Below are 57,477 nucleotides of genomic sequence, written 5' to 3'. Positions count from 1 at the left end.
AGGGACGCAATCCGGCAGGGACCCGCACCGAACCATCGGCCTGCTGGTGGTTTTCTAAAATAGCCACAATCCAGCGCGTAGTTCCTAACGTTCCGTTCAAAGTGGCGCATACCTGCGGTTTTCCTTCCGCATCGCGGTAGCGAATTCCCAGGCGTCGCGCCTGGAAAGTCGTGCAGTTGGAGGTAGACGTTACTTCCATAAACCGCTTCTGGGTGGGCAGCCAGGCTTCGCAGTCAAACTTTTGCGCCGCGCTGGAACCGAGATCCCCGGCCGCTGTATTGATGACTCGATAGGGTAGTTCCACCTTGGCGAGCATTTCGCGTTCCATATTGAGCAGCTTTTGATGCTCCGCCAGCGCATCTTCGGGCTTGCAATAGGAAAACATCTCAACCTTGTGGAACTGGTGGACGCGAATAATGCCGCGCGTATCCTTACCGTAGGAACCCGCTTCGCGCCTAAAACAAGCGGACCAGCCGGTATAACGCTTAGGACCGGCGGAAAGGTCAATGATTTCTCCCGTGTGATAGCCAGCCAAAGCAACTTCCGAAGTTCCGGTGAGGTACAAATCATCTGCCGGTAGGTAGTAAATCTCGTCCGAGTGCTCGCCCAGGAATCCCGTCCCGCTCATCGTCTCAGGTGACACCATGCACGGCGTAATCATCGGGGTGAACCCGTGAGCCATGGCGGTGTCAAAGGCAGCGTTGAGGATGGCGAGTTCGAGGCGGGCACCCACGCCCTTCAAATAATAGAACCGCGCCCCCGAAACTTTGGCGCCCCGGTCAGTGTCTATGGCGTCCAAACCGATACCGAGGTCGAGATGATCCTTGGGGGTGAAGCCTTCCGCCGCAAAGTCGCGAATCGGCACGCCCTCCTGGCCCAGTACCTCGTAATCGTCTTCGCCGCCAGAAGGAACTCCCTCCAAAATCAGGTTTTCCAGCACCATCGCGGCCTGCTTGGCTTCCTCGGCGGCCTGATTAGACGTAGCTTCTAAAGCCTTGACTTTTTCGCTCAGCTCCTTGGCTTGCTCCAGCAGGGCGGGGCGTTCCTCCTTCGAGGCACTGCCGATGGTCTTTGAAAAGGCCTTTTGTTCGGCTCGCGCAGTTTCAAAAGCGGTCAGGGCCGCCCGGCGGCGTTCATCGGCAGCTAAGGCCTGGTCTACAGTTGCGGGGTCGTTACCGCGAGCCACCTGAGAGGCCCGCATCGGTTCCGGATTGTCTTTCATCGCACGCAAATCAATCATGTATAAAGCATAACCGTTTTACGCCCCATCTTTGGATAACGCGTCCCCCCGGCAACCTCACACCGCGCGACCGGAGACGACCTGTTCCATCCAGGCTTGTGCCGTAGCGAAATCCATATTCGCCGTTCCCCGCACGATCTGGGTGCGCATCCGATCCGCCCGCGGGTAGGAGCCTAAAAACCGCACTTCGGGGCAGGTTCGGTGCAGCCCCATCAACGCATCTTTGACACGTCCTTCAAAAATATGACCCTCGATATCAATGGAAAAGGCGTAGCGGTCAAAATGCCCTCCGACCGGCCGTGATTCGATGCGCGAAAGGTTTACTCCCCGTGCCGAAAACTGTTCCAGCATGGTCAGCAGGGCGCCGGATTCATTATCCGGTAACGTCACCTGAACTGTGGTTTTGTCCGCGCCGGTGGGGGGAGGAATGGCTCCGGGAGGGGAAACCAGGACAAATCGGGTTTGGGCACTGTCGTCATCGGCAATCCCCTCCGCGAGAGTTTTTCCGCCATAGGCCGAAGCGGATACTGCGGAGCAAAGAGCCGCGTCATAGCCGCACGAGTCGTCCTCCACCAGCAGTTTTGCAGCCGCGGCCGTGGAAGTGGTCGGGATATGAGTCACCTCACCGATATGCTGTTCCACCCAACAGCGAGTTTGCGCCCAGGCGTGCGGATGGGTGCCGATTCTTTTGATGTGACTCAACTCAAGTCCGGAATCTGCCCGTACCATCAACGCAAAGGCAATCGGTACTAAAACTTCACCCACAATCGTCAGGGGCTGGCCGTGAGCTAAAGCGTCCAAAGTAGCGTTAACGCCTCCTTCAACGGAGTTCTCAATAGGCACGACAGCGCGATCAGCCTCGCCGGTACGAACCAGGTGCAGGGCAGATTCGACGCCGGCCGCGGGAATCAAGGTGGCGTCACGGGGCGTGATTTCTCGGGTCGCTTGCTCGCTAAAAGTCCCGAAAGGTCCCAGGAAGGAAACCCGCAGAGGACCTCTCACCTCCGGTCCGGGAAGTGATGTTCCAGTCGAAATCGATGATGCAGAGTTATTTGATACAGTGTTCATAGATGGTACTCCTCAAAATAATTATCGCGAAGCAGCGCAATTTCCACAAAAATCGGTATGATTTTAACCATGCAGACAAAAGTCAAGCCCGCTACTATGCCTCCACGCCCGACGTCGGGGCGGACGGGCAACGGTACGCGTAAACCGATTAAGCGTTCTTATAAGCCGCTTCCTACTACGCGTTACCTGGTTGCTGGTTTGACCGCGATTATTGTCAGCATGGGCCTCATCGCCGGAGCGATGAGCTCAACCAATACTTTTGACACCAGGCCCTGGGATCCTTCCCAAGAAATGCACTGGGATCCGTTCGAGCATCACATGATTGCTGGTTTGGATGTGGGCTCTCTCAGTGAGGCGGGACGTCGTACTTCTGAGGCAATCAAACCTAAGACGGGTGCAACTCCCGCAGAAACTAATACGCAGACAAAGACTGAGAAAACTCCCGAGGCGACGGTCGATGAGTCGCCGGCCTCAGGTCAAGCCAATCCAAAGCCTTCCTCAGCCAATGACGCGAATTCGTCTTCTACTGTCGTTCAGACTTTTGAAGTTCCTGGCGCGCCCCAAGAGCCGACCGCTTCAGAAGCTCCAGCCGGGGCGCCTCCCGTGGCTATGGGCCCTACCTCTAAGGGCTCACCAGTTGACCCGGTTCACGAGGTCGCGGTCCCAAAAGCATAGCCACCGGAGCGTCTTCATCGGTCTCCAGTTTGGGTGGTGCCTCCGGTTCGGTCAGCATGGCTGCGCAAGTGAGCCGCGCGCCGCTGCTAGTTTTGTTGGGTGCGCAATGGCGTTGGGATGACGATTCCCTGGCCGACCCGGACTTACGAGGACTCCTGGACAGTTCCACCCGCGCGAATTCCGTGGTGCGCACCAAAGCGAACACTACTGTTCCGGCTGCCGGTTTTCGGGCACTGGCGACGGGAAACCGGATGGGCTCAAGTGAAAAAGGCTGGAGCCTCGGTCGGGCGGTGCTGGATTCCGGTACAAACCTGCACCTCTTTGGTGATGGAGCGGCGGCCGGTCTGGGCTTCATGCACCCTGACGCGCCGGGTACCAAGTTTCCCGATTCCCTGAGCTTTTCTCCGGATTCTAGCTACCGGGGCGCCAGTCCGGAAGTTTTTGCTGACCTGCTCAGTCAGGTCATGTCTCCCGGAGCGGTCGTCGTGGTCGATATGAGGGTGTTTCCCCGCCGCCTGCAGCCCCAAATTATTCGCGCCGCCTGGCAGCGCGGTGATGATTCGGGTTGGAATACCATTGTTGCCTCAATAGCTGATGATAAACCCGCGACAAATCAAGAATCTAACGTTTACCTAATTGACAAATCTGCGCCTCAAAAAGCCATCGTTCCGCCGGGAAATCCCAGACTGCAAGTCTTTGTGGCGCGCGGCCCTCAGTTCGGCAATGGGGGCGCGACCTCGGCTTCCACCCACCGACCGGGATGGGTACAAACCTCCGACCTGACCGCCACTATCTTGGACTATGTCGGAGCCCAGAAACCACCGTGGGTGCAAGGTTCAACCATCACTACGGGAAATGTGGTCACAGTGGAGTATCTCGCGTCGGCAGCGCGCCGGGCCGCGATGATTCGCAATGTCCAGGTTTGGTTCCTTCCCGGCTTGGGGGTGGGGCTGGCTTTGTTGTTGATTGTGGCAGTATGGACACTGAATCGCCGCACTCACCCACGGCTCGGTGAAGACTGGGAACAGCCCCGGGCGCTGCTGGGATTTTGGCGAATGGTCGCAACCTTCGCCGCCCTCATTCCGGTCATGGCGTACCTCATGAACTTGGTGCCGTGGTGGGAACTCGGTCCGTCCGATACGGACGTGGCTGCCGTCAGCTACCTGTGGCTGGGTTGCCTGCTCCCGGTCATTCTCAGCGCCCTAGCGGCGATTGTCTGGAGCGCTCTGGGCTTGAATTCCCTCCTCGGCCCGCTCTTCATAATAAGCATATCGTCCCTGATAGTAGGGGTGCTTGACCCTTTAATTGGTTCCCCGATGGTACTGGATTCCATCATGGGTCTGCAATCAACAGTCGGGGGGCGTTTCTTCGGTATCGACAATGTCATGTTCGCGGTACTCGCCACCGGGGCGCTCACCTTGGCTACGGTGGCCTACGGGCTGGTAGAGCAACGCAAACAACCTAACGTCTCAGAAAAGTCCCTGATGGTAGTGCTGGTAGTGCTAGCTGGCGCGGTGATTATTCTGGACTCAGCTCCCAGTCTGGGGGCAGATTTCGGCGGCACGATGGCTCTGATTCCCGGCTTTGCCATACTGTTCTTAAAATTCAACCGAAAACCTCTAACAATCCTATCATCTGCGATGATAGCCTTATTGACCGTAGTCGTAGCAGCTATATTTGCTTATTTAGATTGGTTGCGACCTGCCGAGGAACGCACTCATTTGGGCAACTTTATCGATACCCTCGCCCAGGGTCGAGTGTTACCGGTACTGATTAACAAATCGACGATGGTTTGGAATGCCGGCTGGCCGGCGTGGCTCATTATTAGTGTCATTCTGGCTATCCTGCTGGCACTGGCGATTATTCTGGCTCCGCTGTTCGCCAATATGCGCAACCCCTACCGGCGTGACTACGGCTGGCTGTGGGGCAGTATCGGCGCCAAACTAAAACCCGAAGGAATCACCTGGAATCACGCGGAAAGAGCCTTATTTACGGCTTGGTGTACCACTATGGTGGTGGGAATGCTACTCAATGATTCTGGAATCCTGCTGGGCATGGCAGGAGCCGCAGTCATGTTCCCAGCCATCTTGGCACAGGGATGTCACAAATTCCTGACAGACCAGCCCCAGCGCTAACCGCTCAACGCAACGTTATTTCAGGCAGTAAACCTCGCCGGGCTGCTGTTTACTCGCCGCGGCTAGGCGCAGCCGCAGCGGAGCCCGTACATGGCGCACAAAGCGTGTTGCTGCGGCTAGGAATACATCTCGGAATTGGCTCAGCCGGTGACGGTACCCGGCCATATCGTTGCCGGTAGCACGGTGGGTCAGGTCGCAGGGAACTTCCTGCACCGAGTACCCCTTAACCAGCAGGTCGATAGTCATGCCGGTTTCCACACCCCACTTGTGCGCCAAAGGCTGACAATCGAAAAACGCTTCCGCACTGAGGCAACGTTGACCGGACAGGGGCTGGAGCGGTTCCCACCCGGTCGCCCAGCGAATCGCTCGACGCGACAGACGTGTCACAAAACCGTGACCGCCGGCACCGGCTTGGCGGGGCAGCGCGGCTATGGCACAGTCCGTGCGTCCCTCCATTACGGCCTCGACCAGCGGGAAAGTCTGGGCCGCGGAATCTCCTAAGTCCGCGTCCAGAAACAGGATGAGACGGCGAGGACCGTCTTCGGGGTCGCGCATAGCCGCGACTTTTGCTCCAGTTTCCATCGCGCTGGCCTTACCGCGGTTGACGGAATGACGCACCACCACGGCACCGGCACTACGCGCGGCTTCTCCCGTATTGTCGGTGGAACCATCATCAATCACCACGAACAAATCCGCTCGGGGCAGCGCCTTGCAGGCACGAATAGTCGCCCCAATCGAATCGGCTTCATCCTTAGCAGGGATGATGACCGCGACTTTCTGGTTCGGATCGGGAACGGCTGCGGCGGGGTTCTTAATGTTTTCCATGTCAGCTTCAGGCACGTGTGCAATTTTAAAGCTCCATTGGGCCAAATGCGAGCTTTCGACGCCAGAAGTTTCCGGGTTTTACCCTCTAAACGTCCGCCCCGGAACAGAAATTGGTGAAACAATGAGGCTATGCATGAACGAGCTGGACAACTTGCCAAACCGGAAGACCTAATCAACGTTGATGAAGTCATCAGCGCTTACTATGACCTGGAACCCGACGTGAACGAGCCTGCACAGGCAGTTTCGTTCGGCACTTCGGGCCATCGCGGATCATCTCTGGACCGCGCCTTTAACGAGGCTCACATCGTAGCCACCACGGCCGCGATTGTGGAATACCGTCAGTCGCAAGGATACGACGGGCCTCTGTTTATTGGTCGCGATACGCACGCCCTGTCCGAACCGGCGTGGCGTACCGCGCTGGAAGTCCTCGCGGGGATGGAAGTGCGCACTCTGACTGACGCGCGCGACTCTTTCACCCCCACGCCCTCCGTATCTCACGCCATCCTCAAGGCAAATGGTGCGGGCACTGCGGGAGGCGTGCGACTGAGCGGGGCTGGACTAGCTGACGGTATCGTCGTTACCCCTTCGCACAATCCGCCTCGTGACGGCGGCTTTAAATACAACCCGCCCAGCGGGGGTCCCGCCGATTCAGACGCGACTTCCTGGATTGCTAATCGTGCCAACGAAATTTTGCGTCAGGGGTGGCGTTCAGTACCGAGGAGTCCGCATCCTGAGCAATCTGATTTCATCGGGAAAACAGATTTTCTACCGTCATACGTCGATTCATTGATTGACGTAGTTGACGTTGAGGCGATTCGGTCCGCGGGGATTCGTATCGGGGCTGACCCCTTGGGTGGCGCTTCGGTAGACTACTGGGCTGCCATCGCGGAGCGTTACGGATTAAATCTGACGGTGGTGAACGAAAAGGTCGATCCGCGCTGGTCTTTCATGACTTTGGACTGGGACGGCAAGATTCGGATGGACTGCTCCTCACCATACGCGATGGCTTCTCTGCGTCAGGTGATGGAAGGCGGTTCGGCTCCCTATGATATTGCGACTGGAAATGATGCTGATTCGGACCGTCACGGTATCGTTACTGCCGACGGCCTGATGAATCCCAATCACTATCTGGCGGTGGCAATCGAGTACCTGTTCACCCACCGTCCGCACTGGGCGCAGGGCTGTGCCGTAGGTAAAACCCTGGTGTCCTCGGCTTTAATTGACCGGGTAGTGGCCGATATGGGACGCAAACTTGTCGAGGTCCCAGTCGGTTTCAAGTACTTTGTGCCCGGGTTGCTCGATGGGTCCGTAGGCTTCGGAGGCGAGGAATCCGCCGGCGCATCTTTCTTGCGCAAAGACGGCACCGTGTGGACCACCGACAAGGACGGGTTGATTGCGGCTCTGCTGGCCTCCGAGATCCTCGCAGTGACCGGGAAAACTCCCAGCGCTCTGCACGAGGAACAGGTGGCCCGGTTTGGTGCCTCCGCTTACGAACGAGTGGACGCCCCCGCTACCAAGGCGGAAAAGACCAAACTCGCGGCCTTGGCACCCGAAGACGTTGCGGCCTCGACTCTGGGCGGGCAACCGATTGTCGACCGCCTGGTACAGGCGCCGGGCAACCACGCCGCTATCGGCGGGTTGAAAGTCACCACCAAGGACGCTTGGTTCGCCGCGCGTCCCTCGGGCACCGAAGATATTTATAAGATTTATGCCGAATCGTTTAAGGGTCCTGAGCATCTCAAGGCTATTCAGGAGGAAGCAAAACAGGTGGTGGCCCAGGCTTTGGCAAAGTAAGGCGGATTGCGCCAGGCTTGCCTAGCATTTGGCTAGGGCAGAAAGTAGCGCGGTCTTTTCCGCGGCGGTGATCGTCAGGTTCCACCGGTACTTGATGTCGATTTGCTGGCGGGCGTAGGCACAACGGAAGTTGCGGTTCGGAGGCATCCAGGCATCGGCGGAGGCGTCGGATTTCTGTTGGTTCGCCGGTCCGTCTGCCGCCAGAAGCACGCTCGGGTCGTTTGCGTAGGCCTCCCGCTGTGCTTTCGTCCAGGCCCAAGCCCCGGACTTCCACGCATTACCCAACGCCACTACGTGGTCAATCTGGACTTTACGTCCCGGCGCTGTCTCAAATTGCATGGTTTTGCCGGTGTAAGGATCGTGAAAGATTCCCCCGGTCAGCCGGCACGGCTTAGCACTGTTTGCAAAACGCGGGGACTGAAAGTCCCGAGCCAAAATTTCCGCCCTGGTATCGCAGCCGTTTCCGTCGCGGTCCATCCATCCCGCTCCGAACATATCGCGCTGATACCCACTAGGTCCAGCATCTTTACGAACCGTCAGGGCACACAGTTGCCTCAGGGAACCGCCGACTTTCGCGCTGGCGGAACCGGCGGGGCAGTGGAGGCCGGGGGTCGGAAAATTCGCCAGATTAGGCCCCGCGCCAGGCCATAGCGCCCACCACACCAGTGCCGCGCAGCCAACCAAGACAACATCGCCGATACTGGCTCGGCGCACCGGGGTGGATGTCTCGAAGTTAAGTGAACCGCTCACTTCTCAAGTGTGGTACCGGAGTCTTCGGTTTCGCCATCCTTGTTGGTTTTACCTGTGGAAAACTGGTTTTTCCACAGCTTCTTTGTCTTAGCATCTGGATAATCCCCGCGGGCGATTCGGCGGGCCCGCTGCGCTGATTTCCACTGCTGGTGAGTCATCGAAATCGTCCAGTCGTGAGTTTCGGGCAGAACCCAGCGACGCCACGAAGCCAAAATGGTGAGGGTCGAACCGATGAGAGCCGCCGCCACCATACCGGTCAGGGGGTATCCGAGTTTATAGAAAGAAGCATCGGCACATGCCGCAAGGATGGCCGGAATGGCATAGAGACTGCTTCCGCCGAAAACCATCGGCACATTGCCCGCGGCGATATCGCGTACCATCCCCCCGCCGATAGCGGTGACGACACCCATTAAGATGGACGGAATCACATCGAATCCCAAGCTCAGAGCCTTTTGAGTACCTGTGCCAGCCCAGATTCCCAGCACCAGGGCATCGAATAAAATGAGAGTGCGCCGCGACCATTTGCCGTCAAACTTCCACAGTCCGGCGACCAACGCCCCAGCCAAAGCCATAGTCAAATAAAATTTGTCGGTCAGGGCTACAGGTGGCGCGTTGTTCAGCATGATGTCGCGAATTATGCCGCCTCCCAAAGCGGAAACGACCGCCAAAACCCCGAAACCGACCAGGTCGAAACGTTTTTGACGAGCCAGCCTGCCGCCGAGGATGCCGTTGAGGAAAACGCCGGTAATGTCGAGAATCCTAAACACCTGAGGTAAAAGGTCGTTGAAAGAAACTGGTGCCGCTGCCGGAATAGTTGTGGAAAACAGGCCGGTATCGAAAGAGAATATAGCACTCAGCACGTGAGCATTTTACCTGAGGCAAAGCGAAACTTTCCCCGAAAAATCGCCAGAGGTGCAAATCATGGCGGTTTCATTGGTAACCTGCGTGTTTTGTGGCAGGGCAGGACGAGAAGACCGTTGTTGCCGGGGGATTTTTACAGGGAAAATGCCCCCCCGGCGGCGAGACCCAATAGGTAAGTGACGACGGCAGCACCAATACCGATAGCGGCTTGCCGCAAGGCTCGGAAAAACGGCGGTTTACCTGACAGAATACCGATGGTTCCTCCAATCATCAACAACATCAGTCCGACCAGGACGACCGCGACGCTAATAGCAAGAGTTCCGCTGAGTCCCAGGAGGAAAGGGATTAGGGGAACGAACGCACCCAGGGTGAAAGCCAGAAAAGAGGACACGGCCGCCTGAGACCCGGAGCCAATCGCCTCCAGCTCGCCAGAGGGAGTGTCCTCAGACGCTAAGGCGAACGGATTACCGGCTTGTTTTCTGGATTCTTCAGTTGACATTCTTGACGCAGAAGGGAGGGTGGCATCGTCCCCTGGCCCATTTTTTTCGTCCGGGGTCTCGCCCGGGCAGGAGTCCTGTGGCTGGTCGGGCGAAACCTCTTTAGACAGCGTACGTGACTGCAGTTGTGCATCAATGGCTTCCAAGGCCAAAACCGCGTGCGCGGCTGCCTCTTCAGGCTTCTCACCCCGAGCCATGAACAGGAGTTTCAGTTCATTAGCGGCGCGATCCAACATAGGCAGACGCTGTTTCACATCGGGGTTGGGTCGTGAAGATTCCAACAGCTCGCGTTGAGACGTGATGGAAATGTATTCTCCCGCACCCATCGACAGGGCTCCGGCCACCAATCCGGTCAATCCGGTGACCAAGACTATTGACGGCGCAACGCCGGTACCCGCAATGCCTGCCACGAGAGCGAGATTGGAAACCAAACCATCGTTGATCCCGAAAACCATGGCTCGGGCTCGTCCCGAAAACCGGGCGCGAGAGCGGGCTGCCAAAGCCCGCACTACCTCGGAATGCAGGTGCTCATCCGCCGCCATCTGCGGGGTGGCGTCGGCATCAACATCGTAGGTGCCGCGTTCTTCGGAGCGCTGCATCATCGCCAAGACGAAAATCGAGCCTATCTTGATTGCTAGCCCCTGCAGCAGCCGAACATACCAGGGGCTGTGTGGAGCCGGCTCTGCGTGAGTGCCGAGGTGCGCCAACCAGTAATCCTCATGACGTTTTTCGGCATCGGCCAGTTCCAACAGAATTTCGCGATTCATGCCGTGGCGTTTTTTAGCGATAGCACGGTAAATCTTGGCTTCGTCACGTTCCTCGGCGAGATAGCGCCGCCAGCGTTTAATTTGTTCCGGTGTGGGTTCGGCGAGGTTCTGTGAGTTCATCTACTGTGGTAACCTCTCGACCGGTTCGGCTTAGTCGACAATTTTTCCATCAATAATAATGTGACCGTCTTTATCGCGGGTAACACCGTCTTTATCGGTTGATGTGGTTGACGATTCAGGAGGGTTGTCCCCAGCTCCCTCGGCATTAGCAAAGCCCGCCCAAGCGGCACCGCCCCCTGCGTTCAACTGGCTCTTTAGGTTCTCAGCCAACTTATCGACGAGCTTAGCCCCCTGTGTGCGCAAGACATCGTTCAACTTTTCGGCGGTCACCCTGCGGGCATCAGTGACGCTTTCCGAATTAGCAATTTTTGCCGCAAACCCCTTTACGCTGCTAATTTGCTTTTCACTCATCCGCAAGGCCAATGCGGCTCCGGCCCCCAAACCAGCCAGAAACAGCCACTTGCCTTCAGACATTGCACGCACCTCCGAAAAACTCTGCGTGACAATTCTACTGTTTGCCGGCCTTTAGCGCCAAAGCTAGACCGGAAGGGACGTGGCTTTGCCAGACCGGGACAGTACGTCCGCCACGAAAGCGGAAGCCACCGTGGTCTTGCCCTGAGTCAGCGCGTTAGCCAAATCCAGGGCTTCAAAAATCTTTTCCGGAGCCCCCGCTAAGCGCGTTTTGGCCACGAAATCCAAGTCCTCGCGCAGCGGCAGCGTGAGGGACTCCAAACCAAAATCTCCCGCAATCCCCACGGCAACTTCCGAATGGATGTCTAATTGAGCCCGCATCAACACCAGGGTCTCTAAAGCGGCTTCCAAGTTCGTTCTCTCGCGACCTTTCGCGTCAATGATTTTGCCCACCACGCGTTGAGTTGCCAGATACTTCAACTGTTCACGCCGGGGCTGGTAGCCATTGAGAAGGTCCAACGAAATTGTTTCAAAAGCACTCATAATCCCATGGTTTTGGGAATGCAGTGTTCCGGGCAAAACACTTAAAGCTGGATGCAGGCCCGCGTCGGTGGTATGACGGGCCACCTGTATCAATCGCGAATCGAGGTTCTCTCCCGGAACCTCAATCTCGATGCCGTACCAGCCATTATCCGCCAAGCATGACACCAGTTGAGAGAATGCGCGGGAATTTTCCAGCACTTCCCGAGCACTGACTTCGGCACGCAAAGCCCTGCCCAGCTGGGGGGAAGCGTCTCCCAGACAAAAAAATTCAGACCATGAATCCGGATCAGCAACCGGAATCCTCACCCCGATTTCTCCGCGCTGGGCGGGCACGCCGAGCTGCAGCTCCAAGCGCAAGGCCGTGGCAAAAGCGGAGTTGACATAGACTGTGTCGCCCAGGGCTTGGCTCAAAAGTTTCGTGTTTTTCCACGGCAAAATGGGCACCTGAACCGGGAGGAACGGGGAAAAATCCGATGTCGCAGCGGGCCTCGAAGGCAAACTGGCGGCATCGGTCGGCTCCGGGGGCAGATTCGGCGTCGAGTTATTCACGCCCCTATTCTCTCGCATTCACGGGCTGGTGGGAGCATCCCGGCGAGTTTACCCGCTGACAGGTGAAGTTTGAGCCATCCTTGCCTAAAATAGGTGGGTTATGTCCCTAGAGTTGTCCTATCCCTCCGACTTGCCCCTCAGCGTGGCACGACCGCAGATTCTGGCTGCCCTGCGTCAGCATCAAGTTGTCGTTATCAGCGGAGCCACCGGAAGCGGAAAGACCACGCAGCTGCCGAAAATGTGCCTGGAAGTGGGCCGGGGCACGCGAGGGATGATTGGCCACACCCAGCCGCGTCGTCTGGCGGCCCGGACCGTCGCCTCGCGAATCGCCTCCGAACTGGGTCAGTCACTAGGTTCCACGGTTGGTTACCAGGTGCGGTTTCGCCAAACTTTGGGTCCTGAGACGCAGATCAAACTGATGACCGACGGGATTTTGCTGGCCGAAATCAGCCATGATCCGCTGCTGAAACAATACGATGCGCTGATCATTGACGAAGCTCACGAAAGGTCTTTGAACATTGACTTTATCCTGGGCTATTTGCAGCGTCTGGTGGTGAAACGCCCTGACCTGCTGGTGATTATTACTTCCGCCACCATTGATTCCGAACGTTTCGCCACGGCTTTTGGACCCGATACTCCCATTATTGAAGTCGCGGGCCGAACGTATCCGGTAGAGGTCAGGTATCGCCCCTTGGTTGACGTGGATGACGAAAGTTCGGGGGAGTTCACGTCCGACGACGCCGAAGAGGACCTCTCGAGGGCAGAAACCGGCGAGATTGACCAAGTCACCGGCATTTTGCGGGCGGTGGATGAACTATGCCGGGAAGGACCCGGAGACATTTTGGTTTTCCTGGCTGGCGAGCGTGATATTCGCGATACAGCCCAGGCACTGCAGGGACACTTGAGGCGCCGTTACGTGGCTCCCGGTCAGCGGACCTCAGTTCCGGGAGCTGTGGAAGTGTTGCCGCTGTATTCACGGCTCAGCGAGGCGGAACAAAAGCGGGTGTTTGCCCCGCATCCTTACCGGCGAGTAGTCCTCGCTACGAACGTAGCCGAAACGTCCTTGACCGTACCGGGTATCGTTTACGTGATTGACCCCGGAGTGGCACGAATTTCCCGATATTCAAACAAGACTCGCGTGCAGCGCCTGCCGATCGAACCCATCTCGCAAGCCTCCGCCAATCAGCGAAAAGGGCGCTGCGGCCGGGTGGCTCCAGGGGTGTGCATTCGTCTGTATTCCGAAGCTGATTTATTGTCTCGCCCCCCTTACACCGAGCCTGAAATTCAACGGACTTCCCTGTCCGCGGTGATTTTGCAGATGGCGGCTCTAGGTTTGGGCGAAGTTGCGGATTTCCCCTTCCTGGATCCGCCCTCGCCCCGTTCTGTTACGGATGGGGTGACAGAACTCAGCCAGCTGGGAGCGTTGGATACCCACCAGAAGCCCGCTCGACTGACCCGTCTGGGGCGCAAACTTTCCCGGTTCCCTCTCGACCCGCGCTTGGCACGCATCCTTATCGAAGCGGATCAGCTCGGAGTTATTGACCTCGCGGTCGTTATCGTAGCTGCGTTGGCAATGCAAGACGTGCGGGAGAGACCCAGCGAACGCCGGGCGGAGGCCGACCTCGCTCATGCCCGTTTCGAAGACGAGCGTTCGGATTTCTTAAGTTATCTGAAACTGTGGAGTTACCTGCAAGACCGGATTGAAACCCTGTCTTCCAGCGCATTTCGCCGGTTGTGCAGCCGCGAGTTTCTGCATTTCCTACGGGTGCGGGAGTGGATTGACCTGGTGGCGGAACTTCGCGGAATGTGCCGCGAAGTTGGGATAAAAACTAGGGAAATCAAAGAAGTAAACCTTGACCAGGTTGACGTCGAGAGGCTGCACCGAGCTATCTTGAGCGGGATGCTCACCCAGATTGGGTTCTGGTCAGAGACAAAAAGGGAATATCACGGGGCACACGGAACCCGATTCGTGGTGTGGCCGGGTTCGGGGTTGAGCCGCAAACACTACGACTGGGTCATGGCTGCTGAGTTGGTAGAAACATCGCGACTGTTTGCCCGGACAGTGGCACGGGTGGAACCCGAATGGATTGAACAAGCGGGATGTTACCTGTTGACGCGAACATATTTCGATCCCTACTGGTCCACACGTTTTGGGTGCGCCATGATTCACGAGCGCGTCAGCCTGTTCGGGATGGTTCTCAGCGCGGATCGTTCCCTCCCGTTGGCATCTTTACGAGACACGGTGGTGGAAGGGACCCCGGCCCGGACTCTGGCGCGGGAGTTGTTTATCCGTCACGGAATTGTGCGCGGCGAATGGCGTTCGGTCTATCCCTTTAGGAAAGAGAATCAGCGCCGGCTAGAGATGGCTGCCGAAGCGCGGCGGCGGCGCCAGATTCCCGGTGAAGTCGATCCCTATTCTTTAGAGAACTGGCTGGAAACACGCATTGACCCCGCTGTTACCTCAGGAGCCGCCTTCGAGGCGTGGTGGAAGAACCAGCGTCTTGAGCACCCGGATTGGTTGGAATACCCCTGGGATCTATTGGTGCCGGATAGCGGAGAAAATGCTGACCAATTCCCTGATTTTTGGCCGGCGGGTGAGCACCTGCTGCCACTGGCCTACACGTTTTCGGGCAAACGCGGACCGACCCCCGAAGCGGCTCATCACCGTGTTTCGCCCCACAACAAAGGGAAAAAATCCCGCAAAACCAAAGAACGTGAGATTGACACGGTTGACCTTCCAGAAGGGGTCACCATCATCATCGATGAGGCAATCTTAGAGTCTCTAGACTCCCGGGGCTTCGATTGGCCGATTCCCGGAGCGCTGCGTGATTACCTGCTGGCCTGCGTCAAAGCCCTGCCGAAATCCGTGCGGAAGTACGTGGTACCCGCGGCAAACTGCGTTGACGAAATCCTGCCCCGATTTGAGCAGTTTATAAACGAGCCTCCCCATCATCGTCCCGACTTTGACGAAATCTTTACCCAGAGCGTAGCCGCGGTGCGCCAAGTCGAACTGAGCGCGACAGACTTAGCCGCCATGCACGCGGCTTTGGAGGAAAGCCAGCGAAACCACTTCGCGATTGTGGGACGCAGTGGGAAAGTCCTGGGGCTGGGAGACGATTTTCAGGCTCTACGTGACCGCCTGATTGTGAAAACCACCCAGGAACAAGGCAAAGTCTGGGCGCAACAGGAAGCCGAAAAAGCCAAAGTCGAACGGCCCAGAAATTTTGCTGAGCAACTCAGTCAAGCGCTGTGCCTGTCGGAGACGCGAGTGTCGACCCGGTGGCGAGGAGCGGAAGCAGCGGCTTTGGCCGCGTCCCCCTACCCCTCCACTTCTGCCCTGATTGCCGCAGCGCAAAGCGCGGCGGGTCGGGCATTGGTGGAGGAATACCAGGCGGAGGGGCATTTCCTAGCAGACGATACCAACCTAACTGACCTGCAGGAATGGGCTATTGACCGCTTTGAGGATCAGGTCTATTCAATCCTGCAATCCGTCGCTGCCACGATGCAGGTACAAGGCGAACTCGAGCAGCAGTTGCGAGAGGCCACCGGCTCTAACCTCACCGCCACCAAAGCAGATATTGTAAACCACGTAAACCAATTGGTGGGCGGTGACTTCTTGGCGAGGACACCTGCCAAATGGCTGGCTCAGCTGGCTCGTTACTTGCAGGCGGACACCTTAAGATTGGACAAAGCTCGGCGTAACTCTGCAGGTGACGCCCAGTTAGCTGAACGATTCGCAGAAGTTGCAGCGGCCTTTGACACGGCGGTGACAGCGGCGGAGGCGCGCCCCTTTAACGCCGAGACACATCGCCGTTTACAGGAGCTGCGTTGGCTGCTGGAGGAGTACCGGGTACAGACCTTTGCCCAGCAACTCGGCACGGTTGAAAAAGTGTCGGCCAAACGTATAAATAAGCAAATCCTAGCCCTAAAATAAGGAATTCTACCTGGTTAGTTAGTGCCAAATAAGGCTCTGTAAAAATGCTTATAAATGCTTACTAACTGCATTGATAGGCTTATTTAGCGACGCGAATCCCCAAACCAAGTCTTGAAAATACCGTAAAAATTCGCGTTTCCGTAGCTGGAGCATTCGCCGGGTGTCCCACTCAGCAAAGCGGAATCTGGCTGATAAGGCGTGTAGTTGTAAAGCGCCGTGGTCGCCTGATTAGCCAGAATCACCGGAGCCGAGCCGCAGCTCGCAAGGGGAGAGTAGGGGATATTGTTGGCTACCCCGGTGTGGAAAGGGAACTGCGCGGGGCTCTGCCGATAGCGCTGAAACTGAGCCGCAGCGTAGTAAACCTGGGTTCCGAAACCGAAATATTGCGGGTCACAATCCGCCCCATCGGGGCAGGCAAACCCCGTTGCCACCTCGTAGTGGCGCGGGGACAAACTGTAGTCAGAGGCCGTGAGCAACCCCTGTTCCTTTTGCAGCAACACCAGCAGCACCTGAGGATTGATCTTGCACGACTGGGCGGTTTTATAGATGATTGTTGCTGCTGATTCTCCCGGTGCCCCTTGATAGCCTTCGCAGCGGGGCGAAGCAGGAACATCGATAGTGTCCTCGGTGTAGTCCGCCAGACAGGGGGTGGAGAGACTCACACACCCCGCGTTCTTGTCGCGGATAAAGTTCTCTATGTCCGCTTGGGTCATGGATTGATAATCATAAAAAACCTTGTCGGTGATGATGTTTCCGGGGTCAAATCCAGACAGGTCAAGGGTGGGAGCCGCCGGTCCTGTCGCCGTTGGTGCAGCCGGTTGCTCAGTATCGGCAAAAAAATGAATCCCCGCCGCAGCCAAGGCCCCGCCCAAACCGAGCGCGACCAAGGCTATCCCCAAGATCACCAGAAGAGCGCGGACGGCCCCACCCTTGCGCCGCCCTCCCCTGGGTGTGCCCGCGGGTGGGTAACCCCTTGGGGAGGGACGTGGGGACATTCTGGTGGACACCTCACTATCGTAACCTACCTCCCGTGAGGAAAGCTGGGGCTGTTAGACTGGGAGAGCAAACCCATTTCAATCACAGCGAACCGAGGATAATCATGGTCCAGACTTTCTCAGGCACCCTTGATGAATTGCTCAGCGATTTGGCTACGGAACTAAAGGATATGGCTGATAACGGACACGTCCTGCGGGTGGTTGGCTTTACCGGCGCGCCCGGAGCGGGCAAGTCCGAGGCAGTAACCAGGCTGATGAAGCTGCTGGATGGTTACGTTTGGGGCGCGCAGCCGCTGCTAGCCGGCATTATTCCGATGGACGGATTCCACAAGTCCAACGAAGTCTTGCAAGCTGAGGAGCTCAGCGACTATAAGGGACGCCCGGATACGTTCGACGTGGTGGGCTACCTCATGGCTCTGGATCGGGCCCACGATGCCAAAACGGTGGTGTATGCCCCCGGCTACGACCGTCAACTTGGTCAAGCTATCGCGGCACGTTACAAGGTCGAGCGAGAAGGCGTGGTGCTTACGGAGGGCAACTACCTAGCGCTGCAAGACGGGGCGTGGGCTCTGGTTCGCGAGGCAATCGACCTGCTGATTTATCTGGAGGCACCGCCGGAGGCAACGCAGGCTCGCCTAGTCGCCCGTCACACACTTCACGGCAGGACCCCGGAACAGGCTCTCGTTTGGGTGCAGCGGGTCGACGAACCGAATCGGCTGTTGGTTCAGAGCTCGAAAGAGCGGGCAGACCGCATCTGGAACCTACTCGCCTGAGTAAACCAGGTTAACCAATTACAGGCGAAATTATCAGCGTAAACCCGACTTGGCAGCAGCTACTACAGCCTCAACAGTGTCGGGATGTACCGCTCCCAAACCGCCGAGGGCAATAATCGTGTTGGGATGCAAGCTGCCCAGATAGTTCGCTACCGGAGCGGGGGCTTGGTTAGTTCGGGAGGGTACCAGCAAAACCGGACCATCTCGCAAAGCTCCAGCCACCAAAGCATCGGCGAAGTTATCGCCACGGGCAATGTAAGCCACGTGATCGCTCAAAATCGGCGAACCGGTTTTTTCGTCCTGCCGCGCTATCGCCGGATAGGCATAAGCCGCGATAGCCGCCGCCGTGCCGTAACGATTCTCCCCAGCGAGGCGGGAGACGTTAGCTCCTGATTCAGCCGCAATCGTAGTGAGGGCTTCCTGCGGGAGGGCACCAGGTCCGCCCAAGCCAACCACTTCAGAAACGTGCAGGTCAGAAACTTCAGAAGCGACGTACTTCCACGTCTCGGGGCTGCGCGGGTTGACCATCAAAACCGGACCATCGCTCAGAGTTCCGCCAACGACCGCATCGGGAGAACCTGCACCATCGGCGCCCACGCCATCGGCAATATAGATTCGCTTGGCACCCTGCGGGAACGCTTGGTGAGAAATCGCGATAGCCGTGGCGTACCGATCAGGACCATAAATCCGCGAAGTTTCACGGCCTTGCGCCGCGTTAGCCAAGACTTCATCGGGAATCGCTCCCGGACCACCCAACGCCACCACCGTTTTAGCTTGCAGACGGTTGATTTCCGCGGTGACTACAGACGGAATAGGACGGTCAATGGGAACCAACAGGACCGGGCCGTCAGTCAAAACCCCACCCGCTAAAGCATCGATGGGCATATCTGAACGAGCCAGGTAAACCCGGTCAGAGCCACCGGAAAAAGCCCGGGCGGAGATGCCTGCGGCGGTCTGTATGCGATCAGCTCCCGAAATTCGTAACGACGGTATGGCGCTGGCCGAACCGGTGGAACCAAACCAGGATGTAAAGAAACGATAGAAGTTGCGGTTTCCGTAGGTGGAGCACTGATCACCCAACCCGCCCCCGGCTGCCAGAGCCGCCGCGTTCGGGGTGTAAGGGGTGTAGTTGTACAACCCGGCGGTTGCTTGGTTTTCTATGAAAACTGGGGTCGTTCCGCACTTGTAGGAGCCATCTGGGTTCCGAGACGGGTGATACAGCAGATTATTGACTCGCCCGGCACGGTGACGGAATTTGCCCGGATGCTTCTGGTAGTAGTGGAAACGGTGCGCGGCTTGATAAATCTGGTTAAAGAACCCGTAATACTGGGTGTCGCACGGAGCCGTGTCCGGGCAGCCGTATCCCATGGCTTTTTGGTAGTTCGATAGTTTCAAAGAGGCACCGGAGCGAGTCAGCAATCCCTGTTCTTTTTGTAAGGTGACGAGGATGACCTGAGGATTGATTTGGCAAGCCTGGGAAACTTTCCAGATCATCTGGGCGGCGCTTTCTCCCACGGCTCCCTGATAGGCGGCCGGGCAATAGGCATCCGCGGGACGATCCGGGGTGCTTTCCACATAGTCTTTCAAACAGACGATGGTGACGGGTTGGGATTGACCATTGGGGCCAGGAACGGTGTCCACACCCGGCCGGCAGGCACGCCCTTGTGTGTTCAAGAACTGCTGAATCGCGTTGACGTCCATCGTGTTGGGATTGTAAAAGACCTCGTCAGAGATAATCATCCCGGGGTTGAACCCTACGATCGCAGAGGTGAGCTCTGATTGCACCGCGGGGGTGGAATCAGAGTCTTGACCGTAGGCCGGACTCAGGCCAGAGCCGGCGAGGATCAACCCAGTCAGCGCGAAAACAGCCAGGCAGGTACCCCCCAAAAGACGAAAAAGGTGTCGTCCGCCATGAAGTTTCTCCACTTCTGCCTCCCCGTGCAATCGAAAAACTAGACCCGCAACATTCAGGATATCGCCTGGAGAGGAAAAACTCAGGAAAAGCTCTTGGATTTCACCATTTGATCGGCCAATTCCATGACGTGATTCCAGGTGCCGCGCAATTGACGCTGCGCCGCTGCGGAGGGCCAGATGCGTCCGGCTCTCCGTTCGCGAGCCACCCATTGGCAGTAATAAGCCACGGTGGCAGCTTTACCGATTTCGTTGCAGTGCATCAAAAATTCGGCACCGGCGCGCAGGTAGATCTCATCGGTGAACTTTAGCGAGCCTCGTGAACGTCCCCGTTTCGAGGTCATCAGTCCCATGTTGTGTAACGCTTCGTTCCACGAACCGCCGCATCGTTTCGTGATGGTTTGGCAAGTTGGTGGCCAGCGCACCATGCCCTGCGAAGAATGTACCCCCCGGCTGGTGATGTCTTGGGTGCGCAACCGTTCGTAGACTGCCGCGGGGATGGTGGTTTCTCGGTGGTCATGTGCGCGTTTTTTGGCCAGCACGATACGCGGCCAGACCTCGTCAAGAGAGGGGAAGATATAGTTTTCCTTTTCCGCGCCGAGTTCTTTGTCCGCCGTCTGCTGGGTCTTAACAACCTCGCGTTCCTCGGCCAGAACCTCAGCCAATTCTGTCTCCATCCGAGGGTTAATCTTTAATTTGGTAGCCCAGTAATCAATCATGTCGGCTGGAAACTGTTTCAGCTCGCGGTCGATTTCGTCCTGATACCGCAGAGAAAGCACATACCACAGACCGGCTTCAACGGCCTCTTGGGACAAGATAATTTGGCGAGACAAGAATTACACCTCGATTACGTTGATATTAACCACTGCATTCTAGCAAATCTGAACGCTAGACGCAGAATAACATTCACAAAGTAAATGCACGCCGTAACCGCAACAGTACGGAAACGGCCTACTGCTAACAAGAATACTCCCAACCATGAAAGAGCGTGGTCCGACTGTTGGATTCAAGATTGAATAAATCTAGAATTCCCAGTCGGCGTCCTCGGTTTCCTCGGCGGTGCCGATGGCGTAGGAGGAACCCGAACCGGAGAAGAAGTCGTGGTTTTCGTCGGCCGCGGGCGACAGAGCTGCCAAAATCGCGGGATTAACGTCGACCTGATCAGCTGTGAACAGGGCTTCGTAGCCCAGGTTCATCAAAGCCTTATTCGCGTTGTACTTGAGGAATTTCTTAACGTCCTCCGTCAAACCCAGCGGGTCGTAGAGGGTCTCGGTGTAGAGCTCTTCGTTGTCGTACAAGTCCATCAGCAGGGAGAACGTGTAGTCTTTCATTTCTTGGCGCCGGGACTCGGAAGATTCGCGGATGGCCAGTTGATATTTGTAGCCGATGTAGTAGCCGTGAACAGCCTCGTCGCGGATGATGAGGCGGATGAGGTCGGCGGTGTTAGTCAGTTTCGCGTGCGCCGACCAGTACATCGGAGCATAAAAACCGCTGTAGAACAGGAAAGATTCCAGCATGGTCGAGGCGACCTTGCGCTTTTCCGGGTCATTGCCGTGGTAGTACTCCAACACGATATGGGCTTTCTTTTGGAGGTATTCGTTTTCCTCGGACCAGCGGAAAGATTCGTTGATTTCCTCGGTGGACAGCAGGGTCGAGAACACGGAGGAATAGGACTTGGCGTGGACCGATTCCATGAACGCGATGTTGGTGTAAACCGCCTCTTCGTGCGGAGTCCGGGAATCTGGAATCAGCGAAACCGCACCCACCGTACCCTGGATGGTGTCCAGCAGGGTCAGACCTGTGAACACGCGGTTCGTCATGTTCTTTTCATCTTCGTTCAAAGTTTTCCACGAGGGAATATCGTTAGACAGCGGGATCTTTTCGGGAAGCCAGAAATTGCCGGTCAGACGATCCCACACCTCCAAATCTTTGTCATCTTCGATGTCGTTCCAGTTGATGGCTTGCACGGTTTTTGGAATCCCAATGACCACGAGTTTCTCCTTGAATTCAATAGTTTTTTTGGGTTTGCGCTAAGCGGGAAATATCGCGCGAAACTGACCTTCCCAGTTTATCCTGTGGGACCCAGGTTTCAATTTAGGATACAAAAAAACCGCAGGGCGGCTAGGGTAGAAACAGAAATAAGCTGACTCAACGTTGAGGATACGTAGACAGACCAACACGTGTTTGAAGGCAAGAAAAAGTGGACGACTCGGACTTGATTCGCTTGGTAACCCAGCTGCCGGTTTCGCAGTTGGGGGATCAGCTGTTGCACCTGCAGCCCGGATCAAAGCTGGGTTTATACCTGCTGGAGTTGTCTAACCAGCCGATTACTTCCGCGATGGTTGAGGCTGCGGAACAGGCGTTAAACCGACCTCTAGCCTGGATTTTGTCACAGCTAAGGGCGGGATGCGCGGGTCTGGATATGCAGGATTTCGTGGATTTGATGCGGCATCCCGGCCCCGATTTATTGGACTTTGTGTTGCCCAGTACAGGCCCCCTCACGGATAACTCCGACGATGTCGGTTTGGCGGCTGGGCAGTATATTCCTTCCGTGGTCTCGTCGCGCTTTGACCGGGGCGAGGATGACAATCTGGTACAGATTAACGCCGTCCGACCGTCTTCCCCGGTGGACATGGACAATCTCCCCGACGGGTTTGCGACGTCCCTGGGGAATTCCTTGCAAGCCTATTTCCTCATGGCAGTGAAGTCGGGACTGATTAACTTGGCCGGTTCCCAAGTCATGCTCTCGCTGATGGGTATCCGCCAGCTGCGTTCACCGCAGCCCATCTTGCCGATGGTGGCTTTCGCTTTGAGCGACAACGATGAAGATGAGTTTTTCCTGCGTCTCATTATTGGGGCGTTGGCCCAGGCGTTCGCCTCCTGCGACTGGGCTGCACCAGACGACCCACAAACGGTAGCGGTGGACCTGCTGCATGAAATGGGGCAAGATGCGACCCCGGAGGCTGTGGGCGAAGCGGTGGAGGTCTTCAATAACTTCTTGTTTTCAGCAGGCTGTTTGAACTCTCGTGGTGAGGTCAATCTGCGGGCGCATACCCCGATGGTGCTGTTGCAATACCTGGTTTCCGAGGCTCTGCAACCCAAGTAAGATACCCGAGTAATCGCTTTTGAGAAAGGAAATCCCCGGTTGACGCGGTTCACACCTCAACCGGGGATTTCCCGTATATAAGCAGTCAGAAAGACTTAGAGCATACAGCTGACACAGCCTTGCACTTCGGTGCCTTCCAAGGCAGCTTGGCGCAGACGAATGTAGTACAGCGACTTGATGCCTTTGCGCCAGGCATAAATCTGGGCTTTATTCACGTCACGGGTCGTAATCGTGTCCGGGAAGAACAGGGTCAGGCTCAACCCCTGATCCACGTGTTTCGTAGCCTCGGCATAGGTGTCGATAATCTTTTCATACCCGATTTCGTAGGCATCCTGATAGTAGTCCAGGTTGTCGTTGGTCATGTAGGGGGCCGGATAGTACACCCGGCCGATCTTGCCCTCTTTACGAATCTCAATCTTGGAGGCGATGGGGTGAATCGACGACGTCGAGTTGTTGATGTAAGAAATCGATCCGGTGGGCGGTATGGCCTGCAAGTTTTGGTTGTACATGCCGTCGCGCTTGATGTCCGCGGCTAGAACCCGCCAATCTTCCGGGGTCGGCAGGTGAATCGAGGATTTCTCGAACAGTTCGCGAACCTTGGCGGTCTTTGGGGTCCAATCCCCGTTAATATACTTCTCAAAGTATTCTCCACTGGCGTACTGGGAACGTTCGAAACCCTCAAAGGTGACGCCGCGTTCTACTGCCAAAGCGTGAGACGCCTTCAGGGCATAGAACGCCGTGGCGTAAAAGTACATATTCGTAAAGTCCAGACCCTCGTCCGAACCGTAGAAAATTCGGTTTTTCGCCAGACAGCCGTGCAGGTTCATCGCCCCCAAACCGATGGCGTGAGACATCGAGTTGCCGCGCTGAATAGTCGGCACGCATTCTACGTTCGTCAAATCCGACACCGCCGTCAAGGCGCGAATCGCCACGTTGATAGATTTCGCAAAATCCGGGGATTCCAAGGTTTTGGCGATGTTCATGGAACCGAGGTTGCAAGAAATGTCTTTGCCGACTTTCGCATATGACAAGTCCTCATTGAGCACGGAAGGCTCGGACACCTGGAGAATCTCGGAACACAGGTTTGACATGATGATGCGCCCGTCAATCGGGTTTGCCCGGTTCACGGTGTCTTCGAAAACGATGTAGGGATAGCCGGACTCGAACTGGATTTCCGCCAAAGTTTGGAAAAACTTGCGGGCATCTATCTTTTTCTTGCGAATGTCGGGGTTGTCGACCATCTCGCGGTACTTTTCCGTGACGGAAATATCGCTGAAGGGCACCCCGTAGACACGCTCGACATCGTAGGGGCTGAACAGGTACATCGGCTCCTTATTGCGCGCCAGCTCGAAGGTAATGTCGGGAACCATCACCCCTAGGGACAGAGTCTTAATCCGGATTTTCTCGTCAGCGTTTTCGCGCTTGGTGTCCAGGAAAGCCATGATGTCCGGGTGGAAAGCGTTGATATAGACCGCACCCGCTCCCTGGCGAGCCCCCAGCTGGTTCGCGTAAGAAAACGAATCTTCCAGCAGTTTCATCACCGGAACCACGCCGGAGGACTGGTTTTGAATCTTTTTAATCGGGGCGCCCGCCTCGCGCAGATTCGTCAGCAGCAAAGCGACGCCACCCCCGCGCTTGGACAGCTGCAGGGCGGAGTTGATGCCCCGGGCGATGGACTCCATATTGTCCTCCAGGCGCACCAGGAAGCACGAAACCATCTCTCCGCGGGCTTTCTTTCCCGCGTTGAGGAAGGTGGGGGTGGCGGGCTGGTAGCGTCCCGAAATGATTTCTTCCATGATGTCCACGGCCAGCTGTTCATCCCCGCGTGCCAGGTACAGCGCCACCATGCACACGCGATCCTCAAAACGTTCCAGGTAACGCTTGCCGTCGAACGTCTTGAGCGTGTAGGAAGTGTAGTACTTGAACGCTCCCAGGAAAGTTGGGAACCGGAACTTGTGACTGTAGGCCTTTTCATACAGCGACTTGATGAACTCGAAGCTGTACTGTTTGAGGGTTTCAGCCTCGTAGTAGCCTTCCTCGACCAGGTAGTCGAGCTTTTCTTTCAGATCGTGGAAAAACACCGTGTTCTTGTTGACGTGCTGTAAGAAGTACTGGCGAGCGGCCTCCCGATCCGCGTCAAACTGGATTTTTCTGTCCTCGCCGTAGAGGTTCAGTTTCGCGTTTAGCGAGTGGTAATCGTGTTTAGCGTCGAGGAATTCGTCTTCTAGTGTGTCAGTCATGACTCCGGTGACGCCGGGGAGTCCGATTCCGCTTGTTGAGAGTGTAGGTTCGCCCAAAATTCTTCCAATCCCTTTCTGACTGCAGTTACATCTTCCGGGGTTCCCAACAGTTCAAACTTGTACAGGAAGGGAACCTTGAGTTTGTTCGAAAGTACTTTGCCGGCGATGCAGTAGGCCTCGCCGAAATTGATATTGCCGCTGGAAATTACGCCGCGACACAAGTTGCGGTTATGTTCGATGTTCAAAAATTTGATGACCTGTTTGGGGACTGCCTTACTGGTGTCCCCGCCGCCGTATGAAGGCACCATCAGCACGTATTCCTCGTCGACCAGCAAGGGTTCAGGACCGGGGCGCAGCGGGATACGCAACGCCGGAACACCGACACGTTCCACGAATCGTTTGGTGTTTTCAGTTGCGGAGGAAAAATAAACCAATAACCCCACGGTTTTGCCTTACTTAGATGCTTTTTCTAGCGGATTCACAAGGTGTGTCGGTCGCGTTGGCGGCGCGGGGACGCGGCGCGTAACTCCGAGCCGACGGCGCGGAGCGGGCGGACCGAGGTATCGCGTTTAGACGACTGCGGCGGTGAGGACTGCGGCGGCGAGAGCCTTGATTTTATCGGGACGGAACCCGGACCAGGAGTCGTCTCCGGCAAAAACAACGGGGGCCTGTTGGAAACCCAGGCTCTTGATGTGATCGAGAGCGTTCACGTCCTCGGTCAGGTCGACGGTTTCGTAGTCCAGACCCTGTTTGTCCAAAGCGCGCTTCGTTGCGTTGCACTGAACACAGTTAGGTTTCGTGTAAAGAGTGATACTCATCTCGAGACTTCCTCCACATCTCTCTCCCGGTGTGTAGCCTTCCCGCGGTGTTTTCGGGGACCGCGAAGGGAAAACTACAACGTTGTTATTCTATCAGCACTGAAAAGTCCTGTCGAGTTCAAAACACTACACCTTGGGGGCGGGTGTGTCTACCACCACTATATGTAGTGGTCGGTTTTCTCTCCCTGCTGCCTGTGGACAAGTCCGATTCCTGCTGTGGACGAACTTGTGCATAGCTACGTTAGCCCACGTAGTAAGGATAAGTTACACGGGTGTAGTTATCCACAAGCGGTGTAAAAAGAATTTTTTATAAAATTGGCGACTTCGGCGTGTCGCCGGCGTGTCGGGAAGCTATAGAATTTTAACTATGGAAATCGAGAAAACTAATGTGGAATCTTTTCAGCTGGATCACACCAAGGTAAAGGCGCCGTTCGTGCGGGTGGCACACCAGGAGACTCTGCCCGGCGGGGACGAGTTCATCAAGTACGACGTGCGGTTTTGCCAGCCCAATGTAGAGCATCTGGATATGCCGGTGGTGCACTCCTTGGAGCACAGTATGGCGGAACATATGCGTGACCACACGGACAAACTGCTGGATTTCTCGCCGATGGGCTGCCAAACGGGATTTTATGCGATGACTTTAGGCCTTCAACCAGCGGAATTTATGTCTGTATTGGAAGCAACCCTGGTTGACGTAGTTAACATGACCGAGGTACCGGCGGCAAATGAAGTCCAGTGCGGTTGGGGTCAGAGCCACAGTTTGGCCGGAGCCCAAGCTGCGGCACAAAAGATGCTTGATCACAAGGAAGAGTGGGGTCGCATCTATTCTCACTAAAGCCGAAGTCTTCGTTTACGTCGGAAAACCGGGCGTTATTTGATTTCCTCAGGTTCGCGCAACCCCAACAGGCACAGCGCCACCAGGAAGCTCAGGCGGGCCACGTCCCCGGCACGGGCGTAGTTTTCCGCCGCCGCTTCGGGTCCGCACAAATCACTGATCCCCCGGATCGCCAGGAAGGGAACCTCAACCCCGTAAGCGACCTGGGCTAGGGCCGCTGACTCCATATCGACTGTGGTTGCCTCGGGGTAGCGTTCCCGCAGCTGCAGGGCAGTTTCGGTGCCCACGAATTGGTCAGCGGAGAGAAACTCCCCGCTGCGGGTGCGCGACCCAGCCAGCTGCTCGGGCAGGGAATGAAAACGACCCAACAGGTCTCCATCAGCTAAATAGCGTTCGGGCATCCCCGGAACCTGCCCCAGAGCGTAACCAAACTCGCGGGCATCGGCGGTGGAAAACAGGCAAGACGACGCCGCGACTACGTCCCGGACTTGTGAATGCACATCCAAACCGCCAGCCGAACCGCAGCTAAAAATGTAGCGAGGGGAAACATAAGTCAGGGCCGTGGCCAGCGAACTGGCCGCGTTGACCAGCCCGATTCCGGTAGTCAACAGGGCAATCGTAGCGTCCTCAATCTGGAGCAGCTGCAGGGTGCCTTTCGCGCCTAAACGCACCAGATTCCCCCCGCCTTTAGCCAGGTCCCACAAGGGCGTGGCTTCGTCCTCCATCGCGGCGGTAATGATGGCCAGAACCGGAGTGCGGGCCGGGGGCAGGGGAAGATTCAGGTCGCGGTCGACTGACATATCGAGCCTTTCGTAGGACTGAGTGCCGAATGGGTAATTTCCAGGGAATCCTGAAAACCAAATTGTAGAGCATATTTCGGCCACTCTGCCGATTTTTACGTATTCCCAATCCCGAGACGGTGGGGTACCGAGAGTGTAAAAGTGCGGCGAAAAACTCGGAAAACTGCCGTGTTTGCAACCCTATTGACAGGCTACCAGCCAGGGCTTTGGCGCCAACCGAGTTGTTTACACGTGGAGCCGCTATGAGATTTCCTCCGCGGCTTCATGGTAAAATCATGGCTCGTGCTGAAAAGCGCGACCAGGTAGAGTGTCCGAGCGGCCGAAGGTGCAGCACTCGAAATGCTGTGTGGGGCAACCCACCGTGGGTTCAAATCCCACCTCTACCGCAATTTTGGGAGGGTTTATGGCTAAACCTAGCGATACTCCGGCAGTTTTGGTGAGCCTGGAGGAGCTGACGAAAGGATGGCCGGCGCCGCTTGTCGTATCCGCATCTCAGGTGCGCCAAGCCCAGGCGGACCATCCCGGCCCCTTCTTTGTGGTACTCGACGACGACCCTACCGGCAGCCAATCAGTTTGTGACTTACCGGTGCTGATGAAGTGGGAAGAAACGGATTTTCTCTGGGCTCTGGGCACCGCTGCGCCAGCTGTGTACGTGGTGACCAATACCCGCTCTCTGGATCCGGATTCAGCTCGGCGGATTAACCAGGAAATCGTAGCCGCCGCCACTCGTGCGGGCGCGACACTGGGGCGGGAAGTCGCGTTTATTTCCCGGTCTGATTCCACCTTGCGCGGGCATTTTCCGTTGGAACCCAACACGATTGGCGTTGAGTTAGAAAAGCGGGGTCAAACGGTTGACGGGGTCATCATCGTGCCGGCGTTTCCTGAGGCTGGCCGCGTCACCGTCGGCGGGGTTCACTATGCGGGTTCGCCGAGCGAAGGTTTCATTCCGGTAGGTCAGTCCGAGTTCGCTAAGGACGCGACCTTTGGGTATGAACAATCGGATTTGGCGCAGTGGGTCGAGGAAAAATCCGCGGGCCAATACCGGGCTGAAGCGGTCATTCGGATTGACCTGCAGGATTTGCGCCAGCGGGACGCGGGGGACGAGGCGTTGCGAAAGCTCTTGTCCGCCGCAAACCGCCAACCGCTTGTCTGCGATGCCCTCAGCGAGGATGACCTGCGGCTCTTGGCTTTAGCGGTTCTGCGGGCCGAAGCGCAGGGGAAACGATTTATCTATCGCACCGGTCCCTCTTTCGTGCGGGCTCGCCTAGGTCAAGACATTCCCCGGCCGCTGCAGGCTCCGGACATTGCTTTGACGCGGATTCCCGATTCGACGTCTGGCCGGATCCTCGTCCTGGGGGGCCTCATCGTGGTGGGTTCCCACGTGGGACTGACGACCCGGCAACTGACTCGATTAGAGTCATGCGTTCCTCTGAAACAGGTGGAAATCGAGGTGGCGGCGGTTATCAGCCAAGACCAGCACGACGCTCTAATACAACAGGTCATAAGCGAAGTCTGCCGGGCCTTAGAGAGCGGTTCAGTAGTGGTTTACACCTCCCGCAACCTGGTAAAAGGCCAGGACCAGGCCGATTCGCTGCGCATTGCCCGCCTGGTTTCGCAGGCGGTGGTGCGTGTCGTGCAGGGAGTCATCGGCAGGGTGAAACCGCAGTTTGTGGTGGCAAAGGGGGGGATTACGTCTTCTGATGTAGCGGCGAGAGGACTGGAGATACGCCGCGCTTGGGTGCGTGGTCCCATGTTGGAGGGGTTGGTGTCGCTTTGGAGCGCCCCAGACGGTCCAGGGGCGGGCATTCCTTACGTGGTCTTTCCGGGCAACGTGGGGGACGAAGATTCCTTGCGGCAAGTCGTCGAGAAACTCACGGTCTGACCCGAGCCGTGCCGGAGCCTACCTGCGTTCCCCAAAGAACCCACTCAACAGGGATTTTACCCGAGGTTCGTCCACCCCGCCTCTGACTTCCACCTGATGGTTGAGCCGGCTATCACGCACGACATCGCGCACCGACCCGCAGGCTCCGGCTTTCGGATCCCACGCGCCGAAAATGAGCCGCGAGATGCGGGCGTTCACAATGGCTCCGGCACACATCGTGCAAGGTTCCAACGTCACCACCAGGGTGCAATCTTTGAGATTCCAACGTTCCAGCCGGCCCGCGGCCTCCCGCAGCGCCACAATTTCCGCGTGAGCGCTGGGATCGTAAGGCGGACACTCGCGCTGGTTCAGCCCCAATCCCGCCACTATCCCCTCCGGGGTTAACACGACAGCCCCGACCGGAACGTCTCCGCTCTGTCCCGCCTGCTGAGCTAGATGAAACGCGGTATCCAACGCCCGCACTTCTGCCGGGGACAAACCGTAAGCCGCGTCCCCGCCTGGTGAATTCCTAGAGGAATCGGCAGAAAAGTTGGGAACAGAAGGAACACTGGAGGAAACCATAAAGTAACTCTAACCGCCCGAGTGAACTTCACGCGAGGCGAGGTGCTTTCGCGGTAAGTTAAAACCATGCACTTATATGTTGCGGATCATCCGCTGATTAACCATAAATTGACCCTGTTGCGCGACAAAAACACCCCGTCGCCGATGTTTCGCCAGCTCGTGGACGAGTTGATGACTTTGTTGGCCTACGAATCAACCCACAACGTTCGGGTGGAGACGATTGACGTAGAGACCCCCATCACGAAGACACAAGGCCAGGTCATGGCGGCTCCGCGCCCCATCGTGATTCCGATTTTGCGCGCTGGTTTGGGGATGCTCGAAGGCATGACTCGCCTGCTGCCGACCGCGGAAGTCGGATTTTTGGGGATGAAACGCGACGAACAAACCCTCGCGATTGAAACCTACGCTAACCGGTTACCAAGTGACCTGTCTGGGCGCCAGTGCTTCATCGTCGACCCGATGCTGGCGACGGGAGGAACCTTGGTAGCGGCCATCAACTACGTGCTGGAACGTGGCGCTCGAGACGTCACCTGCACGTGTATCCTAGCTGCTCCTGAGGGAATCAAGGCCGTGACTGACGCGGTGGGTGACCGGGCGGAAGTCAGTGTTGTCGTGGCTGGGGTGGATGACCACCTGAACGAGGATGCCTATATCGTGCCCGGTTTGGGCGATGCCGGAGATCGTCTCTACGGGCTGGTCTGAACTGAGATTTTAAAATATTGGCGGTCAAGGTTTTGCCTTGACCGCCAATATTTTGAGCTAGCTATTATCAGAAAGCCGGGAGGACCGATTGATCGGGCCAGGTGTCTTCAATGTACTTCTTGGTCACGTCAGAATGCAGCAGCTCATCGAGCTTCTTAATGGCGTCGAGCTTGTCCTTTTCGTCAGCGCGCCACACTAGGATGTTCACGGCCGGGTTACCTTTCGGGTCCTCCACAGCCAAAGCTTCAGAGGGCTTCAGACCCGCGCCTTGCGCGAAGTTTCCGTTGATAACGGCGATGTCCACGTCAGGAAGCAGGGACGGTTCAGAAGCGCCGTCAACTTCGGTGAACTGGAAACCGTGAGGATTAGCCGCCGGCTTAGCCTTGACGTTCACGACCGAGACGTCTTTCATGCCTTTGAGCTGGAGCAAATTGTTAGCTGCCAGCAAGTTGAGCTGGCGTGCCTGGTTCGACGGGTCGTTAATGACGGCAATCTTGGCGCCATCTTTGAGTTCGTCGAGGCTCTTGATTTTGCTGGAGTAGACACCTACCGGTTCCAGGTGAATGCCCTTGCTGGCGGTGAACTTGTAGCCGCGAGACGCCGATTGCTCCTCGAGGTAAGGTACGGTCTGGTAATAGTTAGCGTCGATGTCCCCGGCTTTCAAAGCCTCGTTGGGCGTGATGTAGTCAGAAAATTCCTTAACTTTAATGGTGATTCCGGCCTTTTCAGCGGCGCCGGAATCCTGCAGGTACTTCAGAATCTTGGCGTGCGGGGTGGGAGAAGCACCTACGGTCAAAACGTTTGCGTCACCGGTGCCGCCCCCGCCGCAAGCGGTCAGAGAAATAGCCAGAGCGCCTGCGCCTAAAAATGCGGCGGCGCGAGTGAAAAATTTGTTCATGATATCCCTTTCCCTCGATGTCATGTTAACAATGAAAGAATAATAAACATTTGGGAAATAAGAAAAAACCCAGCAAAACCGGCTGTGAAACCGGCGCTGGGCCAGACCGGGAAATCCCGGAAGCGTGCGCGAAAGGGGAGTTGAACCCCTACCCCATCACTGGGACACGGACCTGAACCGTGCGCGTCTACCAATTCCGCCACTCGCGCGTGTGCGGCTGTTTATAAAAACAACGCCATAAAAAGATACCTAAACATTGCCAGTTCGGCAAATTAAGGTTCGCCGCGAGAAGCTGACAGGGCTGTGGCTGGGTATCTTGGTGAGAATGCTGGGGCACTAATCGGGCGAAGCCTGCATAAATCGAGGTTTGCCCGGGTATGTTGGACGGCGGGGGCCAACTCGCCACGCCGAGAAGGTAGTGACCTAAAGAGTGGGGAAGAGTTTAATTCTTCTTTACAGAATCACGCGACCCCACCTGTTCCAACCTTGTACAATGGTGTCCAGGTATTTGTATGCTCAAGGAGGATTACAGGTTTATGACTGGCGTAAACGTGCCCGGTAGCGGTCAGGGAGGCAGACCTGCGCCCAAGCCTGCAAATGCCAACCCGAACCTGGTTTCCCTGGGCGGCACTCCGTCAGGTGCGGTTCCGCTCGATTCTGTGGCAGTTCCTCCCCAGAGCTACGGCGGCGCTGCCAGTAGTGACAATATGGTTTCCCTCAACGTTCCCATGGGAGGTGCGGTGCCTCTCAACGACCCGGCGGCACCCTACGACGGTGGGGCGGTGCCTCTCAGTGGGGAACCTGATGGTATGAACGATGTGATGGGAATGCCGCCAGCGGCACCGATGGGGATGCCGGCTTATGACCCGAACAGCCAGCCCCTGAATCCTAGTGCATACGCTGGTTACGGCTACGGGAATTCCCATATGGCTCAGCCGCCTTTCTCCGGTGGCTCGCGGCCAGCTCCCAGCGGTTCTGAATATCCTGGCTATCCTGGATATCCTGCTCAAAACCAGCCGGGTGATTTCAGTCAGGCAGGAACTGTTCCACCGCCCGTGGGATACCCTCCCATGGGGGCTCCTGATCCCCGGTATGCACCCCAACCCATGGATCCTCGTCTGGTAGTGCAGCGCACCGAGGAACAGTATCCTGATTTGCAAGACATCCGCGCGCGGGTGCCCTTTAATATGCCGACCTTGGGTTCTGACCAGCCCGCCGTGGTCGGTCGAGCATCCCGGCGTAAAAAGCGCGATGTCAGCCAGAGGGAAAACAGATCCGAAGGAAAGTCTGGGAGCTTCACTCTTCCTGGCGATCCGAATGCGGGTCCGTCCCTCAAGGAACTGCTGGGTCAGCCCGTGTCAAATATGGCTGCGGCGACGATTCTGAGCCCTAAAGAAATCGAAGATTCTGATGGCCTGCAAATGCGAGCCGTAGGTCTGGCTGTAGGCGAAGTGCCCGAGGTGGACGCCCGTTACGAGATTCCCTACATCGCCCGTGAACACCCGTCGTATTACACCGGGTACGAAATCAGCCTAATCATGGAGTCGATTCGTGATCCCGAGCACGCCCGCCAGGTGCTGGCTCGGATCGTCGCGATTCCCCGATGGATTCGTTGGGTAATTTCCCTGTTCGGCGGCGTGTGCGGGGCGGCCGTGTCCGCTTTGAACGCGTTTCTTTCCTTGATTGCCTTTACCGTGTTGATGTCGATTGTGCTGCTGTTCACATACTCTTTCGCCAGTCGTATTGGTTCGGGACGTTTCTATGATCCGACCGGGTACAAGGTGATTTGGTTGGGGTCTTTTATGCCCATTGGTTTGTTGTCCGCCATTATCGTGGCGCGCGCTCTGGTGGGACAACCCTGGCTGGCTGTTATTGCATTTGTCGTCACCACGCTTTGCGGTATCCTGTGGACCACTTGGATTCAAAAGTTCCAGATTCGCCGTCTGCTGTCCTCTGAAATTCCTGACGAGCCTGCCGACGAGTAATTTTGTCGACTGATACGGAGCGCTTTCCTCGAACTGAAGCCGGGAACCGCGTCTGGCGTAGCGGCTAAAACGGGACGACAGTCACAGTAACTTTAGTGATTATCCAAACCAGGAACCATACGAAGCCCCAAGCTATCGACAGGAATGACAGCCCGAATGCGGCTCGCAGCAGCCCGTCGCCGGGAAGATGCTCGGAGGAAAGCGTACGCACCCGCAGCATCCCGCCAGCCAGCACCGCCACGACTACGGCGGCTATTGAAAGAAACACTGGTACCAGGAAACTGGCTAGGGCAATCACAAACAGTGTGATGACGACACCGGGGATTTTTTGTGTCGAATCCCTGTATCCGGTTCGGGAAAAAACCTCTCGCGGGTCGACCTTTTCCAGGCCGGGAAAATCCGAAACATAGGCATCGCTCACCCGTTTAGCCTAACGCAACAGGCGTTTTTTTGCGCGCCCGGGGCCGTACTAGGATGAGAGGGACAAAATCCGGGAGTCTGCAAGGAAGGACGAAAAATGTCAGAAACGAAAACCGGCAATTTCAAGTGGAAATTGCATGGGGACGGCAAGCACATCACGACCGGTGAGGTCGTTCAGCCCAACGAGCGTTTGACCTGGCCGCGAACCATAGGCATCGGGGCTCAGCACATTGTTGCTATGTTCGGCGCGACCTTCCTGGTTCCGTTGCTGACCGGGTTTTCTCCCGCAACCACACTGTTCTTTACGGGTGTGGGAACCATCCTGTTCATCCTCATCACCTCGGGGCGTCTGCCTTCGTATTTGGGTTCGTCCTTTGCGTTGATTGCTCCTATCGGTGCGGTAACCGGTTACGTTTCCGGCGGCGGGGCACCTATTGACTCCGGCAAGATGGCTCTGGCACAAGGCGGGGTGATTTCCGCTGGTGCCCTGCTGCTGTTGGTCGGGGTGTTGGTTCATTTCGCGGGTGCGACTTGGATTGACCGGATTATGCCGCCGATCGTGACGGGTGCCATCGTGTCTTTGATTGGTTTCAACCTAGCTCCTTCGGCTTGGAACAACGTGAAACAGGCTCCGGTGACGGCCACTGTGACCATTCTGTCAGTCCTGCTGATTACCGTTCTGTTCAAAGGCATCATTGGGCGGTTGTCGATTCTCATCGGGGTACTCATCGGATATGCGACGGCAGTGATTCGTCACGAAGTGAACTTTGAAGCTATCAGCAAGGCCGACTGGGTGGGCCTGCCGACTTTCCACGCCCCGGCGTTTAGCCCCGCCTTGCTGGGCTTGTTCCTTCCGGTAGTGCTGGTACTCATCGCCGAAAACGTGGGACACGTAAAGTCTGTGTCCGCCATGACCGGTCAGAACCTCGACGACCTGACGGGGCGGGCTTTGATTGCGGACGGTTTGTCCACCATGATTGCCGGCAGCGGCGGCGGTTCCGGTACGACCACCTACGCGGAAAACATCGGCGTTATGGCCGCGACTCGGGTCTATTCCACCGTGGCTTATATCGTTGCTGCTATCGGGGCTTTGGCCCTGTCTTTGCTGCCCAAGTTCGGTGAGATTATCGCCACCATTCCGCCGGGGGTTCTGGGCGGAGCCGCGACGATTCTGTACGGCATGATTGGGATGCTGGGGGTGCGTATCTGGGTTCAGAACCAGGTAGATTTCGCTGACCCGGTGAACCTGAATACGGCCGCGGTGGCGATGGTGATGGCTATCGCGAACTACACCTTGGTCATTGGTGACGTAAAGTTCGAGGGTATCGCGATGGGTTCTTTCGGTGCCATCATCATGTATCACGTCATGCGGGCGATTTCTAACGTTCGTGGCACCAAGCTGGAGCAAGCCTCCCCGGCTTCCGCCCCGGCTGGAACGGAATTGCATTCGGAGGCCTACTCGAAGCGTCACGCGGATCAAGAACTGCGAGACGCGCAAGGAAGAAGCGATGCCCAGGATTGAAGCGAAGGACCTGATAGGCCAGGGTGAATCTCAGGAAATACGCGCCAAGCGGCGGCGTCACACTCTGGCGCGCCAAACCGTGATTTTTGGCTGGATAGTTCTGGCGATGGCGGCGGTTTTGGTGGTTTCCCTACCTTTTGCTATGGGTATAGTGTCCCTGCCTTTCGGTAATTCTTTCGTTTTGTCCGAGGAGGCTAAGGCGAAAGTGCCGCCATGCCCCCCGAAAGGAAAGCCGGTTTCCCTGCAAGGAGTGACGGTAAATATATTCAACGGTTCCTCCCAAAACGGTCTGGCTACGCAGACGGCACAGCGGCTGAAAGACTTTGGAGTCAAGGTCAATGCGGTTGGTAACTCGCCGGATTCCTACGCCGGGGCAGCCCGGATTAATACCAGCAAGGCCAATGTGGCGAAAGCGTTTTCGTTGGCGCGGGCGCTGCCGGAAGCTGACGTCAGGATTGATTTGAATCGCGGTTCAGAGATTAACGTCTTGCTGGGCGAACAGTTCCAAGGTGCGCTCTCGAAAGATAACCTCAGCGATGGCAACTTGGGACCCTATCCGCGGGCACCGAAAAACTGCCAGGAAGTCAACTGAATACACCTCGAAACTGGCGGCAAACGCCTTGGAATTCTTTAGAAAACTTCGGGAAAAGCCGCCAACCAGGCTTGGAGCGTAACGTTTTTAGTTATGCTTGAAACTAGGTTCACCGCGTAAAAACGTAAGGAATGCAGGTAAAACTAGCGAAAGGGGAACGGCGTGGGGTTGTTTTCTAAGGGCAGGCCTGTTACGAGCGGTCCGGTTCGTCCATATGTCAAAAGTTTTGCCGGGTGGGAAGCGCCGTCAACGTTTGCCACCGTCGAGGACTCGCTGGAGTTGCAAGACGATTTCGCGGCGCTGTTCGCTGGATATAACGTGGACGATATTCATGGCGCGGAGTTTGACGACTGGGCTTACCTGGTGCGTGACCGAAACAATCCTGATGATTACGCGGCCGTCTGCGTGTGGGTTCAAGGCCACTTCGTGGGCTATTTGGATCACGCTACCGCTGGCAAATACGTGGTGGAACTCAATGGCTTGGATTCCCAAGAACTCAACTTGGTGGTGCCTTGCCACCTGTGGGCCCAGCGCACCAAGTCGCGTTTGGCAAACCGGGTGACCTTGAGTTTACCTCCCGTAGGTGGGGTAGGGCCGGTCAATATGTTCCCGAAACAAGCTTTCACGATTTTGCCCCCGGGGGAAGAAATCCCTTTGGAAGATTACGATGATCACATTGCTCCGCTCCACCCCTATATTTCTACCGGCAAGACGGTGCCGGTGGCTCTGTGGATGCGGGAGGACAGTGGTGGCTTGGGAGCTTACCTGGATAAGAAAACGTACATCGGACGAGTCCCCGCCCAGGCTGCCGAGCTGATTGTGCCGCTGGTGCGAATAGCGGTGGCTCATAAACTGATTCCGATAGCTCGCGGGATGCTGACCGGTTCAAACATTCGTAACGACCTGACCATTGTCACGGGGGACACCCATACGGTAGGTTCTCATTGGAAGCCCACTCATGATGGCGGAAAGTGAGTGCGTGAGGCGCGAGGCGGTGCACAACCTCCCCGTCGCGCTTTTGAAACGGCCCTGACTAGGAAAAACAGCCCCTGTTTGTCAGGAACAAAGAGTTGTTTTTCTTTCAGAATCCTTTTAGGATTTATTCAAGGAACTGACGGAGTAGTCGTGGCGGACAACAGCCTCAGCACGAAAAACAGCCCCTGGAAACTTGTGACAATCCAAACCAAGAAGGAGACTGAGTTGAAGAAACTAACTCGTATCGCAGCGGCAGCTGGGGCAGCATTTCTAGGGTTGAGTCTGAGCGCTAATGCGGCGCTGGCTCTTCCGGCTCCTGCGGAACTCAATGTTGACAATATCGGTGGCATTGAGGCCCCGAGTTCCCCGGGAGGAATTCCTGCCAATGGATACGGCCCTGATTACCACACGGCGATGGTGGGTTTGAGCCAGGCGGCTTTACACCCGGGGATGACGCCTTTGGGCGCCAATGATTTCAACTGCAAGCCAGCTCCAGGCACGGAACCGGTCGTCTTGATTCCGGGTACCGGAAACGATGCTTTTGGTGCTTGGTCCTACATGTCTCCGCGCTTGAAACAGGCCGGTTATTGCGTATTTACGTTTAACTACAACCCTGCGACCTCAAAGAACGCTAAGGGTGAAACCGTCATCAACGACTCAAAAGCCTTTAGTGGAGACATCAAGCAAAGCGCGGCGTTTATGGCCGGTTTTGTCGATCGGGTTTTGGCGGCTACCGGCGCCACCAAGGTTGATTTGGTGGGTCATTCTCAAGGCGGTGGGGCGCTGCCGCGGGCGTACATCAAGTGGTACGGCGGGGACCAAAAAGTCGACCAGCTCATTGGCTTGACCCCGAACAACCACGGCACGACCTTGGGAGGAATGCTGAACCTAGTTAACTGGCTGCGCCAGGAAATTCCGACCCTTGACGACAAAGTGTTCCACAGCTCTAACCAGACCGGTTTAATGCAGCAGCTGGTCGGTTCCGAGTTCTTTAACCAGCTCAATGACGATATTGAGGTTTACCCGAACATCGACTACACCGTGATTACCACCAAGTTGGACACGGTCGTCACCCCCTACACCAGTGAATTTCTGGAAGGCAGCAACGTCAATAACGTGGTGCTCCAAGACGTGTGCCCGGCGGATGTGCATCGACACCAAAACATGACCTACAGTGATGTGGCGCTGCAGCTTGTGCTGAAAGAACTGCAGGAGGATCGTTTGTCCTGGCAGATTCCGGTGCAATGCCACCGCTACCAGCCTTACTTGCAGGCCTCTGATCTGTAATCTGGGGAGACTGAATAATTTTTGCGAACTCCCTGTCGGGGCCTTAACCTAGGGTTCCGGCAGGGAGATTTTTTGAGTGATGAGGGAGTGAGTAGATCCGTGGACGGCGTGGAAGCATCGGGACGCAACCAGAAGTCAGCTGAGGACAAGGGAAATAACTATCTCAGCGGTTACCTAGCAGCCTGGTTTAAAATCATCGCTACCGGGATGATTACCTTGGTTGCTTTTGAAGCAATCGCGGTGAACACAGCCATGCCTTTCATCGTGGACCGCCTAGACGGTAAAAATCTGTTCGCGCTGGCGGCCGGAATCTCCATGTCCACCCAGTTGATTACCACTGCCCTAGCCGGGGCGTGGGTCGATACTAAGGGCCCGAAACCCGTAATTTACACGGGCATCGTGGCTTTCACCGGGGGATTGCTGGTGGCGAGTTTCGCCCCCAACATCTGGTTTGTCGTGGTGGGACGCGCGATTCAAGGCCTCGGAGGCGGTTTGCTGATTGTGCCCCTCTACGTGATGGTGGGCTCCTACGTCTTACCGCACAAGCAGCCGGCTTTTTTTGCGGTCTTTGCCATCGCCTGGGTGGTGCCTTCCCTGGTCGGCCCACTGGTGGCGGGGTTCCTGGTGGACTATGTGCATTGGCGTTTTGTTTTCGGAATCTGCCCAATCCTGTTTCTGGTGTTCTTTCCGGTGTTGTGGCCAAAATTTCGCCAATTTCCTCCACTGCATGACCCTGTACCGTTTCGTCCCTCGCCCCGCCTGCTTTGGGGTTCGATCTTTAGCGGCATCTTGATTGGTGCCCTGCAAGTTATCTCCGGGGTGGAACGTGAAACGGTCTCGCCGCTGCTCATCATTTCCGCTCTCATCCTGACCTTGGCACTGTTCTTCGCGGCTCGCCCCATTCTGCCTCCCGGCACTTTCCTAGCGGTGCGTGGCGTCCCCGCCACCGTGGCGATGCGCGGACTGTTGAACGGCACTTTCGTCACCGTAGATCTCTACCTGCCCCTGCTGCTGAAAGAAATTCACGGTTGGGGACCGACCATGGCCGGCCTGTCAATGACGGTTTCGTCAATGACCTGGGCATTTAGCTCATGGATTCAGGGCCGGATTGTGGATCCGGCGCACCGCCGCTGGCTGATTATCATCGGTCCCATCATCCAAATTTCGGGCACCCTGGTGGTGCTCCTGGCGGTCTTGCCCGGTTTCAGCCCCTGGTTTGTGCTGGTGGGATGGGCCATCGCCGGTTCGGGTCAAGGCCTGATTTTCCCGCTGGCCACTGTCCACGCCCTCTCCTTGACCCCGCCCCAGCGCCACGGCGAAGTCTCCGCAGCTCTGAACGTAGCCGACACCCTCGCCGCTGCCGCGCTGGTGGCGTACGGCGGAATCACCTACGCCATGACCCTCTTTCTGGGACCCTGGGCGTTCGCTGCCACGATTGGTTTGATGGTGGTGATGATGTTCGTCCAGTTCTGGGTCGGTACCAGGATTTTCGAGTTTCCATCACGCAAGTGAGGCGCTAAAGTTGGTTGTAAGGTTAGGTTTTTGTTGATTGAAAGGGTTTGCAAATGGAAGCATTTTTGGCTTTTGTCGGGGGTCTTTTTGGGATGTCGATTATCGCCCTCGTCATCTTAGTGTTGCTCATCGCGGGCGGGATGTTCTTTGTGGTGAAGCAACAGACGAACTACGTGATTGAGCGTTTTGGTAAGTTTCACAAGGTCGCTCTGCCCGGTCTGCGGGTAAAGATTCCGTTCGTGGATCAGATTGCGAAAAAAGTTCCACTGCGCATCATGCAGCTGGATTCCGTAGTGGAAACCAAAACGAAAGACAACGTGTTCGTCACGATTCCGGTTTCGGTGCAGTACCAGGTTCAAAACGTGGTTGATTCCTACTATCGCCTGGCCAATCCAGAACGTCAGATTCAGTCCTACGTTTACGACCGGGTGCGTACCTCCCTGGCCAAACTGGACTTGGATGAGGCGTTTTCTTCCAAGGACCAAATTGCCCAAGACGTCGAGACGACCTTGGCTACGGCTATGAACGCCTACGGTTTTGCGATTATTAATACTTTGGTCACTGACATTAACCCCGATCCGACCGTGCGGGCGTCCATGAACTCAATCAACGCCGCCCAGCGGGAGCGCGAGGCAGCAGTGAGCCTGGCTGAGGCCGAAAAAATCAAGATTGTGAAACAGGCTGAGGCCGACGCGGAATACAAGCGCCTGCAAGGTGAAGGTATCGCCGCTCAGCGCAAAGCTATCGTGGACGGTCTGGTCAGCCAGTATGAATCCCTGCGCGATGCCGGGATTGGTTCGGAAGCCCAAGAAATGCTGCTGTTGACCCAGTACTTCGATACGTTACAGGAAGTCGCGAAAGCCTCTAACACCCAGACGCTGATGCTGCCGTCCAACCCCGGCGGGGTCAATAACGCAATGGAGGAGCTGCGCAACTCGCTGTTCACCGCCACTCGTGCCGCTGATCAAAAGCAAACGGCGCAATAGTGACGCTGTAGTTTCTTGATTTTAGTGCTTTCGTATCGTCGGATACCTAAAGGGTGCTATTTACCCTGCTCGCTGAGCATATAGAGAACCATTTTTGCAGGAGTCAAGGCTTTAACTGCGTGTGGTAAGCGGGTAGAAAAGTGCACCATTCCGCCGGGAAGCAGTTTTACAGTTTTGCCGTCGGCGGTGATTTCAATTTCCCCTTCCAAGGTTTGCACAATTACCGGCATAGCAGCGGTGTGCTCTGATAGTTCTTCGCCGCTGTCGAAGGAAAATAGCACAACATTTACTCCTTCTGCACGCATTAGGGTTTTAGAAACAGTAGAGTTCGGGGAATACTCAATTAGCTCTGCAAGATTGTTTATGTATCCTAGACCGGCAGTAACCAATTCTTCATTTGAATCCATGTTGAATCTCCTTCGACATTTATCTCTATTTACTGGGTTTACGAGCTATTATAGCAATTCCGGTTAGATTCTTACGGTAGTGCTTAAACGTGGTGCGCATTTCTAAAATTCTCGACCGTAACTCACGATCGCGTAGAACATTACTGAGTATCCGCAACACCCCCTTAACACCTTCATCAGCTAGGTTACGCCGTGGCGACAGCAGAGCCATTGGTTCAAAACCGACCCATTCAATAACGAAACCAGCATTTTCCAGTACCTTGCGCCATTCATTTTCGGTGAGGGGACGAGCGTTCACGCGAATAACTTGTGCAAGACGCTTACGTAATTCATCAGCTAACTGCATGTCTATATCGTTAGGGGTTAACCCGAGTTCGTGAATCGCGTAGCATCCGCCTGGTTCTAGTATGCGGTATGCTTCTGAAACGATTTTTTCTTTGTTTTTCTCGCTTTGCATGGTGAGCATCGCCTCACCCACCACCACCTGGGCCGATTGCGACTCCAAACCGGTATCCTGGGCGTCTGCCTGTACCACTCTGCCGCCGCTGTCTGCAACGATGTTTCGCACCCGCTGGGCTGCGTCCGGGTCTTGATCTACCCCTGTATAGGACTCGACCGGCGCATCAATAATAATTTTGGCTGTTTTGCCTAATCCGGGCGCAAACTCTACAACTCTCTTTCCTGTTATATCAGCTGCTTGGAGCATCCGGTTGGTAAGTTTGAGTCCTCCGGGACGTAGTACCCGTTTTCCGGCACGTGCTAATACCCAATGTCCGGCTGCGATTTTAGTGGCACGAGTACTTTGTGGAAGATTGCAGTCATCATTCATGTTCCCAGTCTATCAGAATAAGATTAGGTAAGCCTTACCTATCCTAGATAGTCTGGGTGCTTCGACGCACAGGCGGTGGGTTTAGAGCCATCCGAGTTCACGGGCTTTTCGGGCTGCGCCCGCCGGCGTGCCGAGACCTCTGCGGAAGTGGTCATCTGGGAAACCGCCAAGGTTTTTAGCGTCCGTGCTGTCTCTCCCAGTCCAAAAGCCATTGTTTAATCTCAATCCCGGGCCCGTATCCTCCCAGACCACGAGCCGCCACGACTCGGTGGCACGGTACGATGATTACCACTGGGTTGCTATGCATAGCCTGGCCTACAGCACGCGCCGCGCCAGGACTGCCAGCCTCCACCGCCAACTGAGAATAGGTGCGGGTTTGACCGTAGGAAATAGCGGCGCAGGTCTGCCAGATACGACGGCGAAACTCACTGCCGGACAGGTCGAGCGGAATCCTGAAGCTGCGGCGGGTGCCGGCAAAGTATTCCTCAAGCTGGCTTCTTGTCAGATTGCAAAGATTGCGAGCAGCAGTTGGCATCCCGGGAATAGGGCATTCAGTCGCGATGCGTCCGTTAAGTTCAGGCGCCTGATGTGCGGTATTTGTATGGAGACTATCGCCTGGAGCGTGCGTTTTAGTCGGATTTTCACCTAACACACACCGCGTCAACCCCTGCTCGCTGGCCGCCAGATACATCCAACCCAAGGGAGTGGACAGAGGACGGGAGTCCCAGTATTCACGGCGCTGCGGCATGCCCTCAGTCTACATTGTCCGCAGCACCCGTTTTCCGGCACGCGCTAGTACCCAATATCCGGCTGCGATTTTAGTTGCGCGGGCGCTTTGTGGGAGATTGCAGTCATCATTCATGTTCCCAGTCTATCAGAATAAGATTAGGTAAGCCTTACCTATCCTAGGTAGTCTGGGTGCTCCGAGGCACAGGCGGCGTGTCTAGAGCCATCCGAGTTCACGGGCTTTTCGAGCTGCACCCGCCGAGGTGTCCGCGTGGGTTTTGCTAATCGCACTAGAGAGGTAGTTGCGTACCGTACCGGGTGAGAGGTGCACTCGAGCCGCGATTTCTTGGACTTTCAAGCCTTTTTCCGCGATTTTCAGGACTTCCATCTCGCGTTCTGTCAGCGGGTTATCGCCCTCGAAAAGGGATTCCGTGGCCAGTTTTTGGTCAACAGCCGTGCCTCCGGCGGCAATAGTTCGTACTGCGGCGGCGAGTTCTTCGGCGGGAGTTTCCTTGACCATAAAGCCTTTGGCACCGGCGCTCAAGGCGCGTTTCAAGTATCCGGGACGTCCAAAAGTCGTCAATATCAGCGTCTTGGTGTCGGCGGCAGTCTCGGTGATGGCTTTGGTGGCGGCGATTCCGTCAAGGTCGGGCATCTCGATGTCCACCACCGCAACCTGGGGGTGGTGGGTTTGGACGGCATCGAGGAGCTCGCGACCATTGCTGGCCTGGGCGACTACCTCAATGTCGCCTTCGAGTTCCAGCAGTGCCGCAATCGCTCCGCGCACTAGCGCTTGATCATCGGCCAGTACCACGCTAATCACAGCTTTACCTCCACTACGGTGCTGGTCTCAAGGGCGTTTTGCCGTTCGTTAGCGGCGCTTGCGGTGCCCGTGGTGCTTGCGGCGCTTGCGACCCCACGTTTCCCTACTATACTGAGGGTTCCCCCGACCTGTTCCACGCGAGCCTTGAGTCCCTCCAGGCCGTGTCCGGCAGCATCGGGGGGAATCCCCACTCCATTATCGGTGATAGTCAGGCTGCTCCGGTCTAACTTGATAGTGGCTCGGCGAGCCGCCGAGTGACGAATGATGTTGGTGGTGGCCTCCCTAATCACCCAAGCGAAAACTGCTTGGTTCACGGCGGGGATGGAGTCGAGGTCTTTCCAGGCGCTGCCCTCCCGCTGCAAGTCTATACTGGCACTCTCCAATGCTTGAGACGCGGCGGCGATTTCTTCTGACAAACTCTGTACTTTGAGCCCCGCCACAGTTTGTCTAACCTCCTCGATTGATTCCCGCGCCAAGTGGGTAATCTCGCGCAGTTCCGCGTGGGCACGCCCAGGGTCGCGTTCCAGCAGTTTTCCGGCTAGTTCGGACTTGAGGGCAATGACCGTAAGGGTGTGACCCAGGACATCGTGTACGTCCCTGGCTACACGTTCGCGTTCTTCCAAAATCGCTCGTGTCCCAGCTTGGCGCTGGCTTTCAATACTGGAACCGATAAAGAAAGTTATTCCCGCCACGAACATAAACACGGCTGAGGTGGTGATGGCGAGGCCAAAGTATTCTTGACCATTCGGTACAAAACTGGGAATGAGGAAGGAGGTTAAAACCGTCAAGGCTCCGGCAATATAGCCAACCGTTTGTGGCAGGGTGAAAGGCGCGGCAGCAGCGATAAACGGCAGGAAAGCCAAGGAGTTCAGCGGTCCTAACACTGCCACCTGTAGCAATGTAGTCAGCACAAGTACCGCAAAGGCTACGGCGTCGCTCTTGCGTAGGCGGTGCCGACCGTCGAAGTAGCGGAAGTTACGCTCTCCCATGATTGGTTTGCGCCACGAGAGTGAAAAAGCAGCTACGTAAGCCAGAGCGAATGCGGTGGTCAATATCAGGGAAATTATCTTTTGCCCCAGGGGTAAGGTCAGTGCCTGACTAATCGGAAAGTACAGAAACCCCAGCCACACGTGGCTCATGATGATGCTTACGATAACGTAGGACTTTGAGGGCGGCATGCTGAAACCGTGGTCTTTCGCCGTGAAGTCGGAGGTGGATTGCGTGCTCATACGCGCCTCCGTGAACGTTTATAGCCCCATATTGCCAGGAGAGCAAAAATCAAGATCCACACTACAAAGTTCACGATGCCAATTCCTAGGTTTTCGGTGTATAGCTTTCCGTCCATCGTAATCTGATTTCCGTTAGTGGCGGCGTATCTGGCGAGGATTCCGTAACCGTAGCCTGGCATGAATTTCGCGAAATCCAGCAGCCATCCGCCCAGGGGCATAAACAGATTCGCGCCGAAACCAAATAGGGTGGTCAGACCCGAGGCGATAGAGACGGCCGTATCAGAATGCAGCAGCAGCCCGAAAGCCAGACCGTAGAGGGTGAAAGTGAGCGACCCACCCAGAATCACCAAGACAGAGATAACCCAAGCAGAGGGCTCCGCTTTGGCTTGAGTGAGACCACCCAACAGGAAGATGACCGCCACGGGTAAAGCCGCCAGCAGCGCTCCCAAGGCGATTTTGGTACCCAGGTACCTCCCGTTACTCAGGGGAGTCAGTGCGATTTGGCGTCCCCAGCCTTGGATCTTTTCCACGGAGGTGCCAGCGGCAAAACTGGCGGTGGAGATAATGGCTCCGTAGGCGGCGATATTGACCATAATGACCCAGGCCCAATTGGCAGTCGTGTCGGCGACCATTTCCTTGGCATAGGTCGCGGCGACTCCAAAAATCAGGTAAATCACTGCCGGAAGTCCGATGACGAACATGGGTACTTCGGGTGAGCGCAGGATTCGCTTTAAATCCAGAGCAAATATTTTCGTGTTCATGATGAGGTTTCCTTAGTTGCTGGTCAGGGTAAAGAAAGTGTCCTCCATAGAGGGAGGGACGATTTCCAAGTGGCTCACACCGGGTTGAGAAAGAATGAAACGTGCGAAATCATCCGATTTCTGTACCAAAAGGTACATTCTGTCGTCTTTGATTTCCACAGATTCTTGGGGCCAGTGTTCCTGTATCTGAGCGGCAAGCGCGTTGAGGTGCGAGGGGTCAACCTGGAAAGACACGTTGCGCGTTCGCTGGGCAGTAATTTCTGCCGGACTGGCATCCGCGATGATTTTTCCGTGATTCATCACCACGATGCGATCAGCATAGTCCGAGGCCTCCTGCAGGTAGTGGGTGGCAAAGATGATGGTCTTGCCGTTTTGCGCCTGACCGTGCATCACTTCCCAAAAGTCGCGGCGCGCGTTGGCGTCCATTCCCGCGGTCGGTTCGTCGAGTATCAATAAATCCGGGTTTGGTAACAGAGCTAGCGCGAATTTAATCCGCTGCTGTTCCCCGCCGGAGCATTTCCCAATCTTACGTTTGCGAATCGGCTCTAGGTTTGCCGCGCGTATCACCCGCTCCCGGTTTTCCGGGGTATCAACATCCCGGCCGTAAGCTGCGGCAATCCAGCGGACGACTTCGGAGACATACATGTCTTTGAGTAGGCCACCCGTTTGCAGGACGGCAGCAATCTGACCGCGGGAAATCGCGGTTTTCGGGCTTTCGCCCATAACTTGCACTTCCCCGGAGGTCGGTGCGCTCAGCCCCAGAACCATATCCAGAGTGGTGGTTTTCCCCGCGCCGTTCGGCCCCAGCAGAGCCATAACTGTACCAGTCGGTACATTAAGTTCGATGCCGTCCACCGCGTGGACTTCCCCAAAGTGCTTATGCAGATTAGTGAGCTGCAGGGCAGCCGTAGTGGTTGTGTTCATGTATCTAAGTCTTGCGCCCCGGTGTTTGGGCCGGTAGTGTGCGCAATCACAAAAAATGGATGACATCTGTCATATTTTCCGGGCTTCGTGGGAGCCAGATTAGAATGACTCCATGACCAAGATGTGCGAAAACCACGACGATTCGGCGAAAAATGGCGCAGTGTCAGCTGACTCGCGCTGCCTGGTGGTGGTCGGCGGGGTGCAAGGACTGCGTGCGCTGTGCGCTGACAACTGGGATTTCTCGGTCTACGAGTTGGTAATTTGTGGCGATTCGGGGCAAGACGTGGCGCGGGATTTGGGGATTGTCCCCGACGTCTACATCGGCGACTTCGATTCTTCGCCGCGTCCGGCAGGTCAGGCTGAGTTCGCAGACGGGCGCACCCGCTCTCCCGAAGTCTTGGCGGCAGTACCCGTCGCCCCTCCCAGCCAAGCTGTTCCCGGCGATGGTGTGGAAGTGATAATTCTCCCCGCGGCCAAGGAAGTCACAGATTCTGAAGCAGCGGTCGATCTGGCGTATTCTCGCGGCTACCGGCACATAGATGTCATTGGAGGTTTGGGGGGACGCTTGGACCACACCTTGGGAAACCTCGGCATTTTGGCGAAATTCGCCCACACTCCCGCCCGGCTGCGCTGGATAGACGGCTACAACATGGTGTCCCTGGTGGGTCCGGGAACCCATACGGTGCCCCGCAACGACTACCACTATTTCGGCTTGATTCCTTTTGACGGCGATGTTCGCGGCCTCACCCTGACGGGGACACGCTACTTGGTCGAGGACTTTACTCTGGTTCGCGGCTCAACACGCGGGGTTTCCAACGAAATCACCGGACAGTTCGCCACCGTTTCTTTCACCAGCGGCAGACTGCTGATGGTCTCGTCACGAGACTTGCAGATTTCGGGTCAATAGTCTCTCCGGGCGGTTCTTCATGACAAGCGCGGTAGGGCGGGTTTCAGGTTTTCGCGAGCTATTCGAGATTTTGCAACGCAATGTGAGAGATGCGGGAAAGTGGTGGCCGGCGGAAACAAAGTTCGAGATCCTGGTGGGCAGCGTGCTTACCCAAAACACGACCTGGACCAGCGTGGAAAAGTCCCTAGAGAACCTGCGGAAGAAAGGACTGCTTGACCCCTTGCGGCTGGCGGGGGTCGCCCCGGGTGAACTGGAGAAACTCATTCGACCCAGCGGCTTCATGCGCGCGAAAGCGAGATACCTGAAAAACTTGACCGATTGGTACATAAAAACTGATGACCGGGCTGGTGAGATTGACACCCCAACGCTGCGCAACTCCCTTTTGCAAGTCCCGGGAGTGGGTGAGGAAACGGCCGACGACATCCTACTTTATGCCTATGACCGCCCGGTTTTTATTTTCGATGCCTATGCGCGCCGATTGCTGGCGGCAGCTGGTTTGGGCGAGTTTCGGACCTATCGACAAGCGCGTCAGGCCCGCGATGCGGCGTGGCGGGCAGAGACATTTACTGTGGCGGAACTGGCGTTATTTCACGGTTTAGTGGTGCAGGCCGGAAAGGATGCGCGCCGGGAGGGAAGTTGGGAAGGTATCCTGAGGGCATGATTAAAGGCGCGATTTTCGATTGTGACGGGACGCTGCTCGACACTATGCCGCTGTGGCGGGAGGCAGCCGGAAAATACTTGACGACCTTGGGGATAGAGGTCGATAAGGATTTGGGTGCGCAATTTTTTGAGATGACTTTGCCCGAGTCGGCGCGCCTGGTACACCAGCGCTTCGGGTTGGACGTAACGGTTAGTGAGGTCCTGAACGGTATCAAAGACGCGGTCTATACCGGCTACCTCGAGGAGGTGCAGCTCAAGCCCGGAGCCAGGGGTTTCCTGGAGGCGCTGGCTGAGGCGGGGGTGCCGATGACGGTGGTGAGTTCCGGATCCGAGGGTCTGATCCGCCCAGCTTTCCGGCGTCTGGGGATTGAGGAGATGTTTACGCAGTATTTCGCTTCTTCGGAAACGGGGATGCACAAGCGCGAGCCGACTATGTTTTTGCAGGCGGCGGGGGCGATGGGCAGCGTACCGGAGGACGCTTGGGTGTTTGAGGACGCGGTTTATGCGGTCCGGGTGGCTAACGCGGCTGGGTTCCACACGGTGGGAATCGCCGATGATGCCAGCCGGGGCGAGTCGGATGTTTTGGCGAGCGAGGCGGAGGCGTACTGGGAGGAATATCCCGGGGAAATCCCTGATTTTATGCAATCCTAGGACGGCGGCAGATTTTTGAACGATCGTTACAGTTGTGTGGGGATTTCCGGCAAATTCCCGGCGGGCTGATTTGCGGTGTTTCCCTTCCTCTGGCGGCGTTTGGCGAGGAATTTTCGGGTCTTGTGGGCGATGAATATGAGTCCGATGACGATAATTATCAGGAAAAAGATAACCAGTATGGGGACGAAGATAGCTGTCAAGGACATTACCAGGGAAAAGCCTTCTTCCGCGCCGGACGCTACGGGGGCAGCCAGACCGCCGGTGGTGGTGTTAAGGACGGGGCGGCTGACCGTTTTGCCGCTGTGAACGGTCAGCGCTACGACTACGCCCAGGACTATGCCTATCCAGGGATTTTGCGCCATAAGGGCGGAGTGTTCTTCAAAGTCCTCAGCGGCGGTGGAGGCTGCGAATATTAGGCCGCCGGTGGCGGGGCGAATCACGGTGCTGATGGCATCATTGACGCTGTCCAGTGCGGGAACTTTGTCAATGAAAAAATCCGCGAAGCACAGGATGGCTGCGATGGCGATAACCCAAGGGGAGGCAATCCACGAGAGCTCGGCGGGTAGGGTGACGAAGTCGGTGAAACGTGCGACTAGAGCGACGATGAGGAAAGGGATGTAGGCGTTCAATCCCGCGGCTGCTGAGAGTCCCAGTCCTGTAAGCGTGGCAAGCATAAGTCAATTTTAACGTTATGCCTTGAGAGACACTGAGTTTTGCGTTTCTGGAATGGAGGGGGAACAGAGCTCCTGGCTGTTGCTGCTAGAATGTGGCATACTGTTGTAGTTTGAACCGCGGGCGTAGTTCATCGGTAGAACGACAGCTTCCCAAGCTGTAAAGGCGGGTTCGATTCCCGTCGCCCGCTCTGTTGAAGATGCCGAGCTTTTGCTCGGCATCTTCAACATTTGGTGGGTCGCGACGGGAATCGAACAGGTTCGCTCAGCGGCAGCGACGCAGTCGCATGAGCCGCTGAGTAAAACGGTGGAGGCGTTAAAAAACGGCACTGGTGTGCCGTTTTAGCCGGAACGCCTTAAAAATCCTCCGTCGCCCGCTCCATCTAGACGTTCATTTTGATACAAAGCATCGTGGCGAGCGTTTTGTGGCGTTCTGTGGTTGTTTGTGCTTGTTAGAGCAAGTTTCTGATTGAGTACGAGGGCTTGACATGAGGCTACGAGTGCAGTTCTTGTTGGCATTTCAGGTCTGTTTTTGGCGGCTCAGCCAGGTTTCGATTTGCGTGCCCGCTGCCGTCAATAAGTATAGACATCCGTCAAAAGGTTCAAAGTAAACGTCAAAGGGTTCGAGACTGCCGTCAAGTTTCCGACTTCTTAGCGTTCCGGTACGCCTTAAACAACCGGGCAGCCACCTCTTTCACGTGCCGGCAAAGAAACAATCCGATTACTCATACCTTCCATTTTTCGCGCTCAAATTGACATGAGGCATCACACCGCCTACGCGCTCAAAATACATAAGGTACGCCGAAGACTAACTTTGATTTGACGGGGCTGCTATACTATGAGTAGCTCATCAGCCATGTGTTGAAAGAGTATCTGGAGCCGTCCTTAAAGGGGCGGCTCTTGCTGTGACCAGTAAGCGGCATGCTCGTTGCGGAGTTTGCGCTGCCGGTGGGGCTGCTTCACGTAATAAGCTGTAACGAGCACGGCATAGTCGGGTTTCTCGTCAATGACCACAATGTAGCTGAAATCGTTGATGGTAATAAGGTAGCGTTTCGTGCTCCCGCGTGATCGTGAACTGACCCACCAGTGTATCTGTCTCTCTTGAGGCCAGTCTCGATTGAACTGTTCTATAACTAAACCAATCCAGCCAATCCTTCTGCACCGTTCAGGATCAAGCGTGCGGGCGGCTTCCTCTCCCATGCCTCCACTAATCACATGCCAGAAAATGGCGTGTCTACCCTGAATCTCTGGTTGGCGACGAAGCGTGAGACGCTTCCCGTTTGGTCGCCATACCAGGTGACGGCGAATTAGGGTGTTTAAGAATATGCTGTATAGCTGTTCAATGTATTCACTCGAATCACTGTGATTGGGAGCTGGTAGCGGGTCAAGACGCATCACTGATACACCTCTCGCGGCTCCCAGAAGAACAGGTTCATTTTCTTCTCTGCCAAGAGAGTGCTCTTTTGTAGGCTTAATCCAGAGCGGCGTTTGATTCTCTCAATCAACGTCATTTTGGCGGCACTCGAAGTCAATCCACGATTCGCATAATTCACAGCCCCAAGAAGCAAATCAGCCATCTGGATCTGCGCCACATCGCGTGAGTCTACAATTTGCACTCGTCGAATAATGTGACGGTTAAAATCATAGCTCGAGTTCGCAATGACGCTGTGCAGCTGTTCTACCTTTCTGCCTCCACGAGTGTCCTTTTTGTCAAGATAAATGAAAGCCTGACCATCGGAGGGCAAGACATTACGGATAAGGTAAAACATCATCTTGTAGTACCAGTCGTCATGACTTTGCTGAAACGCCTCATGATTCAAACCGGACTTTTGTGCAACAACGCCGCGAAACGCTAAGTCGTCATCATCGAAAAAATAGTCAACAACATCGAGATAAAAATCTCGTTGACTCGGCGATACTTTCGTCCATTTGATCTCAAAATCAGATGCGATTCCGTGTTTGCTTTTAATTTCTGCGATTCTTCGTGAGACTCTCCGAGCTTGGGAGACTGGGCAAGTAACAGCACCCAAGACCATGTACGGCTTACCATCATGAGGCAAGTGCGTACTCTCATCACAATAAATATTCAGGTTCACAGGCGCACCTCCTTCAACGCCACCACCCCAGACGACCTATCACTAATCACCCACCGATTTTATCAAACCAATATTTCACTTCACTAGTACGCTTCAATTTGTCCTTTAAGCCTCATGATGCCACAGTCTCTCGCTACTCCTCGGGTCAAGCAGTTCAAAACCCATAGCGAGCAGATAGCTTTGCTGCGTGAGCGCGGAATGCTCATTGAATCTGATTCTAAAGCGTTCAGGTTACTTGAACAGGTGAATTACTATCGGCTTTCAGGATACTGGTATTCATGGCGCAAACTACTTGAAACGGGAGAACGCGCCGATAGTTTCATTGCTGGCACGACATTGGCTGATGTGGTTGCTGTTTACATGTTTGACTGCAAGCTTCGTGAGGCTGTCTTTACCTGTCTCGCTCCGATAGAGCTTTCAGTGCGTTCTATGCTTGGGCATGAACTCGGTCGCATCGACCCCTTCGCGCATCTACACCCAGATAGTCTCGGTCCCGTGGCACGAGCATCTGACGGTGAGGGGTCGTCTTCTGGACACCAAAAGTGTCTGGAGCGTTATGAAAAAGAGCTACGCGCATCGTGTGAAGATTTCGTGGCCCACCACAAGAAGAAGTATGGTGGCAAACTTCCAATCTGGGCTGCTGTGGAAGTAATGGATTGGGGTTCGCTGACTTTCCTGTACCAATTAGCTCCCATCGGTGTGCGAGACACGATGGCTGCTCGTGTAGATTTGAATGCTGCACAGTTCGGTTCATGGCTGAAAGCACTAAATATTTTACGCAACTATTCAGCTCATCACGCGCGTATGTTTAACAGGGTTTATGCCATCAAACCACGGCTACCTAGAAAAGGTCGGCACCCCGAACTAGACATGATTGCAGACGTGGTAAACCGAATTTTTGGTCAACTAACCTTAATCCAATATCTTCTCTTTAACCTTGACCTAGGAAACATCGCCCTTCTTCCTGAGCTTCTCGAACAGTACCCGCAGGTCAAGCCGCTACCAAGAAGTCACCTTGGCATGCCAAATAATTGGCAGGAAAATCCTCTTTGGGCAACCAGAACTGTCTAGTCTTTCCGATAGAACCTCCGTCGCCCGCTCCATGAAACCAACAAAGCCCACCAACACCGACCCTTTGCTGCAATACCAGGCAAAAACCCGAAATAAAGACACATAAAATGTTACTTAAGCCTAACGTTTAGCCTTATCAGAGCATTACTGGATGTGAATCGTCGAGCCTTGCCAATGGTCGATGAGCCAGCGGTCGTGACTGGTGATAATCAGCGTACCTTTCCACTCGTTCAGCGCATCTTCCAAGGCCTGCATACTGTCGAGGTCGAGGAAGTTGGTCGGCTCATCGATGAGGAGGATGGCAGGGGCTGAGGCCAAGGCTAGGGCGATTTGTGTGCGGCGTTGGTTGCCCGCAGACAGTTCGGGGATTGGGGTTGCCCACATTGCGGGGTGCAAGATTCCTTTCCCGGCTTCGCCGATTCCGCCTCTCCAGACTTCAGTGGTGAATCCAAAATCACGGACTCTCGGTAAATGTTGGGGCACTAGGCTAACCGCTTTATCGCGCGTGATGGTTCCGCTTGCCGAGGCGTCAGCAGGGGGTTGTCCAGAACTTATCCAGTTCAAGAGCGTGGATTTCCCCGACCCGTTAGCGCCGGTGACCAGCAGGTGCTCGCCATAAACGACATCAAAACTGAGTGGCGCGAGACGCCGTTCCACGCTTGCCTGCCTTGCAGATACCGCCACCCCGGCGCGCTTGGCAGGCTGGGCAAACGCGAAGGACAATTCATAGTTACGGGGTTTGCGCACTTCTCGCGCTGCTAAGGTGTCCAAGCGCTGGTCGTCGTTTCGTATCCGACGTGTGGCGGTCGCGGCGGCACGGTCGGCAAAAAACTTCTTCGCTTTGCCTTGAGCGCTGGCGAGCCGCACACCTCCGCGAGAGATTTTTCCCGCCGCCTGCCGATGTCTTTGCACCTTACGCGCTTCATCTTGCTGGGCAGCGTGCAGTTCCACGTACTTGGTGCGGGCACGGGCTTTTTCAACCAGATAGTCGGAGTAAGCCCCCGCGCAACGGTAAAGACCTGCGGTTTCGCCCACCCCTTCGGCCTTCGCCAAAGCATTGAACGCCCCCAAGTCCATATCGTAAATAACCGTGGCGGTGTCCTCGATGAAGGCCCGATCATGGCTGGCCATCAGGACCGGACCACCCCAGCTATTGACCGTTTGCGTCAGAAAACTGAGCGCCTGAGCATCGAGATGGTTGGTAGGTTCGTCCAAAATCAATACTGCCGGTTTTAAGATGAGGGTCGCCGCTAATTGCAACCTGCCGTGTTGACCGGGCGACAACCGAGACAGCTCCCGGTTCCGCCCCGACCTTGTGAAAGACATCATGTCGAGCCCGGCCAGCACTTCGGCCACCCGAGCATCGAGCGACCAAATCTCAAAACCCGTCATCTGAGCCAGCAGCTGATCATATTCTTGTTCCCACTCGCCAAGTGCGCCGCCCTCGCCGATTCGCGAAGTTACCTCCGCAAACTGGTCGGCTACGGCTCGAAGTGGACGCAGCGCGACGTCAAGGTAGTCGCTGACGCTACCATCAAACTGTTCGACGTTGGGAACCCGGAAGCGCTCCCTTTCGGTTCCCTCGACTTTGCCCCGCTGTGCCAGCAGATCGCCCGAAGCGATACGCAGCAGCGTAGTCTTGCCGCACCCGTTGGGTCCGACCAGGCAGGCGCGCTCACCATCGCTGACGTGCAAAGTGACATCATTGAGCACCGGGACAGTTGCATAGGAAAAAGAAATATTAACGAGGTTGATGACAGGCATAGTAATCTCCAGGACGCAAGAATTTAACGGGAAGCGTCTCAGCGGGGCTGAGCAGAGATTACTTGGTCATCGGAAGATATCTCCTCGATAGAAAGGGTGGGCGAAGGGCTAACCCTAATTTTAGCTCACTGCTTTCGCGCTAGCTACTGTTTTTTCTAGGCGCTGGCGTCCCTGTCACAAGGGCGGTTCTGTCGCGTTTGTCATCGCGGTCGCGGCGGAGAAGGGTGGTCCACCGAGTTGGCCGGATATGCTCGAGGTGCTTTTGTGTTGAAATATGGGCGGTGGTAGTCCCGAAATCGTCTGTTTAGATGCATAAAATGTTTTATTGTAGCTGTGTGATTCTCTGAGGAACACGCAGGGCTTGCTGGCTTTTTGGGCTCTCAAATCCCCGTGAGGGTGAATCGTCAAAGACGCGAAAAGATAGAAATAGGAAAGACACGGCAATGACTTCTGAGCAATACCCCGGTTTATCTCCCAACGGCGGCCCCAACGGGGTACCGCCGCAGACGCCCAACGGAGCCCCACCACAGGCTTCTGGACCAGTGCCCTCCGCTTACTCAAACCAGCCGGCGGCACCCCAGAATCAACCGGCGGCGCCAAATGGGTCGGCCTATCAGGCACCTCCGGGATACGCGGTTGCGAATGGGCAGCCGGCGGCTGCCCCGGTGACTAAGTCGCGCCAAGGGCTGGTAATTGGTATTGTTGCCACTTCGCTGGTTCTCGTCTTGGCAATTACGCTCTTTATCCTGTTATTCTCCGGGGCTCGTTTTCTTCCCGGCGGCTCTAAGGCATCTGGTGAGGCGGATAAGAGCGTTGTCACGGGGCTGACCCAATCAGAGAAAGAACTGGAACTCATAGACATGGGCAATGATCCCGGCAAGGATTACGCCTTTGCTGGGGACACACTATTGTCTACGGACGGAGATGAGGTTTGGGCTTTCAGTCTCAAGTCACAGCAAGAGATATGGCGCAGTAGTGACGTGATAGAGGAACTGAATTGCGACCCGGCGTATGGTCCTTGGTTCGTTGACCGGGCTGAATCGAACCCCAACTTGGCACTGTTGAACTGCCCTTCCGAGACAACAACCCGTTATGCCGTCATTTCTGCCAAAGACGGCAAAATTGTTACCAGTAAAGAACTTAATGTTGACGACATGAGCGCGTTCATGGAGATACTCAAGGATGGCAGTCTCGTAACCTGCGAGAACAACGAGCTTACCCGTTACGACAGAGCTATTGGCATCGAGAACAAACTGTGGAGCCAGCCGGTGGAGGAATGTGGGTACGGTGTTCGGGAATATGATTCCGGGTGGCTCAGAATGACATGGGAGGGCGAAGACTGGGGTCAGCTGTTTAACTTGCAGGATGGCTCGCAGCCTATCGTGGCGCAGACTTTCATCGATTCGATTAAGGACTTGGAGGAAGATTCCTATTCGTTCACGCCGTTAGCAAAAGGCAACTTTGCTGTTGAGTACTACACAAAAACCGGTGAGGACACCTCTGTGGGTCATGCGGTTATAGTGGACGCACAGGGCCAGCCGCTTTCCCAGACTTATGACAACGCATTTTTCTCGATTGCAGACGATGAACGGGTGGTATTGGCGATTTCCTACGAGTTTACAGACGACTACAAATTGAAGAAGTCCACGCGCCTCGACCCCGCCACCGGTCAGGAACTGTGGACCAATGCGGATGCCGGAATCGGCTGTGCCTTTGGGGCGGATAAACAGTTCATTTGGGGGCGGAACTCCCTCTGCGGCAGTGGCGGAGCCCCAGCGGAACATAGTGGACTGGTGCTTGATACCAATACCGGCAAAACTTTGCCGATGGGGGGGCTGAGAGACGCCCAAGACATCTACCGCACCGACAGCGGTTTTATCGTCGAGACTTACGATGACGAAGAGGAAAATGGGGGAATAAAGCTGAAATCCTTTGCCTGGAAGGACGGAGAATTCGTCAAACTGTGGAGCCGGAAGTTCAAAGATATCCCTTATTTAGTCGAACACCAGCACCGGCTTTATGCCATTTCTCCGGGAGATGACAACGGGATCGTGGGCTACCTCGGATACAAATAGGAACACTAAGCGCGCGCCAGCCGGTGCGCCCTGAAAGCCAGTCCCCTGAAGGCGCTAGTTTTCGCTAGGTGCCTCGGGGTCGGAGGAAGCCGCGGCGTCTTCTGGGATTTTCGGGTGGCGTTTATTTAGGTAGTGGGCACCACAGGAAGCGATGACGAGCAGGCTGAAAACATTCCATGTAAACGCGGCAAAGCCGGAAAGCGGCTCGTTTTCCTGAGATGTCAAAAATGCGATTCCGAGAAGCACAGCAAGCAACACGTCAACTACGTAAACCCATGGTCGGTTTACGTTCGCGGTTTGTTTCCCTGCCAGAACGCTCGCCGCAATCAGTACTACGAAAGACACGACCGCCCACCACCGAGGGATAACCGGCTCTCCCAAAACCTTAATGAGAACAGCCGACGTAGCAATACCGAGAACGACAATGATTGCTATCGTCGCGAACCGCGACACTTTACTATGCTGATTGGCTAATTCTTTCACAGGTGACATTTTCCCATTTCGATTTCTATAGCTCAAGGGGGCGTGGTTCGGGAATCTGCGGGGACTGTCGCAGAAGTGTGGTCGCGGTGGGTTAGCTTTACTTGCGCTAAATTTACCTTTACTTATTGGGGAAAATGGCGATAATAAGTAAAGGTAGAGAGGGTGCGTGCTGATGATTGTTTACGACGGCCTGATGCGCAGGCTCAACGCAAAGGGCCTCACCAAGACTGGACTGGCCCACGAGCTGGGCATTTCTTCCCGGACGATAGCGAAAATTGGACGCGGTGAACCGATTGCCCGACACGTCTTGGCCAGAATCGCGGCGTTCTTGGAGTGCAACCCGGAGGATTTGTGCCAAAGTCGCACGGACAATTTGCTGCTGCAAACCTTGCGCGATGAGAAAAACATCCGTCTGCTCGGGGGGCTGTACCATGAGCTGCAAGTCCGCCTGACCTATAACTCAAATCATATTGAGGGTAGCCAACTCAGTG

Annotated in this window: 53 protein-coding genes, 3 tRNA genes and 1 pseudogene (2 of these 57 running past the window's edge); 24 read left to right on the top strand and 33 right to left on the bottom strand. The window is 55.9% G+C overall.

The genetic code is table 11. The features are described from left to right. Both serS and pheA read right to left on the bottom strand, forming a co-directional pair. Positions 1-1,240, bottom strand: the 5' portion of a protein-coding gene (gene serS, locus RDL66_RS01640) for a serine--tRNA ligase (RefSeq protein WP_308534741.1). The gene continues 50 nt to the left of window position 1, outside the view; 1,240 of the gene's 1,290 nt are visible here — the first part of the coding sequence; its start codon is at positions 1,238-1,240; the stop codon falls past the left edge of the window. A 57-nt stretch (positions 1,241-1,297) separates the two neighbouring features. Further along, a complete protein-coding gene (pheA, locus tag RDL66_RS01635; RefSeq protein WP_308534739.1) occupies positions 1,298-2,308 on the bottom strand; it encodes a prephenate dehydratase in 1,011 nt (336 codons plus the stop codon). A gap of 69 nt (positions 2,309-2,377) precedes the next feature. Between pheA and RDL66_RS01630 the strand changes: the two genes are divergently transcribed. After that, the gene (locus RDL66_RS01630) at positions 2,378-2,983 is read left to right on the top strand and encodes a hypothetical protein (protein WP_308534738.1); all 606 of its coding nucleotides are present in this window, start codon (positions 2,378-2,380) and stop codon (positions 2,981-2,983) included. A gap of 68 nt (positions 2,984-3,051) precedes the next feature. Further along, positions 3,052-5,118, top strand: a complete 2,067-nt coding sequence (locus tag RDL66_RS01625) for a hypothetical protein (protein WP_308534737.1) — start codon at positions 3,052-3,054, stop codon at positions 5,116-5,118. Positions 5,119-5,133: 15 nt separating this feature from the next. Here RDL66_RS01625 and RDL66_RS01620 read toward each other — a convergent pair whose 3' ends face one another. Beyond that, a complete protein-coding gene (locus RDL66_RS01620; RefSeq protein WP_308534754.1) occupies positions 5,134-5,943 on the bottom strand; it encodes a glycosyltransferase family 2 protein in 810 nt (269 codons plus the stop codon). Positions 5,944-6,072: 129 nt separating this feature from the next. Between RDL66_RS01620 and pgm the strand changes: the two genes are divergently transcribed. Further along, positions 6,073-7,737: a phosphoglucomutase (alpha-D-glucose-1,6-bisphosphate-dependent) gene (gene pgm / locus RDL66_RS01615; RefSeq protein WP_308534735.1), complete on the top strand. Its 1,665-nt coding sequence runs from the start codon at positions 6,073-6,075 to the stop codon at positions 7,735-7,737. A gap of 21 nt (positions 7,738-7,758) precedes the next feature. Here pgm and RDL66_RS01610 read toward each other — a convergent pair whose 3' ends face one another. The 5 genes from RDL66_RS01610 to RDL66_RS01590 form a co-directional block, all read right to left on the bottom strand. Further along, positions 7,759-8,487, bottom strand: a complete 729-nt coding sequence (locus RDL66_RS01610) for an HNH endonuclease family protein (RefSeq protein ID WP_308534734.1) — start codon at positions 8,485-8,487, stop codon at positions 7,759-7,761. Next, a complete protein-coding gene (locus tag RDL66_RS01605; RefSeq protein WP_374042891.1) occupies positions 8,484-9,299 on the bottom strand; it encodes a trimeric intracellular cation channel family protein in 816 nt (271 codons plus the stop codon). Before RDL66_RS01605 ends, RDL66_RS01610 begins: the two co-directional genes overlap by 4 nt. A 182-nt stretch (positions 9,300-9,481) precedes the next feature. Continuing rightward, on the bottom strand, positions 9,482-10,732 hold the full coding sequence (locus RDL66_RS01600; protein WP_308534731.1) for a VIT1/CCC1 family protein: 1,251 nt from the start codon (positions 10,730-10,732) through the stop codon (positions 9,482-9,484). Between the two features lie 30 nt (positions 10,733-10,762). Beyond that, positions 10,763-11,146 carry a hypothetical protein gene (locus tag RDL66_RS01595; RefSeq protein ID WP_308534730.1) on the bottom strand — a complete coding sequence of 128 codons (384 nt, stop codon included), beginning with the start codon at positions 11,144-11,146 and terminating at the stop codon, positions 10,763-10,765. A 63-nt stretch (positions 11,147-11,209) separates the two neighbouring features. Continuing rightward, positions 11,210-12,175 carry a hypothetical protein gene (locus RDL66_RS01590; RefSeq protein WP_308534729.1) on the bottom strand — a complete coding sequence of 322 codons (966 nt, stop codon included), beginning with the start codon at positions 12,173-12,175 and terminating at the stop codon, positions 11,210-11,212. A gap of 100 nt (positions 12,176-12,275) precedes the next feature. Here RDL66_RS01590 and hrpA point away from each other — a divergent pair, with 100 nt between their 5' ends. Then, positions 12,276-16,109, top strand: a complete 3,834-nt coding sequence (gene hrpA / locus RDL66_RS01585; protein ID WP_308534727.1) for an ATP-dependent RNA helicase HrpA — start codon at positions 12,276-12,278, stop codon at positions 16,107-16,109. An 83-nt stretch (positions 16,110-16,192) separates the two neighbouring features. Here the strand turns inward: hrpA and RDL66_RS01580 are convergent, their stop codons facing one another. Further along, complete coding sequence (locus RDL66_RS01580; RefSeq protein ID WP_308534725.1) at positions 16,193-17,014, bottom strand: hemagglutinin; 822 nt, start codon at positions 17,012-17,014, stop codon at positions 16,193-16,195. A gap of 194 nt (positions 17,015-17,208) precedes the next feature. Here RDL66_RS01580 and RDL66_RS01575 point away from each other — a divergent pair, with 194 nt between their 5' ends. Then, on the top strand, positions 17,209-17,877 hold the full coding sequence (locus tag RDL66_RS01575; protein WP_308534724.1) for a fructose transporter: 669 nt from the start codon (positions 17,209-17,211) through the stop codon (positions 17,875-17,877). Positions 17,878-17,910: 33 nt separating this feature from the next. On the opposite strand, the gene RDL66_RS01570 is transcribed toward RDL66_RS01575, so the two are convergent. The 3 genes from RDL66_RS01570 to nrdF all read right to left on the bottom strand — a co-directional run bounded on the left by RDL66_RS01570 (position 17,911) and on the right by nrdF (position 21,779). After that, positions 17,911-19,617, bottom strand: coding sequence for a cell wall-binding repeat-containing protein (locus RDL66_RS01570; protein ID WP_374042890.1), 1,707 nt, complete (start codon positions 19,615-19,617; stop codon positions 17,911-17,913). A 254-nt stretch (positions 19,618-19,871) separates the two neighbouring features. Beyond that, complete coding sequence (locus tag RDL66_RS01565) at positions 19,872-20,621, bottom strand: multidrug transporter (RefSeq protein WP_308534723.1); 750 nt, start codon at positions 20,619-20,621, stop codon at positions 19,872-19,874. A gap of 189 nt (positions 20,622-20,810) precedes the next feature. Next, positions 20,811-21,779 (bottom strand): class 1b ribonucleoside-diphosphate reductase subunit beta, encoded by a 969-nt coding sequence (gene nrdF, locus RDL66_RS01560; protein ID WP_308534721.1) that lies wholly within the window; start codon positions 21,777-21,779, stop codon positions 20,811-20,813. Positions 21,780-21,988: 209 nt separating this feature from the next. On the opposite strand from nrdF, the gene RDL66_RS01555 reads away from it, so the two are divergent. Then, positions 21,989-22,894, top strand: a complete 906-nt coding sequence (locus tag RDL66_RS01555) for a hypothetical protein (protein ID WP_308534719.1) — start codon at positions 21,989-21,991, stop codon at positions 22,892-22,894. 95 nt (positions 22,895-22,989) lie between these two features. Here the strand turns inward: RDL66_RS01555 and nrdE are convergent, their stop codons facing one another. From nrdE to nrdH, 3 genes are all read right to left on the bottom strand, one after another. Next, positions 22,990-25,134, bottom strand: a complete 2,145-nt coding sequence (gene nrdE / locus RDL66_RS01550) for a class 1b ribonucleoside-diphosphate reductase subunit alpha (RefSeq protein WP_308534718.1) — start codon at positions 25,132-25,134, stop codon at positions 22,990-22,992. Beyond that, positions 25,131-25,577, bottom strand: coding sequence for a class Ib ribonucleoside-diphosphate reductase assembly flavoprotein NrdI (nrdI, locus tag RDL66_RS01545; RefSeq protein ID WP_299295775.1), 447 nt, complete (start codon positions 25,575-25,577; stop codon positions 25,131-25,133). Before nrdI ends, nrdE begins: the two co-directional genes overlap by 4 nt. A gap of 126 nt (positions 25,578-25,703) precedes the next feature. Further along, entirely contained in the window at positions 25,704-25,952 is a 249-nt protein-coding gene (gene nrdH, locus RDL66_RS01540; RefSeq protein WP_308534716.1) for a glutaredoxin-like protein NrdH, read from the bottom strand. 367 nt (positions 25,953-26,319) lie between these two features. Between nrdH and RDL66_RS01535 the strand changes: the two genes are divergently transcribed. Then, on the top strand, positions 26,320-26,787 hold the full coding sequence (locus RDL66_RS01535) for an S-ribosylhomocysteine lyase (RefSeq protein ID WP_308534715.1): 468 nt from the start codon (positions 26,320-26,322) through the stop codon (positions 26,785-26,787). 35 nt (positions 26,788-26,822) lie between these two features. Here the strand turns inward: RDL66_RS01535 and mtnN are convergent, their stop codons facing one another. After that, positions 26,823-27,587 (bottom strand): 5'-methylthioadenosine/S-adenosylhomocysteine nucleosidase, encoded by a 765-nt coding sequence (mtnN, locus tag RDL66_RS01530; protein ID WP_308534713.1) that lies wholly within the window; start codon positions 27,585-27,587, stop codon positions 26,823-26,825. Positions 27,588-27,888: 301 nt separating this feature from the next. Between mtnN and RDL66_RS01525 the strand changes: the two genes are divergently transcribed. Further along, positions 27,889-27,973 (top strand) — tRNA-Ser (locus RDL66_RS01525). A 17-nt stretch (positions 27,974-27,990) separates the two neighbouring features. Next, positions 27,991-29,469 carry a four-carbon acid sugar kinase family protein gene (locus RDL66_RS01520; protein ID WP_308534711.1) on the top strand — a complete coding sequence of 493 codons (1,479 nt, stop codon included), beginning with the start codon at positions 27,991-27,993 and terminating at the stop codon, positions 29,467-29,469. Between the two features lie 18 nt (positions 29,470-29,487). Here RDL66_RS01520 and RDL66_RS01515 read toward each other — a convergent pair whose 3' ends face one another. After that, positions 29,488-30,030 carry a nucleoside deaminase gene (locus RDL66_RS01515; protein WP_308534710.1) on the bottom strand — a complete coding sequence of 181 codons (543 nt, stop codon included), beginning with the start codon at positions 30,028-30,030 and terminating at the stop codon, positions 29,488-29,490. A gap of 66 nt (positions 30,031-30,096) precedes the next feature. Between RDL66_RS01515 and upp the strand changes: the two genes are divergently transcribed. Beyond that, on the top strand, positions 30,097-30,732 hold the full coding sequence (gene upp / locus RDL66_RS01510; protein ID WP_299295790.1) for a uracil phosphoribosyltransferase: 636 nt from the start codon (positions 30,097-30,099) through the stop codon (positions 30,730-30,732). 67 nt (positions 30,733-30,799) lie between these two features. Here the strand turns inward: upp and RDL66_RS01505 are convergent, their stop codons facing one another. Continuing rightward, positions 30,800-31,630 (bottom strand): MetQ/NlpA family ABC transporter substrate-binding protein, encoded by an 831-nt coding sequence (locus RDL66_RS01505; protein ID WP_299295792.1) that lies wholly within the window; start codon positions 31,628-31,630, stop codon positions 30,800-30,802. Between the two features lie 125 nt (positions 31,631-31,755). Next, a tRNA-Leu gene (locus RDL66_RS01500) sits at positions 31,756-31,839 on the bottom strand. 327 nt (positions 31,840-32,166) lie between these two features. On the opposite strand from RDL66_RS01500, the gene RDL66_RS01495 reads away from it, so the two are divergent. Beyond that, the gene (locus tag RDL66_RS01495; protein ID WP_308534707.1) at positions 32,167-33,615 is read left to right on the top strand and encodes a hypothetical protein; all 1,449 of its coding nucleotides are present in this window, start codon (positions 32,167-32,169) and stop codon (positions 33,613-33,615) included. A gap of 64 nt (positions 33,616-33,679) precedes the next feature. On the opposite strand, the gene RDL66_RS01490 is transcribed toward RDL66_RS01495, so the two are convergent. After that, positions 33,680-34,036, bottom strand: coding sequence for a hypothetical protein (locus RDL66_RS01490; RefSeq protein WP_308534706.1), 357 nt, complete (start codon positions 34,034-34,036; stop codon positions 33,680-33,682). A 96-nt stretch (positions 34,037-34,132) separates the two neighbouring features. Here RDL66_RS01490 and RDL66_RS01485 point away from each other — a divergent pair, with 96 nt between their 5' ends. The 6 genes from RDL66_RS01485 (at position 34,133) to RDL66_RS01460 (ending at position 40,909) form a co-directional block, all read left to right on the top strand. Next, complete coding sequence (locus RDL66_RS01485) at positions 34,133-35,557, top strand: solute carrier family 23 protein (RefSeq protein WP_308534705.1); 1,425 nt, start codon at positions 34,133-34,135, stop codon at positions 35,555-35,557. Beyond that, entirely contained in the window at positions 35,544-36,149 is a 606-nt protein-coding gene (locus RDL66_RS01480) for a LytR C-terminal domain-containing protein (protein ID WP_308534704.1), read from the top strand. The genes RDL66_RS01485 and RDL66_RS01480 overlap by 14 nt, the downstream gene beginning before the upstream one ends. Before the next feature lie 162 nt (positions 36,150-36,311). After that, entirely contained in the window at positions 36,312-37,124 is an 813-nt protein-coding gene (locus RDL66_RS01475; protein ID WP_308534702.1) for a hypothetical protein, read from the top strand. A gap of 225 nt (positions 37,125-37,349) precedes the next feature. After that, positions 37,350-38,411: an alpha/beta fold hydrolase gene (locus RDL66_RS01470; protein WP_308534700.1), complete on the top strand. Its 1,062-nt coding sequence runs from the start codon at positions 37,350-37,352 to the stop codon at positions 38,409-38,411. Between the two features lie 72 nt (positions 38,412-38,483). Then, positions 38,484-39,923, top strand: a complete 1,440-nt coding sequence (locus RDL66_RS01465; RefSeq protein ID WP_308534698.1) for an MFS transporter — start codon at positions 38,484-38,486, stop codon at positions 39,921-39,923. Positions 39,924-39,976: 53 nt separating this feature from the next. After that, positions 39,977-40,909, top strand: coding sequence for an SPFH domain-containing protein (locus RDL66_RS01460; protein WP_296180081.1), 933 nt, complete (start codon positions 39,977-39,979; stop codon positions 40,907-40,909). A 56-nt stretch (positions 40,910-40,965) separates the two neighbouring features. On the opposite strand, the gene RDL66_RS01455 is transcribed toward RDL66_RS01460, so the two are convergent. The 8 genes and pseudogenes from RDL66_RS01455 to RDL66_RS01425 all read right to left on the bottom strand — a co-directional run bounded on the left by RDL66_RS01455 (position 40,966) and on the right by RDL66_RS01425 (position 46,608). After that, positions 40,966-41,316, bottom strand: a complete 351-nt coding sequence (locus RDL66_RS01455) for a cupin domain-containing protein (protein WP_308534696.1) — start codon at positions 41,314-41,316, stop codon at positions 40,966-40,968. Positions 41,317-41,341: 25 nt separating this feature from the next. Then, entirely contained in the window at positions 41,342-42,145 is an 804-nt protein-coding gene (locus RDL66_RS01450; protein WP_308534695.1) for a methyltransferase domain-containing protein, read from the bottom strand. 175 nt (positions 42,146-42,320) lie between these two features. Next, entirely contained in the window at positions 42,321-42,893 is a 573-nt protein-coding gene (locus tag RDL66_RS01445; protein ID WP_295026278.1) for a methylated-DNA--[protein]-cysteine S-methyltransferase, read from the bottom strand. 18 nt (positions 42,894-42,911) lie between these two features. Then, positions 42,912-43,007: pseudogene (locus tag RDL66_RS09015) on the bottom strand (SAM-dependent methyltransferase); the annotation flags it as partial. A gap of 81 nt (positions 43,008-43,088) precedes the next feature. Continuing rightward, positions 43,089-43,694 (bottom strand): response regulator transcription factor, encoded by a 606-nt coding sequence (locus RDL66_RS01440; RefSeq protein WP_297723009.1) that lies wholly within the window; start codon positions 43,692-43,694, stop codon positions 43,089-43,091. Beyond that, positions 43,691-44,923 carry a sensor histidine kinase gene (locus RDL66_RS01435; protein ID WP_308534693.1) on the bottom strand — a complete coding sequence of 411 codons (1,233 nt, stop codon included), beginning with the start codon at positions 44,921-44,923 and terminating at the stop codon, positions 43,691-43,693. The genes RDL66_RS01440 and RDL66_RS01435 overlap by 4 nt, the downstream gene beginning before the upstream one ends. Then, complete coding sequence (locus RDL66_RS01430) at positions 44,920-45,684, bottom strand: ABC transporter permease (protein ID WP_297723013.1); 765 nt, start codon at positions 45,682-45,684, stop codon at positions 44,920-44,922. The genes RDL66_RS01435 and RDL66_RS01430 overlap by 4 nt, the downstream gene beginning before the upstream one ends. A gap of 12 nt (positions 45,685-45,696) precedes the next feature. After that, positions 45,697-46,608 (bottom strand): ABC transporter ATP-binding protein, encoded by a 912-nt coding sequence (locus RDL66_RS01425; RefSeq protein WP_308534692.1) that lies wholly within the window; start codon positions 46,606-46,608, stop codon positions 45,697-45,699. 112 nt (positions 46,609-46,720) lie between these two features. Here RDL66_RS01425 and RDL66_RS01420 point away from each other — a divergent pair, with 112 nt between their 5' ends. The 3 genes from RDL66_RS01420 to RDL66_RS01410 are packed head-to-tail and all read left to right on the top strand — an operon-like array spanning position 46,721 to position 48,826. After that, on the top strand, positions 46,721-47,515 hold the full coding sequence (locus RDL66_RS01420) for a thiamine diphosphokinase (RefSeq protein ID WP_308534690.1): 795 nt from the start codon (positions 46,721-46,723) through the stop codon (positions 47,513-47,515). A 19-nt stretch (positions 47,516-47,534) separates the two neighbouring features. Further along, positions 47,535-48,176 carry a deoxyribonuclease gene (locus RDL66_RS01415; RefSeq protein WP_308534689.1) on the top strand — a complete coding sequence of 214 codons (642 nt, stop codon included), beginning with the start codon at positions 47,535-47,537 and terminating at the stop codon, positions 48,174-48,176. Next, the gene (locus tag RDL66_RS01410) at positions 48,173-48,826 is read left to right on the top strand and encodes an HAD family phosphatase (protein WP_308534687.1); all 654 of its coding nucleotides are present in this window, start codon (positions 48,173-48,175) and stop codon (positions 48,824-48,826) included. The genes RDL66_RS01415 and RDL66_RS01410 overlap by 4 nt, the downstream gene beginning before the upstream one ends. A 26-nt stretch (positions 48,827-48,852) precedes the next feature. Here RDL66_RS01410 and RDL66_RS01405 read toward each other — a convergent pair whose 3' ends face one another. Then, positions 48,853-49,500, bottom strand: a complete 648-nt coding sequence (locus RDL66_RS01405) for a DUF4126 domain-containing protein (protein WP_308534685.1) — start codon at positions 49,498-49,500, stop codon at positions 48,853-48,855. A gap of 117 nt (positions 49,501-49,617) precedes the next feature. Here RDL66_RS01405 and RDL66_RS01400 point away from each other — a divergent pair. Continuing rightward, a tRNA-Gly gene (locus RDL66_RS01400) sits at positions 49,618-49,688 on the top strand. Between the two features lie 694 nt (positions 49,689-50,382). Here RDL66_RS01400 and RDL66_RS01395 read toward each other — a convergent pair. After that, complete coding sequence (locus RDL66_RS01395) at positions 50,383-50,895, bottom strand: hypothetical protein (RefSeq protein ID WP_308534683.1); 513 nt, start codon at positions 50,893-50,895, stop codon at positions 50,383-50,385. After that, the gene (locus RDL66_RS01390; protein ID WP_308534681.1) at positions 50,892-51,593 is read right to left on the bottom strand and encodes a DUF3800 domain-containing protein; all 702 of its coding nucleotides are present in this window, start codon (positions 51,591-51,593) and stop codon (positions 50,892-50,894) included. Before RDL66_RS01390 ends, RDL66_RS01395 begins: the two co-directional genes overlap by 4 nt. A gap of 114 nt (positions 51,594-51,707) precedes the next feature. Here RDL66_RS01390 and RDL66_RS01385 point away from each other — a divergent pair, with 114 nt between their 5' ends. Beyond that, a complete protein-coding gene (locus RDL66_RS01385; RefSeq protein WP_308534679.1) occupies positions 51,708-52,664 on the top strand; it encodes an Abi family protein in 957 nt (318 codons plus the stop codon). Positions 52,665-52,808: 144 nt separating this feature from the next. Here the strand turns inward: RDL66_RS01385 and RDL66_RS01380 are convergent, their stop codons facing one another. After that, a complete protein-coding gene (locus RDL66_RS01380; RefSeq protein ID WP_308534677.1) occupies positions 52,809-54,428 on the bottom strand; it encodes an ATP-binding cassette domain-containing protein in 1,620 nt (539 codons plus the stop codon). Between the two features lie 443 nt (positions 54,429-54,871). On the opposite strand from RDL66_RS01380, the gene RDL66_RS01375 reads away from it, so the two are divergent. Further along, on the top strand, positions 54,872-56,503 hold the full coding sequence (locus RDL66_RS01375) for a hypothetical protein (RefSeq protein ID WP_308534675.1): 1,632 nt from the start codon (positions 54,872-54,874) through the stop codon (positions 56,501-56,503). Between the two features lie 54 nt (positions 56,504-56,557). Here the strand turns inward: RDL66_RS01375 and RDL66_RS01370 are convergent, their stop codons facing one another. Next, positions 56,558-56,995 carry a hypothetical protein gene (locus tag RDL66_RS01370; protein ID WP_299293647.1) on the bottom strand — a complete coding sequence of 146 codons (438 nt, stop codon included), beginning with the start codon at positions 56,993-56,995 and terminating at the stop codon, positions 56,558-56,560. 163 nt (positions 56,996-57,158) lie between these two features. Between RDL66_RS01370 and RDL66_RS01365 the strand changes: the two genes are divergently transcribed. Next, a protein-coding gene (locus RDL66_RS01365; protein ID WP_299293644.1) for a Fic family protein crosses the window boundary here: on the top strand, positions 57,159-57,477 show its 5' end (the start). 593 nt of this gene lie beyond the right edge of the window; only the first 319 of its 912 coding nucleotides appear in the window; the start codon lies at positions 57,159-57,161; the stop codon falls past the right edge of the window.

The organism is uncultured Mobiluncus sp. (genome assembly GCF_902488535.1).
Taxonomy (GTDB): Bacteria; Actinomycetota; Actinomycetes; order Actinomycetales; family Actinomycetaceae; genus Mobiluncus.
This window is presented reverse-complemented; position numbering and strand designations above follow the sequence as displayed.

Excerpts from the sequence above, each read along its gene's own strand:
- hrpA (WP_308534727.1), top strand. The coding sequence starts at position 12,276 with ATGTCCCTAGAGTTGTCCTATCCCTCCGACTTGCCCCTCAGCGTGGCA.
- RDL66_RS01520 (WP_308534711.1), top strand. The coding sequence starts at position 27,991 with ATGGCTAAACCTAGCGATACTCCGGCAGTTTTGGTGAGCCTGGAGGAG.
- RDL66_RS01415 (WP_308534689.1), top strand. The coding sequence starts at position 47,535 with ATGACAAGCGCGGTAGGGCGGGTTTCAGGTTTTCGCGAGCTATTCGAG.
- RDL66_RS01575 (WP_308534724.1), top strand. The coding sequence starts at position 17,209 with ATGGTCCAGACTTTCTCAGGCACCCTTGATGAATTGCTCAGCGATTTG.
- RDL66_RS01495 (WP_308534707.1), top strand. The coding sequence starts at position 32,167 with ATGACTGGCGTAAACGTGCCCGGTAGCGGTCAGGGAGGCAGACCTGCG.
- RDL66_RS01410 (WP_308534687.1), top strand. The coding sequence starts at position 48,173 with ATGATTAAAGGCGCGATTTTCGATTGTGACGGGACGCTGCTCGACACT.
- RDL66_RS01420 (WP_308534690.1), top strand. The coding sequence starts at position 46,721 with ATGACCAAGATGTGCGAAAACCACGACGATTCGGCGAAAAATGGCGCA.
- RDL66_RS01515 (WP_308534710.1), bottom strand. The coding sequence starts at position 30,030 with ATGGTTTCCTCCAGTGTTCCTTCTGTTCCCAACTTTTCTGCCGATTCC.
- RDL66_RS01405 (WP_308534685.1), bottom strand. The coding sequence starts at position 49,500 with ATGCTTGCCACGCTTACAGGACTGGGACTCTCAGCAGCCGCGGGATTG.
- pgm (WP_308534735.1), top strand. The coding sequence starts at position 6,073 with ATGCATGAACGAGCTGGACAACTTGCCAAACCGGAAGACCTAATCAAC.
- RDL66_RS01455 (WP_308534696.1), bottom strand. The coding sequence starts at position 41,316 with ATGGATTCAAATGAAGAATTGGTTACTGCCGGTCTAGGATACATAAAC.
- RDL66_RS01480 (WP_308534704.1), top strand. The coding sequence starts at position 35,544 with ATGCCCAGGATTGAAGCGAAGGACCTGATAGGCCAGGGTGAATCTCAG.
- RDL66_RS01505 (WP_299295792.1), bottom strand. The coding sequence starts at position 31,630 with ATGAACAAATTTTTCACTCGCGCCGCCGCATTTTTAGGCGCAGGCGCT.
- RDL66_RS01370 (WP_299293647.1), bottom strand. The coding sequence starts at position 56,995 with ATGTCACCTGTGAAAGAATTAGCCAATCAGCATAGTAAAGTGTCGCGG.
- RDL66_RS01380 (WP_308534677.1), bottom strand. The coding sequence starts at position 54,428 with ATGCCTGTCATCAACCTCGTTAATATTTCTTTTTCCTATGCAACTGTC.
- RDL66_RS01630 (WP_308534738.1), top strand. The coding sequence starts at position 2,378 with ATGCAGACAAAAGTCAAGCCCGCTACTATGCCTCCACGCCCGACGTCG.
- RDL66_RS01425 (WP_308534692.1), bottom strand. The coding sequence starts at position 46,608 with ATGAACACAACCACTACGGCTGCCCTGCAGCTCACTAATCTGCATAAG.
- nrdE (WP_308534718.1), bottom strand. The coding sequence starts at position 25,134 with ATGACTGACACACTAGAAGACGAATTCCTCGACGCTAAACACGATTAC.
- pheA (WP_308534739.1), bottom strand. The coding sequence starts at position 2,308 with ATGAACACTGTATCAAATAACTCTGCATCATCGATTTCGACTGGAACA.
- RDL66_RS01375 (WP_308534675.1), top strand. The coding sequence starts at position 54,872 with ATGACTTCTGAGCAATACCCCGGTTTATCTCCCAACGGCGGCCCCAAC.
- RDL66_RS01570 (WP_374042890.1), bottom strand. The coding sequence starts at position 19,617 with ATGATTATCTCTGACGAGGTCTTTTACAATCCCAACACGATGGACGTC.
- RDL66_RS01385 (WP_308534679.1), top strand. The coding sequence starts at position 51,708 with ATGATGCCACAGTCTCTCGCTACTCCTCGGGTCAAGCAGTTCAAAACC.
- RDL66_RS01460 (WP_296180081.1), top strand. The coding sequence starts at position 39,977 with ATGGAAGCATTTTTGGCTTTTGTCGGGGGTCTTTTTGGGATGTCGATT.
- RDL66_RS01595 (WP_308534730.1), bottom strand. The coding sequence starts at position 11,146 with ATGTCTGAAGGCAAGTGGCTGTTTCTGGCTGGTTTGGGGGCCGGAGCC.
- RDL66_RS01450 (WP_308534695.1), bottom strand. The coding sequence starts at position 42,145 with ATGAATGATGACTGCAATCTTCCACAAAGTACTCGTGCCACTAAAATC.
- RDL66_RS01620 (WP_308534754.1), bottom strand. The coding sequence starts at position 5,943 with ATGGAAAACATTAAGAACCCCGCCGCAGCCGTTCCCGATCCGAACCAG.
- RDL66_RS01535 (WP_308534715.1), top strand. The coding sequence starts at position 26,320 with ATGGAAATCGAGAAAACTAATGTGGAATCTTTTCAGCTGGATCACACC.
- nrdH (WP_308534716.1), bottom strand. The coding sequence starts at position 25,952 with ATGAGTATCACTCTTTACACGAAACCTAACTGTGTTCAGTGCAACGCA.
- RDL66_RS01445 (WP_295026278.1), bottom strand. The coding sequence starts at position 42,893 with ATGCCGCAGCGCCGTGAATACTGGGACTCCCGTCCTCTGTCCACTCCC.
- mtnN (WP_308534713.1), bottom strand. The coding sequence starts at position 27,587 with ATGTCAGTCGACCGCGACCTGAATCTTCCCCTGCCCCCGGCCCGCACT.
- RDL66_RS01485 (WP_308534705.1), top strand. The coding sequence starts at position 34,133 with ATGTCAGAAACGAAAACCGGCAATTTCAAGTGGAAATTGCATGGGGAC.
- RDL66_RS01600 (WP_308534731.1), bottom strand. The coding sequence starts at position 10,732 with ATGAACTCACAGAACCTCGCCGAACCCACACCGGAACAAATTAAACGC.
- RDL66_RS01430 (WP_297723013.1), bottom strand. The coding sequence starts at position 45,684 with ATGAACACGAAAATATTTGCTCTGGATTTAAAGCGAATCCTGCGCTCA.
- RDL66_RS01435 (WP_308534693.1), bottom strand. The coding sequence starts at position 44,923 with ATGAGCACGCAATCCACCTCCGACTTCACGGCGAAAGACCACGGTTTC.
- upp (WP_299295790.1), top strand. The coding sequence starts at position 30,097 with ATGCACTTATATGTTGCGGATCATCCGCTGATTAACCATAAATTGACC.